The organism is Bacteroidota bacterium (assembly GCA_019637975.1).
Taxonomy (GTDB): Bacteria; Bacteroidota; Ignavibacteria; order UBA10030; family UBA6906; genus CAADGV01.
On record JAHBUR010000018.1, the window covers coordinates 1 to 57671 of the forward strand.

At 51.5% G+C, this 57671-nt stretch carries 41 protein-coding genes and 3 tRNA genes (1 of these 44 running past the window's edge); 38 read left to right on the forward strand and 6 right to left on the reverse strand.

Annotated features, from left to right (window positions below):
* Window positions 1-20 precede the first annotated feature (20 nt).
* The 10 genes from KF749_11060 (at window position 21) to KF749_11105 (ending at window position 18729) form a co-directional block, all read left to right on the forward strand.
* Complete coding sequence (locus tag KF749_11060; protein ID MBX2991692.1) at window positions 21-7265, forward strand: Ig-like domain-containing protein; 7245 nt, start codon at window positions 21-23, stop codon at window positions 7263-7265.
* 15 nt (window positions 7266-7280) lie between these two features.
* On the forward strand, window positions 7281-7808 hold the full coding sequence (locus KF749_11065; protein ID MBX2991693.1) for a hypothetical protein: 528 nt from the start codon (window positions 7281-7283) through the stop codon (window positions 7806-7808).
* Window positions 7809-7937: 129 nt separating this feature from the next.
* Complete coding sequence (locus tag KF749_11070) at window positions 7938-9626, forward strand: proline--tRNA ligase (GenBank protein ID MBX2991694.1); 1689 nt, start codon at window positions 7938-7940, stop codon at window positions 9624-9626.
* Window positions 9627-9796: 170 nt separating this feature from the next.
* Entirely contained in the window at window positions 9797-13255 is a 3459-nt protein-coding gene (gene dnaE, locus KF749_11075) for a DNA polymerase III subunit alpha (GenBank protein MBX2991695.1), read from the forward strand.
* A 37-nt stretch (window positions 13256-13292) separates the two neighbouring features.
* Window positions 13293-13622, forward strand: coding sequence for a thioredoxin (gene trxA, locus KF749_11080; GenBank protein MBX2991696.1), 330 nt, complete (start codon window positions 13293-13295; stop codon window positions 13620-13622).
* Between the two features lie 94 nt (window positions 13623-13716).
* Window positions 13717-14265, forward strand: coding sequence for a hypothetical protein (locus tag KF749_11085; GenBank protein MBX2991697.1), 549 nt, complete (start codon window positions 13717-13719; stop codon window positions 14263-14265).
* Entirely contained in the window at window positions 14262-14615 is a 354-nt protein-coding gene (locus tag KF749_11090; protein MBX2991698.1) for a DsrE family protein, read from the forward strand. Before KF749_11085 ends, KF749_11090 begins: the two co-directional genes overlap by 4 nt.
* A gap of 24 nt (window positions 14616-14639) precedes the next feature.
* Window positions 14640-15104 carry a DoxX family protein gene (locus KF749_11095; GenBank protein MBX2991699.1) on the forward strand — a complete coding sequence of 155 codons (465 nt, stop codon included), beginning with the start codon at window positions 14640-14642 and terminating at the stop codon, window positions 15102-15104.
* Window positions 15101-16222, forward strand: a complete 1122-nt coding sequence (gene chrA / locus KF749_11100) for a chromate efflux transporter (protein ID MBX2991700.1) — start codon at window positions 15101-15103, stop codon at window positions 16220-16222. The genes KF749_11095 and chrA overlap by 4 nt, the downstream gene beginning before the upstream one ends.
* Before the next feature lie 83 nt (window positions 16223-16305).
* Window positions 16306-18729: a DUF2339 domain-containing protein gene (locus KF749_11105; GenBank protein MBX2991701.1), complete on the forward strand. Its 2424-nt coding sequence runs from the start codon at window positions 16306-16308 to the stop codon at window positions 18727-18729.
* 28 nt (window positions 18730-18757) lie between these two features.
* On the opposite strand, the gene KF749_11110 is transcribed toward KF749_11105, so the two are convergent.
* Window positions 18758-19345 (reverse strand): pseudouridine synthase, encoded by a 588-nt coding sequence (locus KF749_11110; GenBank protein ID MBX2991702.1) that lies wholly within the window; start codon window positions 19343-19345, stop codon window positions 18758-18760.
* Window positions 19346-19444: 99 nt separating this feature from the next.
* Between KF749_11110 and KF749_11115 the strand changes: the two genes are divergently transcribed.
* From KF749_11115 to KF749_11200, 18 genes are all read left to right on the forward strand, one after another.
* Window positions 19445-19903: a MarR family transcriptional regulator gene (locus KF749_11115; GenBank protein MBX2991703.1), complete on the forward strand. Its 459-nt coding sequence runs from the start codon at window positions 19445-19447 to the stop codon at window positions 19901-19903.
* A gap of 109 nt (window positions 19904-20012) precedes the next feature.
* Window positions 20013-20591: a nitroreductase family protein gene (locus KF749_11120; protein ID MBX2991704.1), complete on the forward strand. Its 579-nt coding sequence runs from the start codon at window positions 20013-20015 to the stop codon at window positions 20589-20591.
* 21 nt (window positions 20592-20612) lie between these two features.
* Entirely contained in the window at window positions 20613-21203 is a 591-nt protein-coding gene (locus tag KF749_11125) for a polyisoprenoid-binding protein (GenBank protein MBX2991705.1), read from the forward strand.
* Window positions 21204-21220: 17 nt separating this feature from the next.
* Window positions 21221-22090 (forward strand): VOC family protein, encoded by an 870-nt coding sequence (locus KF749_11130; GenBank protein MBX2991706.1) that lies wholly within the window; start codon window positions 21221-21223, stop codon window positions 22088-22090.
* 89 nt (window positions 22091-22179) lie between these two features.
* Window positions 22180-23973, forward strand: coding sequence for an aspartate--tRNA ligase (gene aspS, locus KF749_11135; protein ID MBX2991707.1), 1794 nt, complete (start codon window positions 22180-22182; stop codon window positions 23971-23973).
* Window positions 23973-25334 (forward strand): DUF1446 domain-containing protein, encoded by a 1362-nt coding sequence (locus KF749_11140; protein ID MBX2991708.1) that lies wholly within the window; start codon window positions 23973-23975, stop codon window positions 25332-25334. Before aspS ends, KF749_11140 begins: the two co-directional genes overlap by 1 nt.
* Before the next feature lie 68 nt (window positions 25335-25402).
* On the forward strand, window positions 25403-25561 hold the full coding sequence (locus KF749_11145) for a hypothetical protein (GenBank protein ID MBX2991709.1): 159 nt from the start codon (window positions 25403-25405) through the stop codon (window positions 25559-25561).
* Window positions 25562-25564: 3 nt separating this feature from the next.
* On the forward strand, window positions 25565-25888 hold the full coding sequence (locus tag KF749_11150) for a hypothetical protein (GenBank protein MBX2991710.1): 324 nt from the start codon (window positions 25565-25567) through the stop codon (window positions 25886-25888).
* A 91-nt stretch (window positions 25889-25979) separates the two neighbouring features.
* Window positions 25980-27041 carry a peptide chain release factor 2 gene (gene prfB / locus KF749_11155; GenBank protein MBX2991711.1) on the forward strand — a complete coding sequence of 354 codons (1062 nt, stop codon included), beginning with the start codon at window positions 25980-25982 and terminating at the stop codon, window positions 27039-27041.
* Between the two features lie 7 nt (window positions 27042-27048).
* On the forward strand, window positions 27049-28266 hold the full coding sequence (locus KF749_11160; GenBank protein ID MBX2991712.1) for an ABC transporter permease: 1218 nt from the start codon (window positions 27049-27051) through the stop codon (window positions 28264-28266).
* Window positions 28267-29496 (forward strand): ABC transporter permease, encoded by a 1230-nt coding sequence (locus KF749_11165; protein MBX2991713.1) that lies wholly within the window; start codon window positions 28267-28269, stop codon window positions 29494-29496.
* A gap of 1 nt (window position 29497) precedes the next feature.
* Window positions 29498-30175 (forward strand): ABC transporter ATP-binding protein, encoded by a 678-nt coding sequence (locus KF749_11170; protein ID MBX2991714.1) that lies wholly within the window; start codon window positions 29498-29500, stop codon window positions 30173-30175.
* 175 nt (window positions 30176-30350) lie between these two features.
* On the forward strand, window positions 30351-30632 hold the full coding sequence (locus tag KF749_11175) for a hypothetical protein (protein MBX2991715.1): 282 nt from the start codon (window positions 30351-30353) through the stop codon (window positions 30630-30632).
* Window positions 30633-30648: 16 nt separating this feature from the next.
* A tRNA-Lys gene (locus KF749_11180) sits at window positions 30649-30720 on the forward strand.
* Window positions 30721-30730: 10 nt separating this feature from the next.
* A tRNA-Leu gene (locus tag KF749_11185) sits at window positions 30731-30813 on the forward strand.
* A gap of 158 nt (window positions 30814-30971) precedes the next feature.
* Window positions 30972-31382 carry a hypothetical protein gene (locus tag KF749_11190; GenBank protein MBX2991716.1) on the forward strand — a complete coding sequence of 137 codons (411 nt, stop codon included), beginning with the start codon at window positions 30972-30974 and terminating at the stop codon, window positions 31380-31382.
* 73 nt (window positions 31383-31455) lie between these two features.
* Window positions 31456-32076, forward strand: coding sequence for a septum formation protein Maf (gene maf / locus KF749_11195; protein ID MBX2991717.1), 621 nt, complete (start codon window positions 31456-31458; stop codon window positions 32074-32076).
* Complete coding sequence (locus tag KF749_11200; protein MBX2991718.1) at window positions 32060-32464, forward strand: cobalamin B12-binding domain-containing protein; 405 nt, start codon at window positions 32060-32062, stop codon at window positions 32462-32464. Before maf ends, KF749_11200 begins: the two co-directional genes overlap by 17 nt.
* A 136-nt stretch (window positions 32465-32600) precedes the next feature.
* Here the strand turns inward: KF749_11200 and KF749_11205 are convergent, their stop codons facing one another.
* From KF749_11205 to KF749_11225, 5 genes are all read right to left on the reverse strand, one after another.
* Complete coding sequence (locus tag KF749_11205) at window positions 32601-34952, reverse strand: DNA polymerase (protein ID MBX2991719.1); 2352 nt, start codon at window positions 34950-34952, stop codon at window positions 32601-32603.
* A gap of 7 nt (window positions 34953-34959) precedes the next feature.
* The gene (locus tag KF749_11210; GenBank protein ID MBX2991720.1) at window positions 34960-35733 is read right to left on the reverse strand and encodes a slipin family protein; all 774 of its coding nucleotides are present in this window, start codon (window positions 35731-35733) and stop codon (window positions 34960-34962) included.
* A 12-nt stretch (window positions 35734-35745) separates the two neighbouring features.
* The gene (locus tag KF749_11215) at window positions 35746-37047 is read right to left on the reverse strand and encodes a nodulation protein NfeD (GenBank protein ID MBX2991721.1); all 1302 of its coding nucleotides are present in this window, start codon (window positions 37045-37047) and stop codon (window positions 35746-35748) included.
* 87 nt (window positions 37048-37134) lie between these two features.
* Window positions 37135-37221 (reverse strand) — tRNA-Ser (locus KF749_11220).
* 10 nt (window positions 37222-37231) lie between these two features.
* Complete coding sequence (locus KF749_11225) at window positions 37232-37483, reverse strand: GIY-YIG nuclease family protein (protein ID MBX2991722.1); 252 nt, start codon at window positions 37481-37483, stop codon at window positions 37232-37234.
* A gap of 323 nt (window positions 37484-37806) precedes the next feature.
* Between KF749_11225 and KF749_11230 the strand changes: the two genes are divergently transcribed.
* The 10 genes from KF749_11230 to KF749_11275 all read left to right on the forward strand — a co-directional run.
* Window positions 37807-39318 carry an oligosaccharide flippase family protein gene (locus KF749_11230; GenBank protein MBX2991723.1) on the forward strand — a complete coding sequence of 504 codons (1512 nt, stop codon included), beginning with the start codon at window positions 37807-37809 and terminating at the stop codon, window positions 39316-39318.
* 7 nt (window positions 39319-39325) lie between these two features.
* The gene (locus KF749_11235) at window positions 39326-40492 is read left to right on the forward strand and encodes a glycosyltransferase family 4 protein (protein MBX2991724.1); all 1167 of its coding nucleotides are present in this window, start codon (window positions 39326-39328) and stop codon (window positions 40490-40492) included.
* Window positions 40493-42022 (forward strand): hypothetical protein, encoded by a 1530-nt coding sequence (locus KF749_11240; GenBank protein MBX2991725.1) that lies wholly within the window; start codon window positions 40493-40495, stop codon window positions 42020-42022. It abuts the gene before it with no gap.
* Window positions 42009-42602, forward strand: a complete 594-nt coding sequence (locus KF749_11245; protein MBX2991726.1) for a methyltransferase domain-containing protein — start codon at window positions 42009-42011, stop codon at window positions 42600-42602. Before KF749_11240 ends, KF749_11245 begins: the two co-directional genes overlap by 14 nt.
* 3 nt (window positions 42603-42605) lie before the next feature.
* On the forward strand, window positions 42606-43730 hold the full coding sequence (locus KF749_11250) for a glycosyltransferase family 4 protein (GenBank protein ID MBX2991727.1): 1125 nt from the start codon (window positions 42606-42608) through the stop codon (window positions 43728-43730).
* On the forward strand, window positions 43727-44836 hold the full coding sequence (locus KF749_11255; GenBank protein MBX2991728.1) for a glycosyltransferase family 4 protein: 1110 nt from the start codon (window positions 43727-43729) through the stop codon (window positions 44834-44836). The genes KF749_11250 and KF749_11255 overlap by 4 nt, the downstream gene beginning before the upstream one ends.
* Before the next feature lie 130 nt (window positions 44837-44966).
* Window positions 44967-46061, forward strand: coding sequence for a glycosyltransferase family 9 protein (locus tag KF749_11260; GenBank protein ID MBX2991729.1), 1095 nt, complete (start codon window positions 44967-44969; stop codon window positions 46059-46061).
* A complete protein-coding gene (locus tag KF749_11265) occupies window positions 46054-46806 on the forward strand; it encodes a WecB/TagA/CpsF family glycosyltransferase (GenBank protein MBX2991730.1) in 753 nt (250 codons plus the stop codon). Before KF749_11260 ends, KF749_11265 begins: the two co-directional genes overlap by 8 nt.
* A 5-nt stretch (window positions 46807-46811) precedes the next feature.
* Complete coding sequence (locus tag KF749_11270) at window positions 46812-52217, forward strand: hypothetical protein (protein ID MBX2991731.1); 5406 nt, start codon at window positions 46812-46814, stop codon at window positions 52215-52217.
* A gap of 64 nt (window positions 52218-52281) precedes the next feature.
* On the forward strand, window positions 52282-57671 hold the 5' portion of the coding sequence (locus tag KF749_11275) for a hypothetical protein (protein MBX2991732.1). Its footprint extends 16 nt past the window's final position; the window shows 5390 of its 5406 coding nt (coding positions 1-5390); its start codon is at window positions 52282-52284; the stop codon falls past the right edge of the window.

A 57671-nucleotide genomic window follows, 5' to 3' on the forward strand; every position in this document is an offset into this window, starting at 1 on the left:
TTTCTACCAATCTTCGTGCATTGGTCCGTGACGCTGCCGGTAACGTCATCACCGCGGCGACGGTCACGTTCACGGCGCCGACGACAGGGGCACGGGGAACATTCGCCGGAGGCCTCTCAACGATAAATGTTGCTACCGATACCAACGGCATTGCAACGGCAACCGTTCTTACCGCTAACACTATTGCCGGGTCGTACAACGTCACGGCCTCTGTTGTTGGCGTTGCAACTCCTGCAACATACGCGCTAACGAACACGCCCGGGCCGCCCCGACAGATTACTGCAACCGCCGGAACGCCGCAAAGCACGCAAATTGCCACAGCGTTTCCGGTGAACTTTCAAGCAACGGTCAGGGATACGTTTGGAAATCTTTTGAGCGGTGTTATCGTAACCTTCACGGCGCCATCGAGCGGCCCGTCGGGCACGTTTGCGGGAGGTGTAAACACATCTACAACAAATGTCAGTGGGGTCGCGACCGCTGCGGTTTTCAGTGCCAATATCATTGCGGGGTCGTATCAGTTGACTGCGACTGCGCCGGGCATTACTACTCCGGCTGGGTTTGCGCTGACCAACTTGCCCGGAGCGCCAACTTCTGTAACAGCTACTGCGGGGACTCCGCAATCTGCACAAGTCGGTACAGCCTTTGCCACAAACCTGACGGCGCTTGTCCGGGATGGTGCCAGCAATCCCGTACCCGGCATTCTCGTTACATTCAAGAAACCGGCAACGGGTGCAAGCGGAACTTTTGCCGGGGGAATTGATACGGTAAGAACGGATGCAAACGGTGTTGCGGTTGCACCCGTTTTTACGGCCAACCTTATTGCGGGAAGCTATAACGATAGCGCGGTTGTCGCGGGAGTGGCAGCCCCGGCTATCTATCAACTCACAAATACATCCGGGCCGCCCGGAAACATTACTGTAGTCGCGGGTACACCCCAATCTACTGTCGTGAACACGGCTTTTGCGACAAGTCTGCAAGTTCTCGTCAGAGATGCGGTCGGAAATCCGGTGAACAACGTTACTGTAACTTTCACTGCACCGTCAACAGGCCCGAGCGGCAAATTCGGCGGTCTGCGGGTTGTTACGGCACCGACGAATGTCAGCGGTATTGCCACGGCGCCTACATTCACCGCCGACACGCTGGCAGGTTCCTATCAGGTAACGGCCTCGGCTCCTGATGTTACGACGCCGGCTTTGTTCCTGATGACGAATAATCCGGGAGTTGCATCCCGCATTCTTGCTACAGCGGGAACACCCCAGAGTGCGCAAATAGGAACTGCCTTTGCAACGAACTTCAGAGTCCGCGTCACTGATGCATTTGACAACCCCATCGGCGGTAATCTTGTCACGTTCACGCCGCCTGCTACCGGCCCGAGCGGAGCCTTTCAAGGAAATGTCAATACAACCACAACCGATTCTACCGGTGCAGCGACAGCGGCGGTCTTTATAGCTAATTTCATTACCGGAACATACAACCTGCCGGCTACCGCAACAGGAGTTGCAACTCCCGCGCAATTTGTTCTGACCAATACAGCAGGTGCTCCTGCGACAATCAGCTCTATAGCCGGGACTCCACAAAGCACACGTGTGAATACGCAGTTTGCTGCAAATCTCCAGGCAATTGTGAGAGATGGCGCAGGGAATCCGGCTGCCGGCATATCGGTGACATTCACGGCACCGGTTTCCGGGGCAAGTGCCAGGTTCTCAAACGGACTGACGACATTCACAACAACGTCATCCGCTGCAGGCATTGCTTCGGCGACGGTATTTGCCAACACGATTGTAGGAAGCTATCCTGTTAATGCCACAGTATCAGGAGTGGCATCTCCTGCAATATTCTCGTTGACAAATACACCGGGAATCGCTGCAAGTGTTTCTGCAACTGCAGGCACACCGCAATCAACGACAGTCAATACGGCATTCCCTGTACAATTCCAGGCAACGGTAAGGGATTCCTTCAACAACATTGTGCCTGGAGTTCTCGTGACATTCTCGGGCACGGGCGGGTCATTTGTTGGCGGGATTGATACCGCTCGAACGAATCCAAGCGGCGTAGCAACGGCTGCTGTTTTTGTTGCAGGAACAGTTGCAGGCCCGCATACAGTAAACGCGAGCGTTTCCGGTGTGACTGCAACAGCGTCGTATGCGCTGACGAATCTTGCAGGTTCGCCGGAAAGCGTGTTTGCGACAGCAGGAACTCCGCAAAGTACTCAAGTGAATACGGCATTTGCAACGCAACTCGCGGTCGCTGTCCGGGATTCGTTCAACAATCCTGTTCCGAACGTGATTGTGACGTTCACCGTGCCACTTACCGGACCGAGCGGAGTGTTTGCAGGAGGAGTCAATATTGCGACAACAAACAGCTCCGGTGTTGCCATTGCACCGGTTCTGACGGCGAACAGTACTGCAGGACAGTATATGGTCACCGCGTCAGTACCGGGCGTCTCGTCGCCTGCACAGTTTTTCCTGACGAATGTTCCGGGACAAGCAGCGAGTATTATTCCGACGGCGGGAACGCCCCAAAGTGCCCAGGTCAATACGCCCTTCGCAACGAACTTCAGAGTTCTCGTCAGAGACGCATCGGGAAATCCTGTGAGAAATGTGACTGTTACATTCACCGTTCCCTCTTCCGGTCCGGGCGGAATGTTTGGGGGAGGCGGGAACTTCACGACGGACTCGAATGGCGTCGTGACAGCGCCACAATTTACCGCCAACACAACGGCGGGAAGATATACGGTGAACGCAACCGTGGCAGGAGTTCCAACTGCGGCACAATTCCAATTGACAAACACGCCCGGTGTTGCGAATTCTGTTATTCTTGCCGGCGGCTCAGGACAATCCACAACTGTCGGGACGGTTTTTCCGGTTCCGCTCCAGGCATTAGTGAGGGATAACTGGAACAATCCGGTTCCGGGAATACTTGTTACGTTCACATCACCTTCCACCGGTCCGTCATGTAACTTCGCCGGCTTTGCGATCGGCACGGCAACAACTGATACGAACGGCATCGCGAGCATTATTGCGATTGCGAACCAATCTGCCGGATCGTACAATGTTGTCGCTACAGTTTCCGGAATCTCAACCCCTGCAAACTTCTCGTTGTTAAATACTGCTGCAGCGCCCGCAACTATCATTGCAATAGCAGGCACCCCGCAAAGCGCGCAAGTCGGGACGGTGTTTTCAACAAATCTACAGGCTCTTGTGCGTGACGGATTCAGCAATCCTGTTCCGAATTCGCTTGTCCAGTTCACTCGCCCGGCGACGGGGCCGAGCGGAACATTCGAAAATAACATTGACACGGTCAGAACGAATTCGGGTGGGATGGCGACAGCACGGCCGTTCATGGCAAACCTTATTGCGGGCGGTCCGTACACGGTCAATGCGAGTGTTGCAGGAGTCACTGACTCAGCTTCGTATCTGTTGACAAACCTTACCGGCCCGCCGGGGAGCATCACCATCTTGCAGGGAACTCCGCAGATTACAACTGTGGGCACGGCATTCCCAGTGCAGTTCAGGGTGCAAGTCAGGGATTCGGCAAACAATCCTGTAGTAAACACGCCCGTCACATTCTTCCCGCCGCAGGGAGGAGTTGGGGGGTCCTTCCAGGGGACGGGCGGCGGACCGATTGATGTTCCGACTGATCAAAACGGAATTTCCGAAGCTCCGGTGTTCATTGCCAATACCATCGCAGGAAGTTATTCTGTCGGCGCTTCTGCTCCGAGTGTCTCATCGCCTGCAACCTTCCAGATGACCAACAGGCCCGGGGCACCGAAGAGACTATATTCGGTAGCCGGGACTCCTCAGTCGGCCCAGATAAGTACCGCATTTGCTACCAACTTCCAGGCCGCGGTCGAGGATACATTTGCTAATATGGTTCCGAATGTTCTGGTGAAGTGGACCCAACCTTCGAGCGGGCCGAGCGGTTCATTTTCAGGTGGCAGGGATACCGCAAGAACGCTCGCGAACGGGATTGCCACGGCCCCGGTTTTTGTTGCGAACATTATCGCAGGAACCTATACTGTACGCGCAACAACCGCGGGGGTTGTCGATACGGCGAACTACTCCTTGAGAAACACACCGGGCGCCCCCGCGACGATATCGGTATTTCAGGGCAGCGGCCAATCAACAATCGTCAATACATCATTCGGCAGCACACTTCAAGCCCTTGTTACCGACGGGGCTGGCAATGGTGTGGGAGGCGTTTTGGTTCAGTTTTCTGTTCCTCTGACGGGGCCCAGTTGCGTGTTTCAAAACGGAATTGACACGGTCAGAACCCAGGAAAACGGCATAGCTAATTCACAACCGTTCTCGGCGAACTCCGTGGCGGGAACCTACTTTGTCTCCGCAAGTGCGCCGGGCGTATCCCAGCCCGCACAGTTTACTCTCACGAATCGGCCAACTGTTCCCGCAACAATTGTAGCAACTGCGGGAACACCTCAGTCTGCCCAAGTGAATACGAACTTTACAACGCCGTTCAGGGCCGTCGTTCGCGATTCATTTGCCAACCCCATCTCAAGCTGGCGTGTTACCTTCATTGCTCCGTCGTCAGGTCCTGGGGGAAGTTTTCAAGGCGGGGGAAATCAATGGATGACAAATGACAGCGGCGTCGTGACTGCGAATACCTTTACGGCAAATGGCAACGCAGGGTCGTACGTTGTGCAGGCATTTGCGGAAAATCTCAGTGCAACGGCCAACTACAATCTAACCAATACACCGGGACAAGCCGGAAACGTGACAGTGGTTGCAGGCAACCAGCAGTCGGCAGTGGTAAACACGCTGTTTTCTCTCCCGCTCAGTGTAAGGGTCACGGATGGTTCCGGGAATCCGGTTGGTGGTGTAAGCGTTACGTTCACGGCCCCGGCAACCGGGCCAAGCGGCACGTTCCCGGGCAGTACACTATCTCGGATTGTGCAAACAGACACCGGCGGCATCGCCCGGGCGGATTCGTTCAGGGCAAACACTATTTCGGGATCGTACGATGTGAATGCAACCGTACAGGGGCTTTCGGGTACGGGAACCTTTACATTGTCGAACACCGTGGGCCCGCTCAATGCTTTTGTTGTTGAAGCGGCAGGTGGTGGTAACATCCCCGCACAGCTTACCAGGGTTCCGTTTTCGGTTCGGATCAGCGCCAAGGATGCGTTCAACAATACCGTAGCTGCCTTTACGGGGACTGTTACAATCACCTCGAACGGCAGACTTTTTTCGGGAGGCGGAGTAACTTCGACGTTCTCAAACGGACAACTTACGCATCAGATTGTGATGGATAAAGCGGGAAGCGGTATTACCATAACGGCTACCCGAACCTCGGGCGGAACGCAAACCGGGACCAGTAACGCATTCCAGGTCAATAACCCTGTACCGACTCTTGCAACTGTGAGCCCTTCAACCGTGAGCCTGCTTGAGACTATCGTGTTGGTTTTGCGGGGAACGGGCTTTATCGATACCGTCACGACTGTAAACGTGGGAACGGGAATCACCATCAACTCGGTGGTCGTGGATAGCTTGACCCAATTGCGTGCGAACGTTACAATTACATCCAGCGCGACAACGGGCGAGCGAAACATCACGATCAGCAACGGGGCACCAGGCGGCGGCACGTCGAATCAAGTTGCGCTTATGGTGGATATGCCGATTCCACCTGCACCGACATTATCCGGAGGACCGGCCGACTCAAGTATGAATGTTCCGACAACGGTGACCCTTGCATGGTCTCAAGCTCCTCTGGCGACCAATTATCATTTACAGGTTTCAACTGTTGCGACGTTTACAACCACGGTGTTCAACGACACGACACTGACTGCAACCTCCAGAACGCTTGGTCCGCCAACGATTCAGGACGGCCCGAACGGTACGAAATACTACTGGCGTGTTCGTGCAAAGAATTCAAGAGGGTTTGGGCCATTTTCTTCCGCGAAATCGTTTACCACTCTGCCGGCGTATCCTCAGGCATACACTCTTACGACCACCGTAGTGTATCCTGATCGGCCGACTCAGGGTGACTATCTCCCGACAGACTATCGCATTGTCGGTTTGCCGGGCGACGGATTGAGAGGCGGGATCACAATTCCGCAACTCCTTCCCGGTACACAGCATAGTGATTGGATTGTGTATCGTGACAACGGTGCCGACCAGAACTACTTTGAACCATATGATGCAAGCCCGTCGTTCTCGCTCGCCCCGGGAAGGGCATTCTGGGTTCTGAAGAAAGGCGTCTGGTCTATCACGAGTGTCTCCGTGCCTACCGCAACACTGAATACGCAGAATCAGAGTGTTCAGATCGGGTTACAGAACGGATGGAATCTCATTACAAATCCCTATACGGTGACAATTCCGTGGACTGTTGTGCGTGCGGCAAACGGCAATTTCTCGGACAAGCTCTTTGCGTTCAACGGTGCATTCATGGAGTCGGAATTCTTGCCGTACGGCGGGTATTACTTCTTCAACAGCGGAAGTCTTACCTCATTGCGAATTCCGTTTGGCAACTATTCATCCGTGGGAAAATCCGGAGAGAGCGGAAAACAAGGCGAATGGAAAATCGGGGTGGTATACAGCGCGGGAGGATTTACGGACAACACCTTGGTATTTGGCATACTATCCGACTCGCGGCCCGGATTGGATTCGCTGGAATACCGAAAGCCGCGGGCTTTCGACGGCATACCGACCGCCTTCTTTAATCGCCCCGAATGGGATGCCCGTTACAGCATGTTTGCATCGGATTTCCGCCCAGAAGTGGAACGGCTCGAAACCTGGACCTTCAACGTACGAGCAAAACTGCACGAGGCAGTCACGCTCCGCTTTAACGGAATCGGAGATGTGCCGGAGGCTCTGAATGTCTATCTGATTGACCGGCAGAGGGCCCGGTACGCTGACCTTCGGAAAGAACCGGGTTATACTGTGCCGCTCCCGACCGGCAGTGCTGAGCTGGAAATTGCCGTAGGAACGGAAGAAGCAATACGCGAAGTATTGAGTTCGATCATTCCGAAGGAGTTTGCCTTGGGCAATAATTTCCCTAATCCATTCAATCCGGTAACCACAATCCCGATTGCTCTCCCGCATACTGCAGATGTGACGTTGAAGATTTACAATACGCTGGGGCAGGAAGTCCGGACTGTATTTTCGGGAACGCTGGAAGCAGGCAGGTATTTCTACACTTGGGACGGCAGGAATGAATCCGGTAGCACTGTTGCAAGCGGTATCTATTTCACCCGATTCCGCGCATTGAATGGTCCAACCTTCACGGGCAAAATGATTTTGATAAAGTAACGATAGGAGAGTACGATGTCATATCTCGTTCATCATAGAATTTTGCGCAGTCTGCTGGCGACTCTTTTCCTCATCTACACGGTGCAGATTACGACGGTAGCCCAAGAGGAAGACGGGCCTGTTTCGAACATTCGTCCGGAGAAGCAAGGAAGGGTCAACGTGTTTCTTGAGTACGATCTTGCCGGGTCTCCGAGCGACGTGTACACTGTAACGCTGACAATCAGGTTGCATTCTGACACAAGTTACTCGTACACTCCGATTAATGTCATCGGCGATATTGGAGCGAATATCCGCCCCGGGAAGAACAAGCGGATCAGTTGGAGAATTTCAGACGAGTATGTTTCGGCGTACGATGATGTGAATGACATCCGCTTCGTTATCAGCGCAATTCCTGCGGAGTCCGAGGGAGGAAACAGCGGATTGTACATTGCTGGCGGAGCGGTCGTTGCCGGGCTGACGCTGGCAATCATCCTGCTTTCCTCAAAGAAGGACGACGACGCGGGGAAAACGAATGTTTTTCCTCAGCCGCCGGGGCGTCCTTGAATCCACGGAGGGGATTTGGTATATTTTGCCAAGCCTCCATTCACTATTTCAGGTTTAAGAAGGGGTGCTCTGATGAGTGCCCTTTCTTTTTGCCCTCGAGAATTCGGAAACTACTCTAAACCTAATCGTATGCGTCTCAGCAAAGCATTCATCCCCACCGTAAAAGAAATTCCCAACGACGCCATAATCCCGAGTCACCAATTGATGATTCGTGCCGGAATGGTTCGCCTGCTCGCGGCCGGCATTTATTCGTGGCTGCCGCTCGGCTACAAAGTGATGAAGAAGGTATGTGAAATCGTCCGGGAAGAAATGGACGCCATCGGCGGGCAGGAGTTTCATCTGCCGGCGTTGAATCCGATCGAACTGTGGGACGAGACGGGACGCGTGAAAGCCTTTGGCGACAATCTCTTTCACGTTAAGAACAGGCCTCTGGTTCTTGCCCCGACGCATGAAGAGGTGATTTGCTGGATTGCAAAGAACCATGTCGAGTCGTACAAAGACATGCCGCAAATCTGGTATCAGATTCAGACGAAATTCAGGAATGAGCCAAGGCCAAGATCCGGTGTTCTTCGCGGCCGCCAGTTTCTGATGAAAGACAGCTATACACTCGATGCAACGTGGGACGGCCTCGATAAGGGGTACGATCTGCACGCCGAGGCATACAAAAAAATCTTCACGCGCTGCGGACTGAAGTTCTTCATTGTCGGCGCGTCGAGCGGTGCAATGGGGGGGAGCGGCTCACAGGAGTTCATGCTCGAATCGGATTCGGGTGAAGACACGATTGCGCTCGCCGAGGATAACAGCTACGCCGCGAATCTTGAGATTGCTACCTCTGTCGTCACGAAAGCCGTCCGCCACGCTGAAAGCAAACCGCTTGACGAAATCCCCACACCCAACGTCAAAACTATCGACGAATTGGCGGCGTTTCTCAAAGTTGATCACAGTGTACTTGCGAAGTCAGTCGTGTATTGGGCAGACAAAACCCCTGTGCTCGTCCTTTTGATGGGAAATGATGAACTGAATGAATCGAAACTGACGTCGGTGATGGGGACCGACGTACGCCCCATCGAGGCGGAAAGCTTGTTTGGATTGACGGGTGCTGACGGCGGTTCTATCGGCCCGGTGGGACTGAAAGGGTTCAAGGTCATTGCCGACAAGCGGCTTGAAGGTGCCAACGGACTCATCAGCGGAGCCAACCGGAACGATTACCATTTGAAGAATATCGACCTGCAGCGTGACTGCAAGATCGACGGTTACTACGACCTGCGAACCGTGCAGGCGGGCGAAACCGCCCCGAACGGTACCGCCAAGCTCCGTATAGTTCGAGGAATCGAGTTGGGCCATATCTTCAAACTCGGAACAAAATACTCCGATTCTCTGAAAGCAACCTATCTGGACGAGAGAGGAGAGGCGAAGCCAATCATCATGGGAAGCTACGGGATCGGCATCGAGCGGATTATCGCATGTCATATCGAGCAGAATCATGATGCGAACGGCATTATTTGGGACAAGTCCATAGCGCCCTATCTCGTGCATATCGTGGCGGTGAATGTGAAAAACAAGGAGGTTGTTGAGAGGGCGGAGCATCTGTACAACGAGCTACTCGGAGCAGGGATTGATACACTGTATGACGACCGACCGACCACTCCGGGCTTCAAATTCAAGGATGCCGACTTACTCGGTATGCCTCTTCAGGTTATTGTTGGCGAAAAAAATCTCGCCAACAGCAAGATCGAGGTGAAGATCCGGAAATCAGGGGAAAGAATTCTGGTTGACGTTGATCAATCTTTTGCGAAGGTGAAAGAACTTCTGATATAACATTTAACATCTTGATTATTAAGGGAATACGGCCTCCTTATCAATCAACATCGAGACCTGTTTTTCTCTGCAAAAGTTGTTCATAACTTACCCTTGATTTCTCCATTTCGGTGACTAAATTGAAACTCCCGCGTTGAAGGAAAAGTGATTAAGAATTGGGAGTGTTATCTATGCCAGAATACGTCCATCTTCATAATCATACTCACTACAGTTTGCTTGACGGCGCTTTGAAAGTCGATGAGCTTGTCAAGGCCGCTGTTGCTAACAAAATGCACGCAGTCGGACTTACCGATCATGGCGTGATGTTTGGCGCTTTGGAATTTTACAAAAAGGCTCAAAAAGCAGGTATCAAGCCAATTATCGGTTGCGAGGTGTACATCGTAACCAAAGGGAGCCGATTCGAGAAAACCACGCAAGCGACGGAATCGGGCGGCAAGCGGGGGGCGTACCACCACATGATTCTGCTCGCAAAAGACGCCGCCGGCTACAAGAATCTCACCAAACTCTGTACAATTGGGCATACCGAAGGGTTCTACTACAAGCCCCGTATCGATACTGAGGTGCTCCGGCAATACAGCGCCGGATTAATCGCAACATCGGCGTGTGCCGGAGGAGTTGTGGGAGCACAGCTTGCAAATGGTGAAGACAAGGAAGCTTATGAAATCGCCGAGCTTCTCAAGGATATTTTTGGAGACGATTTCTACATCGAAATCCAGAACCACGGGATCAAGCGGGAGGCGATTATCAGGGAGAAGGCCCCAAAGCTTGCCAAAGATTTGGGTCTCAAGCTCATCTGCTCGAATGATGTTCACTATCTCAAGCAGGAACACGCCATCGCTCACAACATCATGCTGTTAATTCCCGATTCGAGCAGCACGACGACACATGACTATACGCAACTCCGGTATCAGACGGATCAAGTCTACTTCAAATCAGCACAAGAAATGATCGAGCTGTTCAGGGAATATCCTGAAGCTCTGAGCTCAACGATGGAGGTAGTGGAGAAGTGCAATCTTGAGCTTGATCTCAAGACCAACCACATGCCGCAGTTCCCGATTCCTTCCGAGGCCGGCGTTACAACGCTGGATGATTATTTCGAACACCTTTCCCGAGAAGGTTTCAACAGGCGGTATCCGGAAGCGGGGGAAGATTTGCAGCGTAGACTTGCACACGAAATAGCAGTAATCCGCAAGATGGAGTATGCAGGGTATTTCCTGATTGTGCAGGATTTCATCGCAGCCGCCCGGCGGATGGGGGTTTTTGTCGGGCCGGGCCGCGGCAGTGCCGCAGGCAGCATTGTTGCTTACTCGTTGGGGATCACCAACGTCGATCCGATCAAGTACGATTTGCTGTTCGAGCGATTCCTCAATCCGGACAGGCAAAGCATGCCTGACATTGACATTGATTTCTCGGATACAAAACGGGAGAAGGTGATTGAGTATGTTCGCGAGAAGTACGGCGAGAATTCCGTTTCTCAAATCATCACCTTCGGCACCCTTTCGTCCCGAGCCGTTCTCAAGGATGTCGGCAGGGTACTTGGCGTTCCTCTCAGCACGATTGATTCGATAACGAAGCAGATTCCCGTAGAATTAGGGAAAGTCAGGCCGCTGGCCCAAGCACTCGAAACGATTCCGGATCTGAAATGGGTGAAGGACAGCACGGATCCGAAAATCAAGACGTTGATTGACGCCTCTCTTGTTCTTGAAGGAATGAACCGGGGAGCAGGCATGCATGCCGCAGGAGTAGTGATTGCTCCCGGCAACATTAGCGACTATGTGCCGCTGTTCAAGACCCCTCAAACGGAAGTCATGACGCAGTACAACATGAAAGATCTTGAGGCAGCCGGACTTCTCAAGATGGATTTTCTCGGCTTGCGGACACTTTCTGTGCTTGAGAATGCGCTTGCGATGATTAAGCGTAATCATCACGTTGATATAGATTTAGATGCCATTCCGGAAGACGATCCGAAGACATTCGATCTGTTCGCTCGAGCTGCAACTATTGCCGTGTTTCAATTCGAAAGTTCAGGCATGCAGGATTGGCTGCGCAAGCTGAAACCCACGAGTATCAGCGATCTCGTTGCCATGAACGCCCTATACCGTCCCGGCCCCATGGAGATGATCGGGGACTTCATCGAGCGAAAGCACGGCCGCCAGGAGATCAGTTACATGCACCCGAAGATGCACTCGATCCTGAAAGAGACGTACGGGATCATCGTCTATCAGGAGCAGGTGATGAAGATTGCAACGGAGATCGCAGGATTTACCCTTGCAAAAGCCGATCTCATGCGCCGGGCAATGGGCAAGAAGAACAAAGAGGAGATGGCAAAGCTGAAAATTGAGTTCATCGAAGGCGCTGTTGCACTTGGAATCCAGAAGAAACTTGCCGGCGAGATTTTCGACTTGATTGAGAAGTTTGCGTCGTACGGGTTCAACAAATCACATAGCGTGGCATACTCGGTTGTTGCGTACCAAACCGCTTACCTGAAAGCGAATTACCCTGCCGAATATATGGCGGCGACATTGTCGTCAGAAATTGGCGATACCGACAAAATCGTCGGCCTGATTGACGATTGCCGCAGATTAGGTATCGAAGTCCTTCCGCCGGATGTCAATGAGTCGGGGATTGATTTTCAGGTCGTCAACGGTGCCATCCGTTTTGGGCTATGTGCTATCAAAGGAGTCGGCGAGAATGCCATTCAGTCCGTTATCAAAGCAAGAGAGGAACAAGGGAAGTTCGAGAATCTTTTTGATTTTTGCCGCCGTGTAGATCTTCGTCTTGTGAACAAGAAATGCCTTGAAAGTCTTGTGCAGGCCGGCGCATTCGACTCGATGGAGGGGCATCGGGCACAGTATTTTGAGAATCTTGAGCGGGTCGCAAACTTCGGCAGCGCATATCAGGAACAAAGTCTGAGCGGGCAATCGAGCCTGTTTGATTCAGGTCCGAAGGAGCAGCAGAGGATCTCCTATCCCGTACTGCCCGCCGTTGCCGCATGGACTGACCATGACAAACTGATGCGCGAGAAGAATGTTCTCGGTTTCTTCGTTTCGGGCCATCCGCTTCTAAAATACGAGCAGGAGGTGAACGAATTTGCGAATGTTCAACTTGGCAACCCGGGCAACTTCAAAAACGGCTCAACGGCACGGGCGTGCGGCATTGTGACGCAAGTTCGTAAACGAATTGACAAGCGCGGAAACACGATGGCCTTTGTTACAATCGAAGACTTTACAGGTCGTGCGGACCTGATTGTGTTCTCGGATCCGTTTGCAAAGTTCCAGCACTATCTTCAACCGGACTCGATGATAATGGTGACGGGAAAGGGAGAAGCAAACGGTGATGCGCTGAAGATTGTTGTGCAGGAAGTCTTTCCGATGGAGAAGGTGAGGGAAAAGTTCACAAGAAGTATAGTTCTCTCCATCAATATCAACGATATTAAGGAAAACACAATCGTTGAATTGCGAAAACTCATCGAACAGAATCAAGGGAACTGTACCTGCTACTTTGACGTTTTCTATTCCGATCAACACATGAAATATCATACGAAGAAATACACCATTGAGCCATCCGATGAATTCTTGACAGAAGTAAAGAAGATTCTCGGACCGCAGAGTGTACGATTAGCAAGCTAAACCAATCACAATTACCCGAAGGGGGAACAGGAGGCAGATGAAACCGATTGAAATTACCGATGCAAATTTTCAGCAGGAAGTGATGAATTCCGATAAGCCCGTTCTGATTGATTTCTGGGCTGTGTGGTGCGGGCCGTGCAAGATGGTTGCCCCGGTTGTCGAAGAATTGGCGAAGGAGTACGATGGCAAACTCAAGGTCGGCAAGGTGGATGTTGACAACAATCCGCAGGTATCGATGCAGTTCGGTATTCGGAGCATCCCCACGCTGATGGTATTCAAAGGCGGGAAAGTTGTCGAGCAAATCATCGGCGCAGTGCCGAAGCGGAATGTGGTGGAGAAGCTGCTGCCGCACGTAAGCATGAACTGATTGCTTGAGGTAATCAGTCAAAGCCCGGTCTTGTTGAAGGATCGGGCTTTCCTTTTGCCAACCATTTCTTCATAGAAAATCGAGGAGATTCATCATGCTTCATGCGAGGTTTCGTTTCTTCGGGAGATGGCTCGCCTTCTGCGCCGTTTTGTTGGTGAACGTTTCGTGCAACAACCCGAACGGCGGGTCTGGCACATCCGATTCAGAATGGCTGAAGGGTAACGCGGAAGAAAAATTCGAAGCGATAGCCCGGCATCTTCGCGGGTTTGACATGGCAATGGTTGAGACCGGACATCGCTATGCCGAGTTGTACTGGGCGGGTCGTGACAACAACTGGCAATATGCGAAGTATCAGATCCAAAAACTTCGTCTCGCTGTCGAGAATGGACTCGAACGGCGTCCCAAACGTGCCGAATCGGCGAAGACGTTTCTGACCTTTGTAATACCCGAAGTGGAGCAGGCTGTAGACCAACAAGACTCTGCACTCTTTTGGAATCGTTTTGGAGCTCTGACTTCTACTTGCAATGCGTGTCACGCGGCGGAGAATGTTGCGTTCATCAATGTTGCACCACCGGCAGTTCGGCTTTCCCCCGTGCAGCAACAGGAAGAACATCACAACAGAAATGAAGGAGAGACCGGATGAGTATACTCATTCTCATTAATGATGCACCTTACGGAACCGAGAAGGCTTACAACGGCTTGCGATTAGCAATGGCCATTCAGAAGGATCACACCGCAGTGCAAGTGAATGTCTTTTTAATGGCGGACGCCGTTGCTTGTGCCTTACCAAACCAGTCCACGGCTCAAGGCTATTACAATACCGAGCGGATGCTCAAATCGGTTCTCAGCAAGGGGGGAAAGGTCAAAGCATGCGGAACTTGTGCTGATGCAAGGGGAGTCCGGAATCTGCCGCTCATTGAAGGCATTGAGATGAGCAATATGGCCGAGCTTGCCCAGTGGTCGGTTGACGCGGACAAAGTATTCACTTTCTGACTTGAACTGGTCTGGAGTACAATCATGAAACAGCCTCGCGTGGTGCAGAGATTGAAGAACGACTCCGCGGTGATAGTGATTCGCGTGATGGTGGGTGCCGTATTCCTGTCCGAGGGGATTCAGAAATTTCTCTTCCCTGATTCGGTTGGCGTCGGCCGATTCACCAAAATCGGTATTCCCGCCCCGGAGATCATGGCGCCCTTCGTCGGAGTAGTTGAGATGCTCTGCGGTAGCTTGTTGCTGCTCGGCCTTTTCACGCAATATGCGGCCATCCCGCTCATCATCACGATGCTTGTCGCGATTGCTACAACAAAAATCCCAATCCTTCTCGAAAGCGGCTTTTGGAAAATGGCGCATGACTCCCGTAATGACTGGTCGATGCTGCTCGGCTCGATTTTCCTGTTGATCGTCGGCGGCGGAAGATGGTCGATTGATTCGCGTAGAGGGCAAAAGGAAGCAAGTCACGCAAAGCCAGCGGAAGTCCAGTGAAGGAAATCGCGTTTGTATTCTTGAAACTTGGCACGATTGCCTTTGGCGGCCCCGCCGCCCACATTGCGATGATGGAAGAGGAAATCGTAAGACGGAAGAATTGGCTGTCACACGAGCACTTCCTTGACCTTCTCGGGGCGACGAACCTCATTCCAGGACCCAATTCAACCGAAATGGCAATTCACATCGGTTACCTACGCGCGGGGTGGAGGGGACTGATTGTAGCCGGTGTTTGCTTTATTGTGCCCGCGGTTCTCATTACGTTGTTCTTTGCTCACCTGTACGTTGAGTATGGTTCAACGCCGCAACTTGGTTCATTGGTCTTTGGCATCCGGTCGGCGATTATTGCAATTATCGCCGCGGCGGTGATTCGTCTCGGCAAACCGATATTGAAGAATCGCTTTATGATTGTTCTTAGCGCTGTCGTAGCGATACTGAACTTAGTAGGAGTTGATGAGATTCTTCTCTTGTTCTCTGCCGGAGCGATCGGGCTTCTGTGGAACTATCGCAACAGGATACAGGAATTGTTTCTTCTACCTTTGTTGAGTGGTACGCTCGCAGTACAGAGCCTACCGGCGAACGGAGCCGCAACAGGAGCTTCACTTACCGGTCTTGGTTTGTTCTTCTTGAAGATTGGCTCCATCCTTTACGGAAGCGGATATGTTCTTGTAGCCTTTCTTCAGGGCGGACTTGTCGAGGCGAGACAGTGGCTTACTCAAGCCCAGCTTCTTGATGCGGTTGCGGCGGGGCAGTTCACCCCCGGCCCCGTTCTTTCCACAGCAACGTTCATCGGATATGTGATACTCGGATTGCCGGGCGCGGTTGTTGCCACGACAGGTATTTTTCTTCCGTCGTTCATACTTGTTCTGATCATCAGTCCTTTCATTCCCAGACTGAGGAAGTCACAGCTTATGAGAGGTTTCCTGGATGGAGTAAATGCTGCTTCACTCGGGTTGATGCTTGCAGTTGCCATCATGCTCGCGGCAGTGTCGCTTGTGTCCGCTTCATCATGGACAATCTTCCTTGTTGCCGGGTTCGTGATTCTAATCTGGAAAATCAATGCTGCGTGGATTGTCTCCGGCTCTGCCTTTTTTGGGTGGTTCTTCTCACAGTTGTGACGTCTTGTTGTTTGCCTCATTCTTCGTATATTTGCACCTGATTTACCGCAAACCCAATTCCCCCATCACTTCCAGAGGCCGGCGTGGAAATCCTAATCGGGCTTTTCAGTATTCTGCTTTTTCTGGCACCGTTAATTCTTGTTATTGTCAATGCAAGCAAGGTAAGCTCGCTGACCCGCAGGCTGCAGCAAGTGGAATTCACGCTTCTTCAATTGCGCAACGAACTCGAAAGTTTGAGGAAGGGGAAACCTCAAGAGAAACCTGTACCGGATATAGCGCCCGAGAGGAAGCATGAGCCAGCTCCTGAAATCACAACGAAACCCCCTCCAGTTCCGCTGCACGTTCGTCAACCGCAACCTCCTGTCGTGCCAGCACAAGAACCTTCCGAGTCTATTCCGCCGCGGATTTCCGAGCCCATCTTTCAATCTTCTGCACGCCAGATCAGAAAAGAAGGCCGGACAAGCAAAGAGTGGGAAGCGCTCATCGGTGGCAAGGTCCTGAACCGCATCGGAGCGCTGGCGCTGATCATCGGCGTCGGGTTCTTTCTCAAATATGCGTTTGACAATAATTGGATTTCGGAGAGTGTCCGGGTGTTGATGGGCGCAATGGCGGGAGGAGGACTGTTGTTCTTCGCAATGCGGATGCACAAGAAAGGATTCGAGGTATTCTCGCAAGGACTTGTTGGGGCCGGAGTGTCGATTCTCTATTTGTCTGTGTACGCTGCCTATAACTTCTACCACCTCGTTCCCCAGGTTGTCGCGTTTGTGTTGATGGCTATAGTCACGATGGTCACGCTGTGGCAATCACTCAAATATGATTCCCTTGCCGTAGCACTGCTCGGTTGGGCAGGCGGATTCCTGACGCCGTTTATGCTTAGTGCAGGCGCGGGGAATGAAATCGGCTTGTTCACGTACATTGCGTTACTCACGGCCGGACTTCTGAGCATCGTCATCAGCAAAGAAAAATGGATTGTCATCGAACCGCTGACGATGGCGGGTACGTACTTCATCTATTTTTTGTGGTTTGATTCGGTATTCAAACCGGAATTGCTGACGCCGGCGGTGTTCTTCCTGACTCTCTTCTGGATTCTGTTTCTGGGATTCGAAGCCTTTCGAAATCTCAACAAGAACGAAGCGTGGTCTGCATTACGCCACATACTTGCCGTCGTCAATGGTGTACTGTATTACATCGGCATGTATCATCTCCTTGAGCCGGATTATCACGCGTGGATGGGATTGACAACGTTTCTTATTGCTCTGCCTTATTTCGGGCTGTTTCTCATCTTGAAGAATGGAGGCGAAGCGACGCAAGACCTGCTGGATCGATACGTTCTTGGAGCAATCGTGCTGGTATTCAGCGCGACGGCAATACAGTTTTCCGGATTCATGACCGTTATCCTGTGGTCTCTTGAAGTTCTGATCGTAGTCTACGCGGGAACAAAATCTGGCATGAAGTCGCTCTGGGCAGCCGCAGTAGTTCTGTTCTCCATTACAATGTTCAAACTCTTCTTGTCAGATGGCTCGTTCACACACATTCCTCTTGAAGAATTCAGACTTCTGTTTACGATGCGAGCGGCGGCGTTTCTGGCGCTCGGCGCAGCGTTGTTTGTGGCATCGGAGATATTCAGGAAACGCGAGGAATCGTTGGCGCGCCGGATTGGTTCAGGATTGAGCTACGCGTGGTGTGTCGTCTTTTTTGTGTTCCTTTCTTCAGAAACCATCAATCTGTTCGACCGGTGGATGCTCTACGTTGAAGGCGCTGCAAGGGAGTCGCTTCTATTCAAGGAGGATCTGACACTCGCCCTCGTATGGACCGCTTACTCGATTATTCTGACGTGGTTCGGCTTTCGCCGGAGTTCACGTCCAGTGCTGCATGCGGGTATCGGCCTGATGGTGTTGGGATTGGCGGCGGGGTTGTTCAGGTCTCTCTGGTTTGAGCCGATTGAATGGTTCTCTCTTCTGTTCAATGTCCGCGTATTCGTGTTGTGTTTGCTCCTTGTCGGAGCAATCGTGCAGCAGCGCCTCTGGAAATCGGGAAGCAAAGAAGGCAATTGGACAAGAACCGTGGCAGCAATCTTCGGCTTGACGATTGTTGCCCTCGTGCTTGTTTTGCTGACATCCGAAACGAGAGATTTCTTTCAGAAGGAGATTCGCGTTCTGCAACTGCAAATGGGCGACAACTGGACGAAGGATTTCGAAGCACAACTCAGCAACCTGCGGAACATGCAATCGCTATCGCTTTCCGGTGTATGGCTTGTCTACTCAGTGATTTTGATGGTGGTCGGAATCTGGAAGCGGTACCGGAACCTCCGGCTGGTCGCCATTGGCCTGTTCGGTGTTGCGATTTTGAAGATCTTCATCTACGATCTCTCGTTCTTGCAGACACTGTATCGCATCTTTTCCTTCATCGGACTTGGTGTGATACTTCTTGGCGTGTCGTATCTGTACCAGAAGTACAAGTCCATCATTCTGGAGGGAGAGGCGCCCGGAGTGAGTCCGATTCCTTGATTGTTGTTGCCGATCAGTACATGGGGGTTCAACGTAAGTCTCCGAGTGATTGGATTTCATTCGCGGAAAGCGACCTACTCTCGCCGCTTGCCAGGCTTTTCAGAGCCAAAGGGCCGATGCGTACCCGCACGAGCCTCAGCGTTGGGTGCCCGACAGCAGCCGTCAGTTTACGCACTTGGCGATTTCGCCCCTCGCGTAATGTCATTTCAAGCCATGCAGTAGGGACATTTCTTCTGAACCTGATTGGCACGCTTCGGGGGGGCAGGTCTGGTTCTGCTTCGAGCATCTTCACTTCGGCCTGTTTGGTTTTCCTTCCTTCGATCACCATGCCTTTTCGCAGCTTTTGGAGCGCAGTTTCGTCCGGGATTCTCTCCACCTGAACAAAATACGTTCTCGGATGCCCGAACTTCGGGTCAGCAAGCCGGTGTTTAAGGATGTTGTCATTCGTCAGCAACAGCAGGCCTTCGCTATCAAGATCAAGCCTGCCGACGGGGTAAACACCGGGAGGAAAAGGGCCGAAATCGCGAAGCGACGGGTGACCGTGTTCGGGCGTGAATTGGGAGAGTACGCCATACGGCTTGTGGAACAGAATATAGTGGAATCGGCCTGTCTTCATGCGGTTTCAAGGTAGGGAAGGAAGCCGGTATATTCAAGTGTTTGACATTGGCACGTTGGAAATGTATATTGAATTAGTATATTTTGAATTCAAACTAATATGAGAACAACAAAGCGTTACGGCAAGAAAGCCGATGCAGCCTTGACCCTCTGGGTGAAACTCGCGAGGGCCTTTTCGGTGTTTTCTAAAGCAACAGGCGAGGATATCGAAGGGTACGGCCTTACACAGGCACAATTCGGGGTGTTAGAGTGTCTCGGCCACCTCGGCCCCATGACGATGGGTCAGTTGTGTCGCAAGAAGCTGGTCAGCGGCGGTAACATGACGGTTGTGGTTGACAATCTCGAAAAGCTCTCGCTGGTGGAGCGCGTACACAGTACGAAAGACCGGCGGGCGATAACGCTTCAACTTACTGTAAAGGGGAAGAAGCTGTTCGAGGAGATTTTTCCGAAGCATGCGAAACATGTTGGGATGTTAGCCTCGGCTCTGTCAACAGAGGAGCAGGCTCAGTTAGGCAAGTTGCTCAAGAAACTGGGATTGTCTCTTCGGGAACCGAAATAGGTTCTCTGTTGTTTAATGCTTTGAATTCAAACAATCCTAATTCAAAGCAGGAATGGATTCCGGTCTGGTCATGGTTGATGCATACGTTGTAGAAAATAAACTCACTCCCATGGATAATACGATTCGCAGGCGGTGGAGTCCGAAGGGTTTCCTGGATATCCCAGTCGAACCTGAAAAGCTCGTAAGCCTTTTTGAAGCGGCACGCTGGTCGCCCTCAAGCCGCAATGAACAACCGTGGCGTTTCATCGTTGAAACAAAGTCTCATCCTGAAGGCTATGAACGACTTTTCAGCACATTGACGGAAAGCAACAAAAGCTGGGCGGGTGAAGCTCCCGTGTTGATTGCCGGCTTTGCGAAGAAGTTGTTCGAACGTGACAACCGGTTCAATCGGGTTGCGTTGTACGATACCGGTGGCGCCGTGGCGAATCTGACAGTACAGGCCGTTTCACTCGGACTTCAGGTTCACCAGATGGGCGGGTACGATATGCGCCGTCTGAGAGAGCTATACAGTGTTCCCGAGGAATTTGAGCCGGCTGCAATTCTCGCAGTAGGATATGCAGACGAAGAGCAACGGACGTCGCGCGTGCGCCTGCGCCATGAGTTGCACACCATGGTGTATGAAGGCGTATGGGGGAGTGCCTCCGGGTTTCTGCGCACAAGTCTGGAACACCATATACATCACCAATAACCATATTTAAGGAGAAAACTCATGAAGCACACCATTCTTGCCCTTCTGGTCTTTGCCGCATTCAGCGGACAGGCACAAACGAAATGGAAACTCGACAAGTCGCACAGCAACGTGAATTTTTCCGTGAGCCATATGGTGTTTTCGGAAGTGACGGGCTTGTTCCGGGAGTTCGACGCTACCATGGTTGCATCGAAGGAAGACATGACCGATGCAAAGATCGAAGCCACAATCAAGACGTCAAGTATTGATACGCAGAATGAACGGCGGGACAACCACCTCCGTGCCGACGATTTCCTCAATGCCGAGATGTATCCGGAAATCAAGTTCGTGAGCACGAAAGTCGAGAAAGCCGGAGACCGAAAGTACAAGATTACCGGAAATCTTACCGTCCGCGATATAACAAAGCCCGTTGTTCTCGATGCGGAATTCCGAGGAACAATCACCGACCCTCGGGGAAATGTGAAGTCAGCGTTCAAGGCGACGACAAAGATCGATCGCTTTGAGTTCGGGACAAAATGGAACAACGTCCTCGATACGGGCGGTCTTGTTGCGGGCAAGGAAATCGAAGTAACGCTTCTCCTGCAATTTGCAAAAGAGAAGGCGCAAGGATAGCAACGAGTAGATAGCTCATGAAATCCATCTCTCAAGATGCTAAAATTGCGTATGTCCGCTTGTGTGTCAATGACCTCAAGAAATCTGAGGCCTTTTACGGAGCTTTGCTAGGATTTCGTGACGTCGCAAGAACTGATTCAGAGGTTGCCCTGTCATCAACAGGGCAACTTCCGTTTCATATCCACCTGAAAGAGAACCCTCAAGCGAAACGTCCGCCGCATGGTTCTGCCGGACTGTTTCATGTGGCAATCCGTTTTCCCGACAGACAAGAGCTGGCGAAAACGTTGTTACGCTTGATCGAAGCGTCGTATCCCATTCAAGGGGCCTCGGATCATGCAGTGAGCGAAGCAATCTACCTTGCTGATCCTGAGGGAAATGGCATCGAGTTGTATTGCGATCGGCCCCGAGACTCATGGCGATGGCAAAACGGGGAAGTCTACATGGTTACCGAGCCGCTTGATGTTGAGGGGTTGCTGCAAACCGCCGATGGCAAGTGGGATGGCCTTCATCACCAAACCGATATCGGGCATGTTCATCTCAGCGTTACGAATCTTGCTAAGGTCGAAGAATTCTATGTCAAGAACATCGGTTTTGGTGTAACCGCAAGGTCATACCCCGGAGCGTTGTTTCTTGCAGCCGGCAGCTATCATCATCACATCGGCACGAACATTTGGGCGAGTCGCAACGGTGCTGCCCGGCAGCAGAATACGACAGGCATTCTTGCTTTTGGAGTTTCGCTTCCGCAGATAGAGTGGGAAGCGATGCGACAAGGTCTTGCCGAATCGAAACTCTCGTACACCTCTTCCTCAATTCTCGGCAAGGAACCGATACTACGTCTTCATGACCTCGATGGAATAGGCGTCGAATTCATACAGACTGCGATGTAACACATCGTAACAAGTTCCCTTCTGCTTCGATTCGTTGATAGTCACTCCGTTTTTGCCTATCTTGACTTCCAAATGCTGATGCATTTCTCATGCTTTCCCGAATAATTGGAGTAGTATTGTCCTCGTTCAAGAAGCGCACGCACACATGCGGCGAGTTGCGCGTATCCGACATCGGCAAAACAGTTACGCTTACAGGCTGGGTTGACATCAGACGAGACCTTGGCGGCGTGATTTTCATTGACTTGCGTGACCGGTATGGAAAAACGCAAGTCGTTTTCAATCCTCAAACCAACGCATCAGTACACGAGCTTGCCGGGTCGCTGCGGAATGAGTTTGTGATTTCGGTTTCAGGCAAAGTCGAACACCGACCTGAAGGTACGGTCAATTCCGATCTTGCAACTGGCGGGATCGACGTGATGGCGACGGAACTGCAGATTCTCAACAAAGCAGAAACTCCCCCGTTCCACATCGAGGATTCAATCGAAACCAACGAAGACTTGCGATTGAAATTCCGCTATCTTGATTTGCGACGACCGGCGTTGCAGAACAACATCATCTTCCGCCATAAACTCTATCAAGTTGTTCACCGCTATTTTGATGAAAACAATTTTGTGGAAATCGAAACGCCGGTGTTGATGAAGAGCACACCGGAGGGTGCAAGAGATTACCTTGTGCCGAGCCGCGTTCAGCACGGGAAGTTCTACGCGCTGCCGCAATCTCCTCAAACATACAAGCAGATATTGATGGTGGCCGGGTTCGACCGGTATGTGCAAATCACGAAATGCTTTCGCGATGAAGACTTGCGGGCTGATCGCCAGCCGGAATTCACCCAGATCGATGCTGAAATGTCTTTTGTTGATGAACAGGACGTTCAGCGGATTGCCGAAGGAATGATCGCGAGGATATTCAAGGACTTGAAGGGCATCGAAATTCCACTTCCGCTTCCGCGCCTTACATATAAGCAGGCGATGGAAATGTACGGCAGCGACAAGCCGGATACGCGGTTTGAAATGAAGATTACAACACTGAACGGGTTGGTTGAGGGTTCAGGGTTCAAGGTGTTTGCAGATAATGTTGCAAAGGGTGGAACGGTTGCCGGACTCGTCGTTCCGGGGGCTGCATCGTTCACCCGAAATCAAATGGACAACCTTGTCGATTACGCAAAGAGCCTCGGCATCGGAGGACTTGCGTACATGAAGTGGACGGAGAAGGGACTTGAATCGGCAATCGAGAAATTCCTGGGCAAAGAGTTGATGGAGAAGATTGCCGTACACATGGGTGCGAAGGAGGGGGATTTGTTGCTGTTTGTGTCGGACACTTGGTTGAAAACGTATTCCACCCTCGGCACCCTACGGCTCGATATGGCAAAACGCCTGAACATGATTGATGAAGGGAAATGGACTCTCCTGTGGGTTACGGAATTTCCGATGTTCGAATTCAGCGAAGAAGAACAACGCTACGTTGCAATGCACCATCCCTTTACATCACCGATGCTTGAAGATGCGGATTTGCTGGATACGGCTCCGGACAAAGCCCGCTCGCGGGCGTACGACATGGTGCTGAATGGCAATGAACTTGGCGGCGGCAGCATCCGTATTCACGATTCTTCACTACAATCAAAGGTCTTTTCCCTTCTCGGAATCGGGAAGGACGACGCGGAGAAGAGATTCGGATTTCTACTGAATGCCTTCAAGTACGGCGCCCCGCCTCATGGCGGCATTGCATTCGGGTTGGATCGAATCGTGATGATATTGACCGGCAGCAAGTCCCTGCGCGATGTTATCGCATTTCCGAAAACCGCAAGTGCTATGTCGTTGATGGATGAAGCCCCGAGCGAGGTTGATGAAAAACAATTACGCGAACTCCACATTCGAGTTGTGTAGTGAAAGACAAAATTAGAATTGCCAGCGGACAAGGCTTCTGGGGTGACCTTCTCACCGCTCCGTACGACCAGGTGACCAGAGGCCCGATTGACTACATGATGATGGACTACCTCGCGGAGGTCACCATGTCCATCATGCAAAAGCAGAAGCGGAAGGACCCGAAGCTTGGCTATGCGAAGGACCTTGTTCCGCTCATGGAGCGGATTCTTCCAATTATCACGAAGAAAGACATTAAGGTGATTACGAACGGCGGCGGCGTGAATCCTGCTGCCTGCCGGGATGCCATTTTTGCGGTTGCGAAGAAGCTCGGAATATCCAAGCTGAAGATAGGTGTCGTGCTGGGAGACGACATTCTCGACCAGCTCGACGAGTTGAAAAAGAAGGGTATTCATCTCCACAATATGGAATCGGGTGAGAGCCTTGACTCTGTACGTGACAAGGTTATGAGTGCCAACGTATACTTCGGTGCCTGGCCGATTGTCGAGGCGTTGCGGCAAGGTGCCCAGATCATTATCACGGGACGGACAACTGATACAGGCTTGACTCTTGCGCCGATGATCTATGAATTCGGGTGGAAGGAAAATGATTGGGATACGATTTCAGCAGGCACGGTTGCAGGCCACATTCTTGAATGCGGTGGACAGGCCAGCGGCGGCAACTTCTCTGCCGGATGGAAGAACGTTCCCGACATGGCTCATATCGGGTTTCCGATTGCCGAGGCGTTTCCTAACGGAGAAGTCGTCATTACAAAACATGAGAACACCGGGGGACTTGTATCGCGCCAAACAGTCACCGAGCAATTAATGTACGAGATTGGCAATCCTGCCAATTACATTACGCCGGATTGCGTCGCGGATTTCACAACCATTCATCTTGAAGATATCGGCCCCAATCGTGTCAGGATGTTCGGCGTGAAGGGCAAGCCTGCTACCGATTCGTACAAGGTTTCGATGTCGTATCTTGACGGTTATACGGCAATCGGTACACTCACGTATGCGTGGCCTGACGCTTTAGAGAAAGCAAGAGCCGCGGATCAGATCCTTCGTACGCGGCTTGCCGACCTCGGGTTGAAATTCGATGAGATTCGTTCGGAATTCATGGGCTACAACTCGTGTCACGGTCCGCTATCAGTGATGCCGAATGAGATAAATGAGATTGTGCTGAGGATCGGGGTTCGGGATCACGACCAAAAAGCAGTTGAGCGCTTTGGAATGGAACTCGCGCCACTCATACTCACCGGTCCGCCGGCCGTGACAGGTTTTGCCGGCGGTCGCCCGAAACCAAGTGAGGTCATTGCCTATTGGCCGGCGCTTATTCCGAAGACCGCTGTACAACCGATCGTGGAAGTTGTTGAAGTGTAAGAATTTCCCCAACATCTTGTTGGGATCATCCACCACAACAGTCATACATCAAGAAAGGAAAGATCGTCATGGCACGAAAACGAACAACTCATAGAAGCGTGTCGGGAACGAAACTGTATGCAGTGCGTGATGCAAAGGGAAGGTTCGTCGACATCCAAACCTATAAACGCGCTCATGCCGCCGATTTGCGAAAGACGAGTAAGAGCGAGAAAAAGAAGAGAAAATAATACATGAAGATCCGATTGATTGATATCGCCCACGCCCGTTCCGGCGATAAAGGGGATACCGGAAATGTCGGCGTCATTGCCCGCAAACAAGAGTACTATCCGTTGTTAGCGAAGTATCTCTCTGTTGAACGAGTGAAGAACCATTTCGACGGCATTGCACTCGGGAAAGTTGAGAGATTTGAAATTCCCAACCTGTGGGCGATCAATTTTCTTCTGCATGAATCCCTTGGCGGCGGCGGCACGAAGTCCCTCAAAAACGATGCACAAGGGAAAACGTTGAGTAGTGCCATGTTGCGTATGGAATTGGAGATTGACGAGAAGTTATAGCTGCCGACCATCACGATTGTTCTCAGTTTTTTAGGAAAGAGTATGTTTGAAGATCAGAAAGACCGGATTCAGAAACTGCAGAAGCAGATGATTGAACTTCGAGGTTATCTTTGACGTAGATGCCAAGGAACAGGAAGCGGCGGGATTGCAGTCAAAAACCGAATCCCCGAATTTCTGGAATGACAATGTTGCTGCGCAGAAAGTTATGCAGCAACTCAGTTCTTTGAAGAATTGGGTTGACAGCTGGAAAACCCTGAAACGGATGCTTGACGATGCCGGCTCGTTGCTTGAACTTGCGGAAGAATCCAATGATTCATCGTTAGGTTCCGAGATCAACAAGGAACTTGATACGGTGGAGAAGGGAATCGGCGACCTGGAATTCCGCAATATGCTCAGCGGCCCCGACGACAGACGTAATTGCATACTGAATATCAACTCCGGTGCAGGCGGCACAGAGTCGCAAGATTGGGCGGAAATGCTGCTCCGCATGTATGTTCGATGGTCTGAACGGCAGGGCTACAAGGTGGTGCTGACTGATCGACTGGATGGCGATGGAGCCGGAATCAAGAGCGCCTCAATAGAAGTGATAGGCGAGTATGCCTATGGCTACTTGAAAGCGGAAAACGGCGTGCACCGGCTTGTACGCATTTCTCCATTTGATGCGAATGCCCGGCGACACACATCGTTCGCCTCAGTGTTCGTGTATCCCGAAATGGATGATGACGTTGAGATTGAGATCAATCCCGCTGATCTCAAGGTGGACACTTTCCGTTCCGGAGGCAAAGGCGGCCAGAACGTCAACAAAGTCGAAACAGCAGTCCGCATTACCCATATTCCGTCGGGCATTGTGGTTGCGTGCCAGCAGGAACGGTCGCAATTCCAAAACAAAGAGCGCGCACTGAACATGCTGAAATCCCAACTGTATCAGAAGCGGAAGGAAGAAGAAGAGGCGCGCTTGAACGCCATCGAAAATACGAAGAAGAAAATCGAATGGGGGAGCCAGATCCGCTCGTACGTTTTTCATCCCTACAATATGGTCAAAGATCACAGGACAGACATAGAAACCAGCGACGTACAGGGCGTGATGGACGGCGAACTTGACGACTTTATCAGAGGGTATCTGATGGAGTTCAGTTCGAAGGGAACCGCATAATTTCCCCATGTCGTATCCTGCCTTCATAGCCGACCGGTACCTTCAGGCAACTCATCGAAAGGGCTTTCTTTCGTTCATTACCTTCATTTCTGTGGTTGGCGTGGCGCTTGGTACCGCTGCGCTGATTATAGCTATTACCGTGCTCGGGGGGTTCGAGAAGGAAATCACCGACAAGGTCATCGGCTTCACAAGCCACGTGCAAATCTCCGGCTATCAGAATCTGCCTCTTGGCAATTATGTCGCAAATACTGCCCGCATAGAACAGGCGTCACCTCTTGTCAGATCGGTTCAACCGTTTCTGTCGCGTGAAGCACTCGTACGATCGGCCGAGTCGATTGATGGGATATTGCTGAAAGGAATCGAGCCGTCGAAAGATTTGCTGACAGTCAGCAAGTACATCGTTCACGGGGCGTATAACATCAGTCGTGCTCCCGGGGCTCTTCCGAATATTGTTCTCGGGAAGAAACTCGCAGACAGGCTTGCCGTTAGCCTGGGAGACAAGATTACAGTGTTTGGCACGGGACGTTCAGGTGAATTCGGACAGATGCGGGCAATGCAGTTCAGGTTGTCGGGTATTTACGAAAGCGGCATGGCTGATTATGACGACGTGTATGCGTTCACCTCGCTGAAAGACGCACAAATGCTCTTTCAATTTGGCGAAGCTGTTTCCGGCTATGACATCATGGTAACGAATATCGACAGCGTCGAGTCTGTTGCAGAACAGGTTCAAGCGACGCTCGGCTACCCGCATTACGGTCGCACTGTCTACCAAAGCTACAGAAATCTTTTCAGTTGGATCGAGTTACAAAAAAAGCCCGTCCCGATTATTTTGGGACTGATTATCATTGTGGCGACGGTGAATATCATCGGTACGTTACTAATGATGGTTCTCGGCAGGACCAGGGATATCGGAATACTGAAATCACTCGGAGCAACAAAGAAGGGGATTGTCAGTATTTTTGTTCGGCAAGGGTTGTGGATTGGAATAGCCGGAACAATCTTCGGCAATTTGCTGGCCTTCACGCTCTGCTATGCCGAAATGAAGCTGCGGTTTCTTTCACTTCCGAGTGACATTTATTTCATGACATCAGTGCCGATACTGTTGCGGCCCGAGTTCTTCGTTGTTGTTTCAGCACTGAGCATCGGGTTATGCTTTTTTTGCTCGTTGCTGCCGGCCTGGCTTGCGTCCCGCATCGATCCGGTTCGGGCAATACGGTTTGGATGAATGGGATTTGAACGGTTTATAGCGCGCCGGTATATTCGGTCGAAGCAGCAGACGCTGTTCATCAACATCATTATGCTCGTGTCCGTCATAGGCATAACAGTCGGTGTAGCAGCGTTAATCATTGTTCTCTCGGTATTCAACGGATTCAACAGAGTTGTTACCGACGTTCTGGTTGCATTCGATCCTCATATCAGAGTCCTTCCGGCGAAGGGGAAATCGTTTGCGCCGTCTGACACAATCGCCCGGCTGTTGAACGCGGAGATCGACGTCGAAGCATGGTCGGTTTATGTGGATAGCAAGGCCCTGCTTGTATCACGAGGAGTCAACCGGGTAGTCCTCATTCGCGGTGTGGATGAATCCATGATTGGCGAAGTATCCGGCGTTAAGAACGCTATTGTGTTGGGTCAGTTCGATCTGGGAAAAGAGTCAAAGGAGGCAGGGATTGTTATTGGTCTGAGTCTTGCCGATAAACTTGGAGCAACAGTTGGGTCGGAGGTTACCATTGTCAGTCCGGTTGGCATAGATGCAATGATGGTTCAATTCGGTCAACCAGAAATGAAGAAGTTCACTGTTACAGGAATCTACGACTCCCGAAATAAAGAATATGATAGCCATTATGCGTTTATCGCAATCGAGAATGCTCAAAGCTTGTTTGAGTATCGGGGTTCTGTTAGCGGTATCGAGATTCGTTTGCACAGTATCGATGCATCGATTGCAACGCAGGCTGTTCTGCAGGAGAGACTGGGGGAAGGGTTCAAGGTTCTCACGTGGTACGATCTACATAGGGACTTGTACTCCGTGATGCAGATTGAGCGGTGGAGCGCTTATATTATCCTGTGTCTCATTGTGTTTGTGGCCGTATTCAATATGCTCGGTTCCTTAACAATGGGCGTCATTGAGAAACGCAGGGATATTGGAGTACTGAAAGCGCTGGGCGCAACGAACGGAAGCATTCTTCGGCTGTTCATGTTTGAAGGCTTGCTTGTCGGTACCGTTGGAACAGTTCTTGGAATTGGTATCGGGTTGGGTGTCTGCTATCTTCAAATTCATTACCAACTTTTTCCGTTGGATCCTACAGTGTATATTATTCCCGCAATACCCGTCGACATTCGATGGGCTGATTTCGTAACAGTAGGTTCGGCGTCGATGCTGTTGAGTACGTTTGCCGCGCTGTATCCAGCACTGCGGGCGTCCCGACTTACGCCTGTTGACGCTATCCGGTGGGAATGATATGATTCGGGCAGAGAACATCACGAAGGTATACAAGATGGGTGATTCCGGCAATTCCTCGCTCCACGTGTTGCGGGGAATCAGCCTGGAAATTCATGATGGAGATATTGTTGCGATTGTCGGCGCGTCCGGTGCGGGGAAGAGCACATTGTTGCATATACTTGGGACACTTGACCGTCCGACTGAAGGACATGTGTATTATGATAAGGAGAATGTCTTTACATATAGTGATGAACGGATAGCCCGGTTTCGCAATCAGCATGTCGGATTTGTGTTTCAATTCCATCATTTGTTGCCGGAATTTTCCGTTCTCGAAAACATCTGTCTTCCGGCCCTCATTAAGGGAAACAAGTTGGCCCACGTTCAGAAGAAGGCCAAGGATCTGTTGAAGGAAGTAGGTGTGGAATCAAAATCATCCAACAAACCTTCACAGCTTTCGGGCGGCGAGCAACAGCGTGTTGCAATTGCCCGAGCGTTGATGAATTCGCCCAAAGTGGTTCTTGCTGACGAGCCCACCGGAAATCTCGATACTGCTAATACACAGCAGTTACACGATCTGATTTGGAGTCTCAGCAGGGAGAAAGGCCAAACATTTGTAATTGTTACACATAATGAGCAGTTGGCAAAGCAGGCTGATCGTATCGTCAAGCTTACTGACGGCAAGATAGGGGGTTTTTAATTTTTGATAAATCGTAATTTTTTACTTGACATTTACGTCGAAAAGCGTATATTTGTAGTTGACCTTACGACAGTTTCTCCCCTGACTGTTGTAGACAAATGGTCGAGCCCGGCGTTCCCCCCAACGCTGGGCTTTTGTTTATATTCCAACATACTCAACAATTTGGGAGATTGATATGGCCAAGTCAATAAAACGGTCAGACCCGAAGAGAAAATCGCAAAAAGCTGAGTCGCTACCTTTGACGAAAGAGAATTTTGTCATCATAGGAATCGGTTTGGTTGTGATATTGATCGGCTATCTGGCGCTTGCGAGGGGCCCTGTCGAGGGCTTTTTGCCTCTGGTCCTTGCCCCGATTCTGCTTCTTGTTGGCTATTGTGTAATTATTCCTCTGGGAATTCTGTACAAGAAATCGTATATTGGTAAGGAAAACTCGACACAGACTCGGTCTGCTGCATAACGAGTTGCTGCGCAAAGACCGCGTAGCTCAGGGGTAGAGCATCTGCCTTTTAAGCAGAGGGTCGGTGGTTCGAGCCCACCCGCGGTCACACGAGTTTTGCGGAAGTGGCGAAATTGGCAGACGCACCATCTTGAGGGGGTGGCGCCCACAAGGCATGCGGGTTCAAGTCCCGCCTTCCGCACATACAAGCCCTGCAGTGCAGGGCTTTCTTGTTTGAGGTCGTTAGGTCGGTACAGAGGATCCTCCCTGTAGAGAACCCAGGTGTGCCATCTAAAAAAAGTACTTGATTTTGACCTTTTGCCGGTCTATATTGGGGCAGTGAATTTCATTCCGTACAGTATGCCAACTCGATATCTCACACTATTCCTCTTTGCAATCTTCGTCTTTGTTACAGCATTTGCGAGCGTCATAAGAGATGGTTCGCTAAATGCAGAGAGCCGCGACGGGAACATCACCATTCGGTGGATGAGTGAAGACGAGTCAAACGTATCCCGATTCGTACTCGAACGGAAAGCCGGGGTAAATGGCGCGTTCATGACGCTCACGGAAATGCTGCCGCGTGGCAACAACTCTTCCTATCAGTTCGTTGATGAAAGCGCGTTTCGTGCGACGGAAAGTATCTACCAGTACAGGATCAAGGTCATCTTCTCGAACGGAGCCAACCCTGTGTACTCGGGCACCATCACGGTCAGCCATCGAGCGAGCGACGTCCGCAGAACGTGGGGCAGCATCAAGGCGATGTTCCGGTAGAATTCTCGACAGTCTTCATTCTTTATTTCAAGCGATACAACGTGTCGCTTTTTTTTTGGCCAAGAAGTTCGAAATGAATGTAGTCAAGCCGCTGGTGCTCGCATCCCAATCACCCCGGAGAATAGCCCTTTTGCGTCAAATCGGGCTTCAACCGCTCATCGTCCCGAGTCATATCCCTGAAGAATTCGACGTCCGGCAAAGTCCCGTTGAAAATGCCCGTACGCTTGCACGTGAGAAAGCCAGCGAGGTCGCCCGTCAGTTTAAAGATGCACTGATCATCGGGGCCGACACGGTAGTTGTTCTCGATGAGTATCTGTTGGCAAAGCCGGAAAACGCCTCGGATGCAAAACGAATGCTTCGCCTGCTCAGCGGGAAGACCCACCTTGTCATAACGGCATTTGCCCTGCTCGATTGTCTCTCAGGTGAAAGCGTAACGGAACATGAAACCACCGATGTGACATTCCGGGAGTTGCCCGACGACGAAATCGATCTGTATGTATCAGGCGGCTCGCCAATGGACAAAGCCGGCGCATACGGAATTCAGGATGACTACGGAGCAGTGTTCGTCAGCAAAATCAACGGGTGTTTCTACAACGTTGTGGGGTTTCCTCTCTCAAAATTTTACACTACATTACAGGAGTTTCAAGGTCATCTCATGGAATCAAAGGGCTATCTGTATGTCAAGAAAGATTAGGGTTCTTGTGGCTAAAGTCGGATTGGATGGGCACGACAGGGGGGCAAAGGTAGTCGCGGCGGCATTGCGCGACGCAGGAATGGAGGTGATTTACACCGGACTCCGCAAAACACCCGACTTGATAGTCGATGCTGCTATTCAAGAAGATGTTGACGCAATCGGTATCAGCATTCTGAGCGGGGCACACATGACGGTGTTTCCGAAAATCATCGGACTCCTGAAAGAGAAAGGTCTCCAGGATGTTCTGCTGTTCGGGGGCGGGATCATTCCGCATCAGGATATTGACGAGCTGAAGAAACTCGGCGTCGGACAGTTGTTCACTCCGGGTGCGTCAACGCAAGAAATCGTGGGATACGTAAAGAGTTGGGTTGAACAGCACCGCAACTGATGGCATTCTCCAAGAGACGAAGAATCTTCTCTCGAATGAGAAAGATCTTTCTTCGGCCTGTTTCGAGTTGCAGTGGTGTTGGTTCATTGTGGACGAAGAGGGGAAGGAATAAGGGAAGCACCGTAATTTGCAATAGCTATTCGTCTAGCCAGATGCCGAGTTCTTCCGATTGTGGAGCCTCTTCCCTGCCAATTGCCAATCGGCGAATCACTGGCGTAATTCCTTCGGATGAGAAAGGGAATAAATCGTCAGGGGAGAAAATCGCCCGAAAATCCTTCGGTTCAAAAACGTCCTTGAATTTTTCAGAGAACTCGTCCAGCCTTCGCAGATAATACGCTGTATTCTCGTCCGGAAAGTTGGGATTATACTCTGCCACCGGCTTGCAGTTTTCGAACGTCCGGACATTTGCATCGCTGCCTGTAATGTAGTATGAAATCGAATCACCCGGCTTGAAGTGACGCCGCGCCGTGATCGCCAGTTCGTATGCCGCGCTTCTGTTTCGTTTCCCCATCTCCACATCCCGTCGGTAATCCACAAGCGACTCTTTCAGTGACTCGGTTCGTGCAATGTCTCGGACGCTGAGTTTGTGATCAGTGATGTCGGCGCGGGTCGAAACATACAATTGGTGCAGGGCGTCAATATCGTGTTTCAGCAAATGCTCGATACAGTGCCTGATGTATGCTCTGCCGAACCGTTCGATGCTTCGTGAGATAAGGGAAGGACCTTTAATTGTCACGGTTCCGTCATAATCAAGAAGCGCGTAATTCTTCATCTTGTAGCTGAACATTTTCCTGTATCGCCCGTCTTGCGCAATGGTGATTCCTTCCGGCAAAATGGAGGATAGCTTCCTGATGAAGTCCGCCTCGTCTGTCTCCGTTGTAAGGGAGGGAGGAGGGACGAAAAAGATTCCGTCGGTGTCCACTTCGATAACCGTACCGAGTTGGGATTGTATGAAGTCCATCATCTGTCGGAGAAGGGCCTGGCCCGTTGTGGTCACGACGTCGGCTTGTGAGAAATCATTGAACAGGCCGCGTGTATACCCGAGATAGCCGTAAAAAGAGTTGATGAGGATCTTCAGGGATGATTGCATCGCGTCAAGCTTTGCTTTCTGCGAGGCATCTGCAGTGGCTTTCATCCGTTTCTTGGTCTCGAGTCGTGAAGACGTGAGCGTCCGTAGCAACTCCTTGAACACGCCAAGAACATCCGATACGGGCGCAATCTCCTTTTGAATCATTATGGAAGGATACAGCGATTCAACGTCGACATGAATGACGGGGCCGACGACCCCGGTTACGAAAATATCAGTGTAGCCGCCTGTTGTTTGCGTTCCGATTCCGGGCTGTGGAATGGAGTGCTTCACGCGGAGGTATTCACGAACGATCAGACTTTCGATTTTGGCTGCCGAACCCATGCGTGCGACTTGACCATAGCCGAACGGAAGCATCTGCGTAAGATGGAATGTTGTGCCCGAAAGTTGCTCGCTGAGCAACCGTGTTTCATGAACGTCGTCGAGGGCGTACTTCATGAGTGTCTGCGGCTCCTGGTCCCAATACCACGAGATCTTGTCACCGGGGATGTACGTTCGTTCCTCCGCAGCGAGACCGAAGTACTTGGCTGCATACTTCAGTCCGTAGCTTTCCATGTTCCGCTTCATCATATCATAACTCTGGACCAACAACATCGTGTCGATGATATGACGTCCTGCAATCTCCGTTGCGGTATATTCGTACGAACGATCGGCATACGAGGCCCGAGTATCAAACGAGCGGGGGAGACTTCCGTCACGACTGATCTTGAACGGAACCTTGTGCAGCTCGCAACGCTTGATGATGTACGGGAGATCGAAATTGTAGATGTTATGTCCTTCTATCACGTCGGGATCCCTATCCCGGATGATGCGAACGAGTTCTTCAAGCATATCACGCTCGTCCAGTTTTCTTCCGCCGATGAGATGCTGCCATCCGGAGTTATCCGAAAGAGCAACGAGGATTATCCGGTCGGCCGGGCGGTTTGCGTTGCTGAACCGGTACGGTCCGCCCGTATAGGTTTCGATATCCAACTGCATTCGATGGACGTCCTGAAACAGCATCCCCTTGAACAACGTTTGGCCGGATTGCATCAGGTATTGTGTTACCGGATCGGAGTAGAGAAAGATGCTGTCAAGCTGGGTGTAGGACTCGATCTTCTGTTTTGTCAACGCATTGAAGGTATCAAGTACAAAACGAACAGCCTCCCACATGGCACCCCAATCCTCAAATGCACAAAGGAATTGATAGGATGAGGAGCCATCCAGTTGCTTCAACCAATGTCTCTTACTGTAGCCATTAAGGAGGTTCCTGTCGGAGAGGAAAAAGAAGGGGAAGAACTCGTCATCTTCATGTCGAACCGTGCCATTCTCCCTGAAATAGATACGCATCGTGCCGTTATCAGTATGATGAACAGCAACGATGCGCTCGTCAGAGTTGTGGCCGTAAAGGAGGCGATCCATTCAACAGCTACTTCTTTCCGTTCTTCTTGTTGTAGGCCTCCAGAAACGGCGCAATCAAGTCGATAGGAAGTGGAAAGATCGTGGTAGAGTTCTTTTCCGATGCGACTTCAGTGAGAGTTTGAAGATAGCGGAGTTGCAGCGCCGTCGGATGTCCTTCAATGACCCCTGCTGCATCTGCAAGTCGTTGTGACGCCTGGAATTCGCCTTCGGCATGGATCACCTTTGCACGGCGTTCGCGTTCAGCTTCCGCCTGTTTGGCCATTGCGCGTTGCATCTCGGTAGGCAGATCAATGTGTTTGACTTCCACATTGGAGACTTTAATGCCCCACGGCTCGGTTTGGTGGTCGATGATCTTCTGAAGCTCCTGGTTGATTTTGTCGCGCTCGGCAAGAAGCTCATCCAGCTCGGATTGACCCAGAATGCTCCGCAGAGTTGTTTGCGAAAGTTGCGATGTTGCAACAAGGTAATTCTCCACTTCAACAATTGCCTTGTCGGGCTGGACAACCCTGAAGTACAGCACCGCGTTCACTTTGATCGAGACGTTATCGCGTGTGATAACATCTTGCGGAGGCACATCCATGACGACTGTCCGCAAGCTGACCTTTACCATCTTATCAACAAGCGGAATCAAGAGGATAATGCCCGGTCCTTTGACAGCGATCAGGCGGCCGAGCCGGAAGATGACGCCGCGCTCATACTCACGCAAAATGCGAATCGCATTCGCGAGAAGTATGGCAACGAACATAATGAGCATGAACATAAACATACTGATGACTTCCATGGTATACCTCGTTCAAGAGTGAGTGGGAAACGTGGGTTTTACGCGTAGATGCAGATTCTCGACTTCTACAACTGTAATGCTTGCCCCCCGTGGAATTTTTCCTTCCGTGCTCGTTGCACTCCAAATCTCCCCGTGAACACGAACCTGACCATCGGGATTCAGACTGCTGATGGCTTCGCCCTGCTCACCGACAATTCCCTCGATACCTGTGGTCGGTTTCCTTCGTTGTGCCCTGATTCCCATTCCGATGGCAAAGGCGAAAAAGGCGGCAGTGAACAGAACTGCCGGAATAATAACACTCCATGAAATCTTTATGAACTCCAAGGTGGAACCCGGTTCAATCAGCATGATAGAGCCCAATGTCAGTGAAATAACGCCCGCGACCGTTAGAAGTCCGTAGCTGGTGACTTTGATTTCTGCTATAAACAAAATGATGGCGAAAATAATCAAGGCAAGCCCTGCATAGTTGAGGGGCATTGTATGAAGTGAATACAGAGCGATGATCATGGCGATGACACCGACTACCCCCGGAAGAATCGAGCCCGGGTTGTACAATTCAAACATCAATCCATAAATGCCGAGAAGGAAGAAGATATACGCCACGTTTGGATCGCTCAGGAGGTCGAGGAGTTTGTATCTCCAGCCCATTTCGATTTGCGTAATCTCAGCGTCTTTGGTCATCAAGATGCGCTTGCTTTCCTTCACTTCAACAGTCTTCCCGTCAATTGAATCGAGCAAGGCGTTGACCGTTGGAGCAACGACATCGATGACGCGATTCGACAAGGCCTCCGTTTCGGTGATGGAGATACTCTTCCGGACCGCTTCTTCAGCCCATTCAATATTGCGGTTTCGCTTCTCGCTGATAGTACGAATGAACGCGGCGGCATCATTGGTGGCTTTCTCATTCATGATGGAGTCTTTTTCCCCGCCCTGCAGCCCGACGGGATGAGCTGCACCAATATTGGTTCCGGGTGCCATTGCTGCGATGTGAGCCGACAGTGTGATGAACGTGCCTGCTGAAGCAGATTGAGCCCCCGGTGGCCAAACGAACACAATGACGGGAAGCGGCGCATCGAGTATATCGCTCACAATGACGCGAGTTGACTTGAGCAGGCCTCCGGGGGTATTCAGACGAAGGACAATACATGACGCGTTTGCTTCGTGTGCCTGACGGATTTCTTGACGGATGAAGTCTGCTGTTGCAGGGTTGATGGACGCATCAACAGTAATAACATGAACCAAGGGTCCTGCAAGCAGGGTAGAGGAAGAGAACAGAAGGAGGAAACTCAATCGTGATGGAGAGAGCGTTGGCATGGAGCGCTCCTTAGTGATCAGCACTTGCTGACTGTTGTGGGTTTATGCTTTCTGAATACTGAAACACTCTCGAAACAGTTTGATTCGCGGAGAGGGTGGGATTCGAACCCACGGTACCCTTGCGAGTACACTACCTTTCCAGGGTAGCCAATTAAACCACTCTTGCACCTCTCCGGATGCCATATCAGGTTTGCCAACTGGTCACGTGACCATCCAGCCACTTCCGGCCGGCACCCGATTTCAAGAACAACTCTCTTTGTCTTGCAGAAGACGTATCAGAAAATTCCTCAACGTGAATCAATCGCCAAGGGATGCCCGCCTTCGTAAACGAGGTCTTGCCGTTGTTGTGTTCGACCAATCGTTTCTGATAGTCCTTTGTAGAGCCAACATACCTCTTCTTGAGTTTGTCACTCCACAAGACATATACGTAATGCATAGTACTTCTGTTGAGAGTGGGATTCTCCGCCGGAGGCGGATGCGCCTCCGGCGCAGAACCCACGGTACCCTTGCGAGTACACTACCTTTCCAGGGTAGCCAATTAAACCACTCTTGCACCTCTCCGGATGCTATTTCAGTTGTTGGAATCGATGTTGATCATCCAACCATTTCCCCTTCTTTTTGGCGGGACTCTTGCGCCTCGCCGGATGCATTTCACAACATTTCTGCAAAAAGATATGAAGAATGTGTGTGTGATGCAATTTGAAATCCCGGTAAATCAAGGTATATTGGCATCGATTATTGTGCACATTCCTCCACACGATGTCAAAAGCTAAGCAAACCTTCCACAGCGCGATCTGGAATCACGGCGGGAGAATTCTCGAATACCTGCTGATGTATATCACTTCCATTGTTATTGCCCGTGGCTTGGGCGTCGAGGAAAATGGAAGATTTGTCGGGTTGTTCAGCCTCTCACATTTGATTCTCGTCTTTTGTTCGTTAGGACTGGAAACTTCGCTTAACAAATTCATTCCGCAGCTTGCCGATGAGCACGCCAACAAGCAGGCAGCATATATGTTGCGAATGTCGCTCCTCATTCGTGGAGCGGCGTTTCTTGCAGCAGTTGTGCTGTTCTCGATTGTGATTCGCATGTTCACAGTACCGTTTCTTGAGCGCAACAGTGATGTGTTGGTGATTGTGTTGTTGTTTACCGGTGCACGTTCCCTCTTTCCCCTTTTTGCAATGGTTCTTACGGCACAACTGCGCACCGCCCTCACTGCGCGCATCAATCTGGTCATCAGGGTAATTGAGCTTGCCGGCATACTCATCCTCACTCAGATGCAGTTCACGGTCTTTGCCTTGTTTATTCTCTTTTTCAGTACGAGCATAATGCATGGTGTCGCATACGCAATGTTTTCACGAGTGAACATTGTTCGTGATGTTGCATCTGTTGATATGAAGCCGATTGTGACATTCGGGGGTATTTATTGGATGAATACGATTGTCGACTTTGTCCTCGGCCGTCAAGGGGATGTACTGTTTCTGACCAGCCTGTTGCCTGATACATCGCAGGGAGGCCTGTACGATGTAGCCTACTCGATTGCTCAAATCGCTTCCATCGCGATGACGGTGGGACTATCCGGTGTTACGTTTGCCACCTTTGCGCGGCTTGCAGTTGAGGATCAATCGTCAATGAACAGGTTCTATGCATTCTCAATAAGGATCATCTCACTCCTGACAATCCCGCTCTACACATTCATCATTTTTCATGCGGAAGCCATTGTGGCAATATTGTATTCACCGCAATACGCGTCGTCAGCTCCGCTTGTGCAGGGAATACTTGTCTTTCGAATAGCATCACGGCTGTTTGGCGGGCCGGAGAATGGAGAGTATCTGCTTTCCCGCGGAAGAGTGGCGACGTTGGTGAGTATTGGCGTTGTGGCCGCCTTGGTAAACTTCGGACTGAATATCCTCCTGATTCCCACGCTCGGCGCGTCCGGTTCAGTGATAGCGAGCGGATGTGGAAATCTCCTGGTGAATTTGCTCGGAGCTCTCATGGTGTCCCGAATCTCGCAAAACAGGCTTCAGATTGTCTATTGGGCCGGACTTGTTTCTGTATGCTGCATTCCGGCGCTGATATGCGCGTATGTATTGCCGTCAGATAGCATCTCCTCACTTATTTTTGCGGCGAGCCTATATGGAGCGCTTCTGATTGGAGGATTGGTTTTGCTCAAACCGCTGACACAAACAGACAAAGACTGGCTGGCCAAGATTGATGGTCGAATGGCCACCATTCTCAGGCTATTTACGCGTCCCAGCCTTCAATCCCCTTGACAGATCAATGAAATCATCGACGACACTTTCGCGGGACAATCCTGCATTGCACATAGCTCTTGTAACGCAATCGTGCGACAACGAAACGGGCATCGGAAGGATTGTTCTTTCGCTTGGAGCCGAGTTCGAGAAACAGGGTCACACGGTGAGTGTCGTTGCTCAGTATTTTGACGGGGAGAATCGTCGTTTCCAATATCGGCAGATTCCCTTGCGGACCTCATTCAATTCGCTTGATCGTCTGGCGTTACGATACCTGACGAAACCGGCGTTGCGTCAGCTCCATTGCGATATCGTCAACTCATACATGATCGGACGAGGCGCATCGGTTGTCACCGCGCAGAGTTGTCATATTGCAGGAATGGAAATACGGAAACAACACCAAGCCCGACTTCCCTGGCGACGGAACTTCGGTATTTTTGACAGAGTAACTCTACAGGATGAGAGATTCCTTGTCCGTTCACATCACACAAAACGCATTATTGCCGTCTCGCAATTGGTGAAGGATCAGTTCATCCAATACTACAACATCGATCCGGAACGAGTTGTCGTTATTCCCAACGGAGTGGATGTCGGGAAGTTCAAGCAGCTTCGAGCAATAGGTAATCGGGAGAATCTTCGGAGTCAGTACGGAATTCCAAGAGATGGATTCATGCTTCTCTTTGTCGGGAATGAATTTGATCGCAAGGGGCTTCACGTGCTCATCCGGAGCATTGCCGTCTTGAAGGGAAATGATGTGCGGCTTCTTGTGATTGGTTCCGATGATTCTGCTCCGTATGCGTCTCTTGCTGCGAGCCTTGGCGTATCGGACAAAGTCATCTTCGGCGGAAGAGTGCGCGGACCCGAAGCACTGTTTGTGGCTGCTGATGCCTTCGTCTTTCCGACGGTGTATGAACCGTTCGGAATGGTTCTCATGGAGGCGATGGCTGCAGGCGTGCCGCTCATTGCCACACGCCATGCCGGCGCGTTGGAAGATTGTACACACGAGCATCACGGTGTATTTCTTTCCGATCCGCTTTCTGTCGAGGAGTTGTCGTATTCCATTCAACGACTCATTGATGATAGCCAACTCCGGCACCGGCTCTCTGAAGCGGGAATCGCATTCGCACAGCAACTCTCATGGGACGAAGTTGCATTCCGGACGCTCCAGGTATATAGGGAAATAAGAGATCTGTAAATGGTACGCCCGATATTCAAGAGTCCAGTCCTTCTTGCCGCTGTCTGTGTTACGATTCTGAATGTATTGCTCATCTGGGCATTCAGGTTTCTTCCTCTCTATGATTACCCGATTTGGCTCTACGAAGTCCATCTTATGCGCGAGTTGTCGCAGCCCCGGTTTGCATTGTTCTATGAGATGGTATCGGCTCCGGTTCCAAACTTGGGACTTGTGGGAATAGTCTGGGCATTGAGTTTTTTTGTGCCGTTGGAAGCGGCAGGGAAGATCTTCTTGACGCTCTGTGTTGTCGGATTGCCTTGGGCATTCAGGTATTGTGTCCGGAAAATTGCAGATAATGTCGATACGCCCGTTGCATATTTCGGTTTTCCCTTTTCGTTCAACATCTTTTTCTTTGGCGGACAAGCGTTCTTGTTTGGGTTTATTGTTCTCCTGCTTGTTATCGGTTGCAGCTTCCCGAAACTCCATGCAATGAAATTGAAAGACTGGACGATTCTTTCATTCCTTTTGCTGGTTCTCTATTTCATTCATGCGATAGCTTTTGTGTTAGCTGTTGGTGCTTTTGTCGGTGCTTTGGCCGCGAGCGGATCGAAGCCGAGAAATGTCGGTGCTTTCGTCTTGGCGCTCGTTCCGGCACTGATCTGTATGACTTGGTACTACGCTTCGACGACTGGTACAGCGGGAGGCGAACTGCATTGGAGTTTCTGGGGAGTGGCGCAGAGTGTGCTGAAATCCCCATTGTTGTTCATCAAGAGTTTCGGGATTTCAACACCGCTTCCTCTTACTCTTCTCAACGGATTATGGGCACTTGCGTTGCTCATTCTCGTGTCGGCAGCAGTGATTCGGGCACGCACGGGCAAGATGTTTGACAAGCGATTTGCCCTTGCGATTATCATCGCGTTCCTTCTGATGCTTCTTCTTCCGGACGTTCTGTTTGCAGTATATCGTCCGGGAACCCGTTTCGGTTTCGCGCTGATATTTCTTATCTTGCTTTCGATCTCGAGAATCCAACTGACGAAACATTGGCGCATTGTCGCGATAACGGTGACAGCCGGAGTTCTGCTGTTCAACATTGTTCATTTTTCCTCTGTCAATCGGCAGATGGAGGAGTTGTATGGCGACCTTCAGGCCACTATGAAATCCGACACGACGTTTTGCGTCGTTCGGTTTGATTGGCCGCCCGAACGTCACATCCGTGACGTGGCCGCCGCTTCCATCGATCCCCTCTTTGGAGGAATCTACTATCATCAACTCGACAGAAAAGGTGTGGGTTGGATTTTCGGGACGGCTTTGCTCCGGCTGCGCAGCAACCATGAGAATCTGCGCCCGGTACTTCTCGGAGAATCGCCGGAGGAACACGCATCAACGTTTCTGGAATCGCAAAGGAAGTCGAAGACATTTGGGCATCTTCTTCTTGTCGGCTCAAGCCGTATAGCATTCGGTCTTGCAGATGCATTGAGTAAAGAAGGATACGTTATTGCAGTTCAAAAGGAAAATTGGACAATCCTGAGATCATCGGATGTTACAGACTAAGAAGATACATATCGGTTGCGGGCGGAATATTCTCGAAGGGTATATCAATGTTGACCGGGCGAACTTGCCGGGAGTTGATGTGACTCATGATTTGATTCAATTCCCGTGGCCGTTTGCGGATGACGCATTCGACCATCTCATTATGATTGATGTTCTTGAACATTTGCCCGACGTAGTTCAGACGATGGAAGAGATTCATCGGATCACACGGAAGCAGGGGAGAGTCACGATTCGTGTGCCATACTATAATTCTTGGGACGCTTCGTTCGACCCGACTCATGAGCATTGCTTTAATGAGAATTCGTTCGACTTTTTCGATCCTGCAACGTCAACAGGCAGTCATCGGCTGTATTATACGAATGCGAAGTTCCGCATCTACGCAATCGGTTATCTCATCTATCCAACGTCGAAATCTTATCTGGTGTACGATTCCAAGGTTGACCTTCGGGAACTCATTCTTCCCGAAGTGTATGACAAGCCGGTCATTCGTTCCACGTTTCTAAAAAACATGTACACAAAGCTCGGACACAAGATCGGCAACACTATCCGGACTCTTCATGTAGAATTGATCCGGCAATAGGGCATGAGAATCGCGTTCGACGTCAGCTACATTCAGAAAAACCGTGCAGGAATCGGACGTCATGCATTGCAACTGGCAAAGGCGCTACGGGAACATGACACACGTAACGAATACGTGCTTCACGGCTGGTCATTCGGTTTGGATGTGAATGAGATCGGCACGTTGCAGGCACCGAATGTCTCTCTCTCGCTAAAGCGAATTCCCGGGGATCTGAAGCGATTCTATTGGAACCGTCTGCGGAAACCACCAGTCGAAGCCTTCGTCGGAAGCATCGACATCTTTCACAGCACAGATCCGATGGTTCCTCCAGCACGTCGGGCAAAGCGAATTGCCACCGTTCACGATTGCGCGTACAAGAAATTTCCCGCGTTGTTTGAGTCGCGGGTACTTGCGTGGGATGCATACGTGCAGCGAGCTCTTGGCGTTGTAGACGCCATTGTGGTTCCCTCTGAACAAACAATGTACGATGTAATAGAACTCTTCAAGGTTGAGAAGGTAAAACTTCACGTTATACACCCTCCGGTTGATGACATGTTCGCGTATCAGAGGGATAGCAGCGCGTCAAACCCGGGCAGTGCTGTTCTTGCGAAACCGTATATCTTGTTTGTTGGAACAATCGAACCTCGCAAGAACATTGCTTCCATTATCAAAGCATTTGAGTACGTCCGCCGTGAGCAGCGGGATAGCATCGATCTTGTTATCGTTGGGAAAAAGGGGTGGCTCTTCGAAGAGACGATGCATGCAATAAGAACTTCCTCCGAGAAAGCCTCAATCCAATATCGTGAATACGTAAGCGAGGATGAACTTGCATGTTTGTACAGACAGGCGATCTGCTTTGTGTATCCTTCGCTCTATGAGGGATACGGGTTTCCGGTGCTCGAAGCCATGGCAAGCGGTGTTCCTGTTATTACGTCCAACAATTCGGCCATGCGTGAGTTCGCAGATGGAGTTGCACTGTTGGTTCCCCCGGATAACATCCAGGACATTGCCGATGCAATACACCTGCTTGTAACGAACGAGGTCAGAAGAGTCGAGATGAGACAACGCGGACTCCATGTTATCAAGCAGTTTTCGTCGCGACAGGCCGCCCGGGCATTGCTCACACTGTACGACGCACTCAAGCCATGAGACTCCTCGTCGTTGACCACAATGCCCTCGAACCTGCGAATCGAGTTCTCTACAAGATGATTGTCGAGCGGGGAGGGGTGAATTTGCGATTAGTTGTTCCTGCAAAGTGGTTCAATACTTTTCGAACAATCACGTTTGATCCGCCAACCGGGGAATTGAACTACGAATTGTTCAGCAGCAAGGTCGTGTTTTCCGGAAGAACGCATCGCCTGATGTATCGATCCCTTCGCAGGCACATCAGGGAATTCCGGCCGGATGTGTTCTACATGCATTCAGAGCCGGAGAACTTTGCGGCGTTCGCAGCGGCCTCTCTGACTCCTTCTTCGACGAAGCTTGTGTTCTACACGGCCCGGAATATTGATCACATTCAAGTCGGATATCCATACAAGCTGTCTCGTTTGCACAAGTCGATAGAGCAGTTCGTACTTCCGCGCGCAAGCCATGGGATTGCCTGCAACTGTACAGCACGAACCTTATTTGCTGCTTATGGCTTTCCACATGTTTCGGTGATTCCGCTTGCGGTGGATACGCAGTTGTTTCGGCCTGCAAAAGCGCATAAGCATGACCGGGCATTCGTCATTGGATATGTTGGAAGGTTGGAAAGGGCGAAAGGGGTTGACTTGGTTCTTCGAGCACTGAAACACCTGCCTGATCTGTGCGTTGCACGAATTGTTGGTGGCGGAAGTGAACTGGATAACCTGAAGCATTTGGCTTCCAGTCTGGGTATTTCAGATAGGGTCGAGTTCATTCCCACGCTGGATCGCAGTTCATTGCCCGGAGAGTTGGCTCGATTTGATGTCCTCGTTCTGCCCTCCCGTTCAACACCGCTTTGGAAAGAACAATTCGGAAGGGTTCTCATTGAATCCATGGCGTGCGGTGTTCCTGTCCTTGGCTCTGATTCAGGTGAAATTCCTCACGTTATCGGCGATGCAGGACTCGTATTCAAGGAAGATAGTCTTGATGGGCTTGTATTGGGTTGCGAGCGCCTTCTTGTGAACGAGCAACTGAGAGGCGACTTGGGCAGACGGGGAAGAGAGCGGGTTGAAAGACTCTATTCGCTGGAAGTGGTTGCCACGCAACATCATAAGCTCTTCACATCACTTTAGCCTTGGTTGGATATGGACTGGCAATTCCTTAATTTTACCCAAGATTCTTCATAGTTCGAATGAGACTGTGGTTCTTCACCTCCTCATATCATTGCTTCGGTTCAAAGGCAGCTTCACAAAGCCAAGGACCTTGGACCCTGAGCAAGTCCGCTCGCTACTGATTGTTGAGCTTACACGTCTCGGCGACGTTGTAACAATGTTGCCCTCCATTACGCTTTTGGCGAACCACTTCTCAAATGCAAAGCTCGTTTTGCTCGTTGATTCCCAATATGAGCCACTCCTGACCAATCTCGGACTTCCTTGCAAGATCTGGGGGGTTCGGAACCCTGAATCGATTTTCGGATTTCTCAAGGTTCTCCTGTCTGTTCGGAAAATGCACATTGACCTCGCCCTGAGCATGAGCCCCCCGAAGCGAAACGCCGCTGTAACCCTTGTGAGTGGCGCACGGAGCAAAGTGGGCTATCTCACGTATCGGCACACACTTACACCTTACCTTGAGGTGACCCCGGTTGAGTCGTTCGGATTGGCTCTGGCGAAAGAGGAGTCGTACGGGTTGCAGAATATTGAGGAGCGGGGACTCAAGGTTTGTCGTGCGTTGGGGATTTCGGGAAACTATCTGCGGGCCGAGAGCGGGATCCAACTCGAACACAACATCTTCGAAAAACGACGCCAGCGATTGATTTCCGATGGATTGGTGCCTGACAGGAAGTTCGTGGTCGTTCATCCTTTTTCCGGATGGAAATACCGTTCATGGAGTCTCGAACGCTTCGGCGATGTTGTGAGTACGATTGTCACGCGTTTGAACTATGATGCGGTTCTCTTGTGTGACAAATCCGAAGAAGAAAAACTGGATCTTCTGCAACAGCGGTTTGCCGGTAGACACAACATTCATTTCGTGGCATCGGATGACTTGCTGGATACATGTGTTATTCTGAAAGAGGCTTCGCTGTTTTTGGGAAACGACTCGGGCCCGCTGCATCTCGCTTCCGCGTTGGGAACACGAGTTGTAGGGTTGTTCGGTCCGGCATCACCGGAATTGACCGCGCCGAGGAATGATGCGGGGAAGTTTCTTTTCAGAATAGTAGAATGTTCTCCCTGCGCGCAACTGCATTGCGAACGTCCTTCGAATTCTTGTATGTCGCTGATCAGTCAGGACGATGTGTTGCAGGCCGTTATGGAACAGTTGTCGCTTGTCCCCGAAGCCAAAGCGGTAGCGAATGCATAAGGTCGATATTCTGGGCGTACGGGTGGACGTTATTGATACGAACGGGTTGCATCAAGCGATAGAAGACAGCGTGCGGCAGAACCGGAGAGACGTGTACTCGTACGTGAATATCAACGCGATCAACATTGCACAGGAGAATGAACGATTCAAGCGCTTTCTGAACAACGCACACGTTGTGTACTGCGACGGCGAAGGTGTTCGCCTTGGTGCCCGAATGCTCGGCTACCATTTGCCGCCTCGAGTTGTTCTCACATACTGGATTTGGGAACTCTGCGAATTGTTTGAGAAGCGGAAATTTTCCGTGTTCTTTCTCGGGGCAACAAAACAATTTGTTGATGAGGCAGTCGGGCGTGTCCGGCAACGATTTCCGGGGATGGTAATTGCAGGCTCGCATCACGGGTATTTTGAGAAAACCGGGGCAGAAAGCGAAACAGTGGTGGAGATGATCAACAGCGCACGCCCGAATGTCCTGATTGTGGGGTTCGGGATGCCGGTGCAGGAGATGTGGATCGAAGAGAACTATCAGCGCCTTGCTGCAAACGTTATTTTGCCGGCAGGCTCGATGATTGACTACACTGCCGGACGCAAAGGCCTTGCGCCCAAATGGATGGCGAACAACGGAATGGAATGGCTCTACCGGTTTTTTCAGGAGCCCGGCCGGCTTTGGAAAAGGTACTTGATCGGTAATCCATCGTTTATGTACAAGATAGTACGGGAATATTTAGTAAAGGGGACACAACGATGAAGTTGATGGGGGGACTCAGGGTCATATCGGCATTGCTTGTATCCGTATTGACACACACCGGGGTGGGTTCAGACAAGGCGGGCGAGAAGGCATTGTTCAGATTACTGAACCAAACTCCTGAGGGGTGGGAGATTGAATATGTTCCGCAACCGCGGCTTCTCATGACGGTGGATATCCATGGTAAACCGCATACGCGATTTCTGGATGCAACCATTACTGACGGCGTTGAGGATGCGGCCGGATCGCCCGCTCTTCCGGTTGATGTGATAACATTGGGCATTCCCGACGGGGTAACGTTGTTTGCCGAATTGCTCAACCCGGAATTCGAACTTGCCGGACAGCAAGCCGTCGCCCCTCATCCGGATTATGAATTCACTGAAGATCAGGAAGCTGTTGAAGTTTTCAATCGGGACCAATCCAAATACTCCGTTAATCAGTTTCTTCCCGCAACACAGATCAGCGTCGAACCACCATTTACCTTGCGGCAGCAGAAGATCAGTGTCGTTCGCATCCGACCGTATCAGTACAACCCTGCAGCGCAGACTCTGCGACGCATGACAAAGGCAACACTCCGTATTCGCATGCAGCAATCCCCGGAGTATCGTCCTTCAATCGCCCCGACACCGGATCCGCTATTCGAACAATCCTACAAAGCCCTGCTGTGGAACTATGAGCAAGCCAAAGCGTGGCGCTTAGGGAGGCAATCCCGGCTCTCCCTCAATACCGATCCGACACGTGACTGGTTTGAAACCGGCAAAACCTACTACAAAGCACAAGTCGCGGCAGACGGATGGTACAGAATTAGCCGCACGGAGATTGAAGCGGCAGGCGGAAATCTCTCATCAGTGGATCTTTCCACGATCAAAGTCTATGCAAGGGGCGCTGAAGTTCCGGTCATTGTACGTCCCGACACGTCGGTCGAGTTCTTTGCCCGCCGGAATCACGGCGATTCGACGTACTTCGATTTCTACACGGACACCTGCGCCCATTGGTTGACCTGGGGCGGAACGCAAGGGCTCCGCTACGCATCGTCCTCTTCATCAGGAACGCCCCTTACGACATTCGTCTCAGTGGCTCATCCAAGACATGTTGAAACGCCCGGCGCATACTACGTCGGAACGTCGGACGCTGAACTCATCAACAATGGCACCGTTCCGGGGGAAGGCTGGCGGATGAACAATTTTCCGGTCGGAAGACAAACAGATTTTCCGTTTACGCTTGATTCGATTGATACTTCGATCCCCACCGCAGTTCTTCGCTCACAACTCTGGGGAAGTGCCTACGTGAATCCTCCGGGAACACCGGCGTTGCAAAAGGCGAGATTCTGGGTAAACGATTCCCTTGTCGGTGACATCGAATTCGGTCAGCGACAGGAGGGGTTGATGGATCGAACATTTCCGGCGAGTTGGTTGCGAACCGGCAGTAACACGCTTCGGATACGGGCAATGGAAACAACCGGCGGCGCAAACAACTTCTTTTTGCGATGGTATGCGTTTGACTACAATCGCATGCTTCGGCCCGTCAACGGACAGTTAGAGTTTACAGCTCCGGCCGGCTCTCCCGGCGTGCCGGATAGGTTTTTTGTGAGAGGATTTGGCAACGCGGACATTGAAGTGTTCGATGTTTCGACGTATAGAAAGATTGAAGGCGGTATTGTTGCAGGCGATTCCACAAACGGATTCAGCATCACGTTCGACGACACGAGTACGGTTCAACGAACATACGTGGTTTTTGCCTCAGGGAATCACCGTAGCGTTCCACCCTTGACGCAAAAGATGTTTCAAGATATTCGGGTCAATCCGCAGGGGGCCGACTACATTATCATCACGCACAGGAATTTTCTCGCTCAGGCAAACCAGCTGGCTGCACACAGGCAAGCCACGAACGGTGTTCGTACGAAGGTTGTTGATGTCGGGGACATCTACGACGAATTCAACTACGGCCAAATGCATACCACGCCGATGAAAGAATTCCTGAAGTACGCATTCGAAACGTGGCCGGCGCCTGCGCCATCGTATGTCCTTTTCTTGGGCGACGCAAGTTGGGACTACCACCGGTATCTCGGAAGTACGATCAAAACCAATTATGTCCCCGCCTATGGCGTACCAACAGGCGATAACTGGTTCGGATGTTTCAATCCCGCATTGCCGTTTCTCACATCGTTGTACATCGGACGAATTCCCGCCGAGGATGTGACGCAAGCCCAGCGGACCGTGAACAAAGTGATCAGCTTTGATAATTACGAACTCTCTGAATGGAACAAGAACTTCCTCTTTATCACAGGTGGCGTTACCCTGAGCGAGCAGGCCGGGTTCAATTTTCTTGCTGATAGATCCGTTACGCTGTACGTAAAGCCGCCGCCGTTCGGGGCTACAGGGTTGCGGGTGAGCAAAGCCACGCCCGGCTACATTGACGGAGAGAACAAACAACGTTTGAAAGACCTGTTCCGCGAGGGTTTGGGATTTGTCAGTTTTACCGGTCACTCCGGTGGGAAAATCTGGGGCGTTGATCCGGGTCCTGCATCCGAGTTTGAAAATACCAATGGAAAACTCCCGTTTGTTGCTTCAGTGAGTTGCAACGTGGGCGGGTTCGCAACGCCGTCAAACAACGTTTTTGCCGAAGATCTTCTGCTTGCAGACAACCGGGGAGCAATAGCTGCGTGGGCATCGTCATCCGTTGGTTATGCCAACTATGGTGCTGCCTTGACGAACAACTGGCTGATCAACGCAACGGTTGATTCGGTACGCGAGTTCGGCAGATTGACGACCAACGCATTGTATCGATTGTGGACGGAAACCGGTTCGGGATTTATCACGCTTGCGATGATGAACCTGAATCCGATGATGGGGGATCCGATGTCGAGACTTCCCATTCCGCTCAAACCTGAACTGGCTGTTTCCGCGTCGGATATTTTTCTCGACAAACCGGAACCGACCCCGAGTGATTCGACACTCATCGTTCGGGTCAACGTGCATAATTATGGTTTGGTTCCTTCGGACAGTGTCGGAATCACGCTAACGGACATCTACAGCGGGCAGACAGAACATCTTCTCGACAACAAGAAATTGAAACCGACATCGCATGTCGATTCCGTGTTTGTTCCCTGGAACGGCACAAGCAAGGTCGGGTTGCATACGCTTGTCGCGACGCTTGATCCGCTGAACGTGATTGAAGAAGTGAACGAGCTGAACAACATCGCCTCAAGCGAGAAATACATCTACGCAAACAATCTCTATGTCGTGAGACCCATCTCCAACATGGTCGTGCCACCGGGGGTGCAGCGCCTGGTCGTGACAAGTCCTGTTGGCTACGACTCTATCGGCTTTCAGTATTCTTTCGAACTCGATACGACGGAGACGTTTGATTCACCGGCGCTTGTAACTTCAGGTGTTGTTGTAGCCGATCAGGTTAAAGGAGAATGGACAACTCCACCATTGCCGGCTGAAAGAGTGTATTTCTGGCGTGCAAGAACGGTTGACGGTTCACTTTTGGGGAATTGGGTTACCTCTTCCTTCACTACGTCAAACGACATTCCGAAGATCTTTGATGCAAACGCTCCGACAGTGAGGATGAAGCAGCATTCGAGGCGCCAGTTCTCGCGCAATCATCTCGTGAATGCAACCCCGACAGATTCCGGTGTGACCATTGCGCAACAGGCGCCGCTCAACGTGTTCTGTCGCTCGGTGGGACAGCGGTACAATCAGACATTGGAGTACTATAGCACGATCGTTGTAAACGAGCAGAAGATCATTGGATATTGGTGGGAATTGGGAAACAGTTTCATGGTTGCCCGCATCAACGATTTCACGAACGCTGTTGAATACCGGAGCTTCAATACCGCTTCGTCGGCGGCTTTGTCGGACAGCATGAAGAACTTCATCAACGCCACGCCGGCAGGCAACTACATTGCCGTTTCGGTTATCTTTAACGGACAGACAAATGTGAACGAGGGGCTGAAGCAGGCGATGGATTCGTTGGGAGCGACGATGTTCCGCTCCATTCTCAACAATCAATCGTACGCGTTCATCGGGAGAAAAGGAATTGGCGGTCCCGGCATGACAGCTCTTGAGCAATTGAACAGCGACACTGCGGTGTTGAGTCTCCAGGTGCCGAACGTCTATTCACTCGGGAAAGGCTCCGTGACGTCGCTGCCGGTGCCGGTTGCGCAAACGTGGGAAACGCTGCACTGGCAACGTTCCGGGGATATGCAATTGACGAATCCCGGGCTTGCAATAGTCGGGCGTCGCCCTTCCGGCATCGTTGATACACTGCGCATATTTCCGAAGGACAGTACGGACGTCGATTTGACATTCCTCGATTCACTAACAACCGGAACGTCGTATTCGCATGTGAATGTTGCCGGCTTGCTGTCAACGTCGGATGCAAATGTTACGCCTGTTATTTCGGCATGGGAGATTGATTGCACGCTGCCCCCCGATATTGCCGTCAGCGCGAGGAGTTTTGTTCAAACAAGAGTGGCAACGTTTGATTTACCCGTTACGGTGCATAATTTGGGCTATCGCAAGAGCGACAGCATCCGGATTGTGGTGAATGCTCTCGACAAGTTTAATGCGGGAAGACAGGTTGGAGCTGCGACGATTGATTCCATCGACATCGGAGGGAATCTCTCGACGGTTATTCAGATTCCAATGGCGATTCTTCCCAAAAAAACCTTGTTGCAGGTACTCATCAGCCCGGTGAACGGCGGAAAAGACCTCATTGCCGAAAACAATACGGCATACTATCCGTTGATCAGGACGGACATCGTTGCGCACAACAGGCTGAATGTGTACGCCGACGGCAAGCCGTTGATGGACGGCGATTACGTTTCGGCGGAACCTGTTCTTCTTGTAAAAACAGGGCAGCAGGAAATCCCGACGTCCGCCTCGCAGTTTGAGATGTTCGTGAACAACAAGCCCGTTCCCGGCCTTTCCGCTCAGGCATCGTTGTCGAAAGCGGGCACACAGGCACATGTCTCCGAGCATACATTCACGCCTTCACTGACAACCGGTGATCAGGCGCTGACATTCCGGGTCGCACAAATGAACGCGTTGGGTCGGGTTGACACGATTGAAGAGACCGTACATGTCCGTGTCTCCACCGAGTCCCGAACGCTGCATGTCTATTCGTACCCGAATCCGTTTGCGACAGAAACCTATTTCACATTTACGCTTGCCGGTTCGAGGCCGCCTGATGAGGCTCGGATAAAGATTTACACGATTGCAGGAAGAAAGATCCGTGATATCACCGTAGCGGCTAACGCATTGAGTATCGGCAATAATCGTGTACATTGGGACGGAAGAGATTCCGATGGCGATGAGATTGCCAATGGCTACTACTTCTACGAACTCACAACATTCCGCGAAGGCAAAACAGAATCAAGTATTCATAAACTTGCGAAGGTGAGGTAGCACGTTTCTGTTTCTGATATTCTGCCATTACTGAGTTTGTTGAAACATGAAATAGGAGGTGGATATGAAACACCTTGTTGCATACGCCGTAGCGGGCATCATGTTCTGTGGTGCTTGGGTTGTTCCGGCTTCTGCCGGTGAAGACAACAGTGACGCCTTTCGGCTCGTCTCACGTCTGCCGGATGGCTGGCTTATCGAATACACCCCCGGTACGCAGCCGTTCACACAAGTCGAAATTGAGGGTCGGATGCATCTGCTGTTTGACGGAATGGCCCGCCTCGATCCCTCTTTCGATCACACGGGATTGCCGAAACTTCCCGTTGAGGTAATCACGCTGGGCATTCCCGCTGATGCGTTTCTGCGGGTGGAGCTGCTGGATCCCGAGTATGAATTGATCGTGAAGCAGCGTGTAGCACCGTATCCGACGTATCACTTTTCAGAAGAGACCGAGCCCGTTGCCGAGTACCGGAAGAATGCTTCGGCGTACGGACAGAACAGGTACTTTCCCTCGCTGCACGTTGTTGCCGATCCGCCGGGACGTTTTCGGGATCAGCGCATCGCTTCAATTCGTCTCTCGCCGTATCAATACAATCCTGCAACTGAGACGTTGCGCCGGATTGTGCGGGCGAAACTCCACATCCGTGTGATGCGCACCGACGGCGGCGGTTCAATGGTACTTCCTCCGCCCTCTGCCGTTCGTCCCGATCCGCATTTCGAGGAACTCTACAGAAGTACCCTGTTCAACTACGATGAAGCAAAGGGTTGGAGGGGAGATGCGGGCGCAGAGTCCTTCCTGCGCATGGTGCCTGACCCGACGCGTGATTGGTTCGAAACGGGGAAGAACTACTACAAGATTCCGATTACCGAGGACGCCTGGTACAAGGTAACGAAGGCGCAGCTTGTCGCCGCCGGAGCGAATCCATCCCTCATCGATATTCCGACACTGAAGATCTTTCACTGTGGTGTTCAGATTCCGGTTGTCGTTCGTCCTGACACGAGTGTCGAATTCTACGGCAAACGAAACTCCGGCGACTCGACATACACAGATTTCTTTACAGACACAAGTGCTTACTGGCTGACGTGGGGAGGGGTTGCAGGTCTTCGTTTCACGCCTACTTTTGTGGACTCGACTGGCGTGATGACGAATCATTCTTCATCGCTCACAACAAGGCATTGTGAAGAGAACAACGACTACTTTCAAGGCACGACAACAAACGACATTATCAACATTCAGACGGTTCCCGGCGAAGGATGGGCATGGGGCGAGCCGCCAGATTGGTTCTTCCCAACCGCAACCCGTGAGTATGCGTTTGTCGTGGACGAAGTCGTGGCCGACTCCGGGTTGCAGGCCAGACTTCGGGTTCGACTTGTCAGCACGACGTTGAACTACACAACGCCGAATCATCGTGCGCGCTTCTGGGTGAATGACTCGCTTGTTGGTGAGGCGACATTTCCAGGCAGAACAAGCCTCGTATTCAGTGCTAACATTCCGCAATCCTGGCTCCATAACGGTAGCAACCAACTGAGGATTCAATCCATTCTTACATTAGCATCACCGAATCAATTTTATCTTGATTGGTTTGAAGTTGATTATGAACGACTGCTTCGTGCGGGTAACAATCAGCTTGCAGTTGCAGCAGGACAGACCGGCCCACTGACACGAACAGTGTTCAATGCCTCGGGCTTCACAAGCCCTCAGATTGAAGCGTTTGACCTCAGCACAATGCGGCAGATTACCAGTACGCATATCACGCAAGATGAGGATGGGTACAGTATTGCTTTCCGGGATACGCTTTCGGTTCCCCGGTCGTACATCGTTACGAGTTCAGGCGGAGCACGGCCCGTCCCGGCCGTGACGCAGAAAATGTTCACCGACATTCGGGTTAACGCCGCGGGTGCGGATTACATCATCATCACCCATAAGAACTTCCTAAGTGCCGCGCAGCAGCTCGCAACGCATCGTCAAACAGTGAATGGCGTCCGGACGAAAGTGATTCTCGTTGACGACATCTACGACGAGTTCAATTACGGCATCATGAATGCAACGAAGCTGAAGCCGTTCGTGAAGTATGCCTTTGACAATTGGGCTCAGCCGAGACCGGCATATCTCCTCTTGTTCGGTGATGCGTCGTGGGATTATCACAGGTTCCTTTCCACCTCTATCAACACGAATTTCGTTCCGTCGTACGGCGTTCCCGCAAGTGACAATTGGTTTGTTACGTTCAATCCGGACACGGCCTCACTCCCCGCGATGTTGGTCGGGAGGATTCCGGTTGCGACACCCGCGCAGGCGCAAAGCGTAGTGCAGAAGATCGTCGGGTACGATTCATATATACTGGCGGAATGGAACAAGAACTTTCTCTTCATCACCGGAGGAAATACTCCGAGCGAACAGGCGCAGTTCAATTCCTACTCCGAGGGCATGATTGCATTAATCGTTGCACCGCCCATTGGTGGAACGCCGTATCGCGTCTATAAAACCACGCTTGGCGTGATCGACGGTGAACACAAGGAACGGCTCAAGCAGCTTGTTCGTGACGGGCTCGTGTTCATCAATTTTATCGGGCATTCGGGCGGGAGAATATGGGGCGTCGATATCGGCCCGCCGTCCGAATTGGAGAACACGAACGGCAAGCTGCCGTTTCTTGCATCGGTGAGTTGCAACGTCGGCGGCTTTGCAGACCCGGAAAGCCATGTGCTCGCCGAGGATTTCCTCCTTGCCGACAATCGGGGTTCCATCGCATCGTGGGCATCCTCAACCTTGGGATATCCCTCGTATGGCAGGGATTTGGGAAGGGATTTTCTCCAGGGTGTGCGGGACTCGGTGCGGACATTCGGCCTTCTGACGACGAATGCAAAGATCAAGATGTTGCGAACGTACGGGGCCGACTATATTGCTAATGCCACGGTGCAAACCAACAATCTGTTGGGCGACCCGCTGTCACGTTTTGCGCTGCCGCTGAAGCCCGATCTGGCAATCCGTCAGCAGGATATCATCCCCAGCAATCCAACACCGACCGTCAACGACACACTTGTGATGGTGAAGGTGAAGATGTTCAACTATGGTTTAGTTACTCCGGACAGCGTGGAGGTTGCCGTGACCGACACGTACAACGGCCAGACGACAACTCTTGCAAACAGAAAAGTTGCCCCGATGCGCCAGGTGGATTCGATCAATGTTGAGTGGCGCGCAATGCACCAGGTCGGGCTGCATACGCTTACGGCTTCGCTCGATCCGCAGAACCTGATTCCTGAAGTGTCCGAACTGAACAATATCGCTTCACGGGAACAGTACGTCTATGCAAACCTTCTTTCGGTTGTCAAGCCTGTCAGGAACATGGTTGTTGAGTCGGGAGTTCAGAGATTGATGGTGACCAGTCCGTTCGGAGTTGATTCGCTGGGGTTTGCTTACGAGTTTCAGCTTGATACGGTCGATACGTTCGACTCGCCGGCGTTGGTTGAGTCAGGGCCGGTCGTTCCGGCTGCGGTCACAGGAGAGTGGCTCACTCCGTCGCTTCCCGTCAACCGCGTGTACTTCTGGCGTGCGAGAACGAGTTATGCGAATGCACTGGGAAAATGGGTCGAATCGTCCTTCTCGACGGCGGGTGATGTGCCTGCATTGCCGCAGATCCGCTGGCGGGAACATGCGGCAAAGCAATTCAGGCGCGACGTTCTCACACAATCCACTGCAACGGATACGGGTGTCACTATTGCGCCGAGTCCGGCGATCAATCTGTTTGTCCGATCGGTCGGGTACAGGTACAATCAGTTGGCGGAATACTACAGCGTCATCAGAATCAACGAACAAAAGATCACAGGGTACTGGTGGGAGTTGGGAAGCAGCTTCATGGTCATCCGCCTGAACGAATTTTCCGGGGCATTCGAGTTCCGGGCGTTCAATCTCGTGACGTTTCCCGCCGATTCCGGTTTGCGTGAGGCGCAACGAATGGCGGATTTCATCAATCAAACTCCGACAGGAAATTTTATTGCATGGAGTGTCATCTTCGACGGAAGAACAAACGTTACCGAAAGCCTCTACGTTGCGATGGAGAGTCTGGGAAGCACGCTGGCACGAACAGTCCAGCCCGGACAATCGTGGGCGTTTGTCGGAAGAAAGGGGAGCGGCGGCCCGGGGATGACGGCGTTGGAAAGCCTCACGAATGATACCGCCGTTGTGTCGCTGCAGATTCCCAACTACTACAGTTACGGCAGCGGCTCGATTGCAACGGAGCGGATGTTTGTATCGGATTCGTGGAGTGCATTCCAGTGGCAGCAAAGCGGCCCGCCATCGACCAATGCGCGGCTCGCATTCCTCGGCAACCGCCCGAACGGGGCTGTCGACACACTGCGGATTTTCCCGAAAGACAGCGCAACGATTGATCTTTCATTCATGGACCCGCTGACATCGGGCGAACGCTATAATGCCGTGCAAGTTGCCGCACTGTTCTCCACAACCGACGCCCTAGTTACTCCGTTGCTGCATTCCTGGCAAATGGATCTCAACGCCCCCGCCGATCTTGCCATCAGTGCCCGGACACTGAGCAGCTCGGAGCCGACGGCCACGCGCAATGTAGAAGTCACGGTGTACAATATCGGGTATCAGGATAGCGACAGCTCAACGGTTGTTCTTTCCGTGTATGACCGGCAGAATCGTGCCCGCCAACTTGCGAGCGTGCCTGTTCAGCCGGTTGTCCTCGGAGGTTCGAGGACGGTTGTTATTCCCATCTCGACAACAAATCTGCCCCGGAGAGTGATGCTGCAGGCCGTTGTTCATCCGGCAAAGCGTGCAAAAGATCTTGTGCACGAAAACAATACGGCATATCATTCATTCGATCTGGGTCCGTCACTGATGCCTGCAATGCAGGTGTATGCCAACGGCTCGCCTGTGATGGAAGGCGATTACGTGCCCGCAACGCCTGTGTTGATGCTCGATCTTCAGAAGCGGGATGAGAATCCCCCTGCACGCATCGAGGCACAACTGTTTGTGGACAACAGGTTCGAAGGCAACTGGACATCTCCCGCCGGAGTGTCGGAACAACGCCCGACATTTACTCCGCAGCTTTCGGATGGTCTCCATCAACTTACGTTCAAAATCATGAGTGTAAATGCGTTCGGCGAGATTGACACAACGGAAAGCATGTTGAATGTTCTCGTCTCGAAAGAAAGCCGCATTCTGCACATGTACAATTACCCGAATCCGTTTTCGCGTGACACATACTTCACGTTCATGCTCGCCGGATCGACTCCACCGGAGGAGTTGAGAATCCGCATCTTCACCGTTGCCGGAAGGAAGATCAGAGATATTCTTGTGCCGCCGTCGAGCGTGCAGATCGGCTCCAACCGGATTTATTGGGATGGGAGAGATGAAGATGGCGATGAGATAGCCAACGGGTACTACTTCTATCAAGCGTCTCTCAAAGGGGAAGGGAAGGAGCTTTCAGCAGTGCAGAAGTT

What these genes read in the sequence shown, in the direction of transcription:
- KF749_11065 (MBX2991693.1), top strand. Translation starts at nt 7,281, where the DNA reads ATGTCATATCTCGTTCATCATAGAATTTTGCGCAGTCTGCTGGCGACT.
- KF749_11070 (MBX2991694.1), top strand. Translation starts at nt 7,938, where the DNA reads ATGCGTCTCAGCAAAGCATTCATCCCCACCGTAAAAGAAATTCCCAAC.
- dnaE (MBX2991695.1), top strand. Translation starts at nt 9,797, where the DNA reads ATGCCAGAATACGTCCATCTTCATAATCATACTCACTACAGTTTGCTT.
- trxA (MBX2991696.1), top strand. Translation starts at nt 13,293, where the DNA reads ATGAAACCGATTGAAATTACCGATGCAAATTTTCAGCAGGAAGTGATG.
- KF749_11085 (MBX2991697.1), top strand. Translation starts at nt 13,717, where the DNA reads ATGCTTCATGCGAGGTTTCGTTTCTTCGGGAGATGGCTCGCCTTCTGC.
- KF749_11090 (MBX2991698.1), top strand. Translation starts at nt 14,262, where the DNA reads ATGAGTATACTCATTCTCATTAATGATGCACCTTACGGAACCGAGAAG.
- KF749_11095 (MBX2991699.1), top strand. Translation starts at nt 14,640, where the DNA reads ATGAAACAGCCTCGCGTGGTGCAGAGATTGAAGAACGACTCCGCGGTG.
- KF749_11110 (MBX2991702.1), bottom strand. Translation starts at nt 19,345, where the DNA reads ATGAAGACAGGCCGATTCCACTATATTCTGTTCCACAAGCCGTATGGC.
- KF749_11115 (MBX2991703.1), top strand. Translation starts at nt 19,445, where the DNA reads ATGAGAACAACAAAGCGTTACGGCAAGAAAGCCGATGCAGCCTTGACC.
- KF749_11120 (MBX2991704.1), top strand. Translation starts at nt 20,013, where the DNA reads ATGGATAATACGATTCGCAGGCGGTGGAGTCCGAAGGGTTTCCTGGAT.
- KF749_11125 (MBX2991705.1), top strand. Translation starts at nt 20,613, where the DNA reads ATGAAGCACACCATTCTTGCCCTTCTGGTCTTTGCCGCATTCAGCGGA.
- KF749_11130 (MBX2991706.1), top strand. Translation starts at nt 21,221, where the DNA reads ATGAAATCCATCTCTCAAGATGCTAAAATTGCGTATGTCCGCTTGTGT.
- aspS (MBX2991707.1), top strand. Translation starts at nt 22,180, where the DNA reads ATGCTTTCCCGAATAATTGGAGTAGTATTGTCCTCGTTCAAGAAGCGC.
- KF749_11145 (MBX2991709.1), top strand. Translation starts at nt 25,403, where the DNA reads ATGGCACGAAAACGAACAACTCATAGAAGCGTGTCGGGAACGAAACTG.
- KF749_11150 (MBX2991710.1), top strand. Translation starts at nt 25,565, where the DNA reads ATGAAGATCCGATTGATTGATATCGCCCACGCCCGTTCCGGCGATAAA.
- KF749_11160 (MBX2991712.1), top strand. Translation starts at nt 27,049, where the DNA reads ATGTCGTATCCTGCCTTCATAGCCGACCGGTACCTTCAGGCAACTCAT.
- KF749_11165 (MBX2991713.1), top strand. Translation starts at nt 28,267, where the DNA reads ATGGGATTTGAACGGTTTATAGCGCGCCGGTATATTCGGTCGAAGCAG.
- KF749_11170 (MBX2991714.1), top strand. Translation starts at nt 29,498, where the DNA reads ATGATTCGGGCAGAGAACATCACGAAGGTATACAAGATGGGTGATTCC.
- KF749_11175 (MBX2991715.1), top strand. Translation starts at nt 30,351, where the DNA reads ATGGCCAAGTCAATAAAACGGTCAGACCCGAAGAGAAAATCGCAAAAA.
- KF749_11190 (MBX2991716.1), top strand. Translation starts at nt 30,972, where the DNA reads ATGCCAACTCGATATCTCACACTATTCCTCTTTGCAATCTTCGTCTTT.
- maf (MBX2991717.1), top strand. Translation starts at nt 31,456, where the DNA reads ATGAATGTAGTCAAGCCGCTGGTGCTCGCATCCCAATCACCCCGGAGA.
- KF749_11200 (MBX2991718.1), top strand. Translation starts at nt 32,060, where the DNA reads ATGTCAAGAAAGATTAGGGTTCTTGTGGCTAAAGTCGGATTGGATGGG.
- KF749_11205 (MBX2991719.1), bottom strand. Translation starts at nt 34,952, where the DNA reads ATGGATCGCCTCCTTTACGGCCACAACTCTGACGAGCGCATCGTTGCT.
- KF749_11210 (MBX2991720.1), bottom strand. Translation starts at nt 35,733, where the DNA reads ATGGAAGTCATCAGTATGTTTATGTTCATGCTCATTATGTTCGTTGCC.
- KF749_11215 (MBX2991721.1), bottom strand. Translation starts at nt 37,047, where the DNA reads ATGCCAACGCTCTCTCCATCACGATTGAGTTTCCTCCTTCTGTTCTCT.
- KF749_11225 (MBX2991722.1), bottom strand. Translation starts at nt 37,483, where the DNA reads ATGCATTACGTATATGTCTTGTGGAGTGACAAACTCAAGAAGAGGTAT.
- KF749_11230 (MBX2991723.1), top strand. Translation starts at nt 37,807, where the DNA reads ATGTCAAAAGCTAAGCAAACCTTCCACAGCGCGATCTGGAATCACGGC.
- KF749_11235 (MBX2991724.1), top strand. Translation starts at nt 39,326, where the DNA reads ATGAAATCATCGACGACACTTTCGCGGGACAATCCTGCATTGCACATA.
- KF749_11240 (MBX2991725.1), top strand. Translation starts at nt 40,493, where the DNA reads ATGGTACGCCCGATATTCAAGAGTCCAGTCCTTCTTGCCGCTGTCTGT.
- KF749_11245 (MBX2991726.1), top strand. Translation starts at nt 42,009, where the DNA reads ATGTTACAGACTAAGAAGATACATATCGGTTGCGGGCGGAATATTCTC.
- KF749_11250 (MBX2991727.1), top strand. Translation starts at nt 42,606, where the DNA reads ATGAGAATCGCGTTCGACGTCAGCTACATTCAGAAAAACCGTGCAGGA.
- KF749_11255 (MBX2991728.1), top strand. Translation starts at nt 43,727, where the DNA reads ATGAGACTCCTCGTCGTTGACCACAATGCCCTCGAACCTGCGAATCGA.
- KF749_11265 (MBX2991730.1), top strand. Translation starts at nt 46,054, where the DNA reads ATGCATAAGGTCGATATTCTGGGCGTACGGGTGGACGTTATTGATACG.
- KF749_11270 (MBX2991731.1), top strand. Translation starts at nt 46,812, where the DNA reads ATGGGGGGACTCAGGGTCATATCGGCATTGCTTGTATCCGTATTGACA.